Here is a 57,053-nt window from a genome sequence, read left to right on the forward strand (position 1 = left end):
AAGCGTTGTAGACAATCCACCATTTTTGCTATTTTCTGTGATTATCTGTTGTACGGATCTTTTCTTGAATTTCTTCCGCCGTCAGATGCGGTAACACTCGACTGACTCTGGACATTTCTTCTTGATCTTCCTTTTCTTCTTTCTATTTAATTTTACGCTACAATTCGCAACTTAGTATGAGTACGGAAAGCAGGCGTACTACCTTCTTTAGCATTTTCCACATCATCGGCTAAACTGTCGATCGTCTGAGCTACGTTAAGAAGTGACTGTTGAATGTTCAAAGCATTTTTTTGAAACTGGGGATCGGAAGATAATGATTTCTTATTGTAACTCTGCAATTTTTCGGCTAAGTCATCAACAGAATCAGCAAGATTTTCTAGTGAATCCTGTCTATTTTCTAAATCGTCTTCAATTTGTTTGCGAACTGCAATTTGTGGCTCACTGGTGACACGTTCTAATTGTTGTGGCAAATCACTAATGACTTGATTTGTATCTTGCAGAGCTTTTTCAAAAGAAGACTGAGCTTGATTGACAATATTTTGTGCGACTTGAGCAGAAGCATTATCTACAAAAAGCAGTCCCACAAAAAATAGAAGTGATGTCAAAAATATTGTTATCGATTGAATTTTGTTTTTTTTTATCCAATTATTTGTACTTTTCATCACAATTTTTTCTCCTATTTTAAAGCTAGAATTTTACATTAAATTTTAAAAAACTTGCTGTATACAATTCTAGTGTTCAACTTAAATTCTAGCCTAAAATAACATTTAGTTAATTGTCTAAAGTTAATTTAATTGTTATTAACTCTTGTGACATCTACATTTTAGGCTCTCTCATCATTTTTTTTTATCGTCTTAACAACTAAGACTATTTGGTTTTATTAGTGATTTGGTTTTAGAATAAAAATCTATAACCAACAAAACTTTTATGTTTAATTAAAATAGATTGATTTATTGTAATTTAGTGTGACTACACATTAATAATCTCAAAAAGATAATTTTAGACAAATTATATATCAGTTGATTTTGAATAAAAGCAATTGAGAATGTTAATTCATCCCTACATTAATCTTACGACTGGGAATAAGTAAAAAACTTACCAAATGCGCCAACTGTTTTCATTTGTCCCACTCCAGGGACTTCTGTTGTATAGAGACTAACTACACCTAAATTTTGTCTTTCGGTGGCTGTGGTAATCGCTGGTTTAATAAAATTATTTTTGACGGTATTTTTGATCATAACTGGCATACCATCTTTATCACAGTATCCTGTCTTCTCACAAACAAATTGTCCAGATTGATTCATAAATCGCTCGGTAGCGTATTCGGTGTAAGCTTCTTGTTTGGGGTTAGTCGCTGTCATGATCACCCCTAATGTCACTACTGCAATACTACCTTTAACTAAATTGCCTGTCATATTGAGTCATTTTTTGATGATGGCTTTCGTTTTCTATTCTGGCAGACTGATCCAGTTTATGAGAAGAGTGTTAATCGATACTAATTGGATCAACATCGATCGCCATACTAACCGATGCGGGACAACTTTTCTTTAAGTCTTGCAAAGAACCTAATAAACTCTCACTTAAAGCATCAAATTTTAAAAGAATATGCCAACGATAACGACGAGCTACCCTCATAATACTAGCAGGAGCAGGGCCTAAGACTTCTCCCAATGAGCCTAGCCTTTCGATACATTCATCGGCTAATTTTTCAGCAGTTTGTTGTACTTCTACCCCATCCATACCACTAAGACGAATTAAGATTAACTTTCCATAAGGGGGATAGTTTAAGCTTTCTCGTTGCGGTAATTCTATATCTAAAAAACCCTGATAATTATGATGACGGACTGCTTGAATAACGGGATGTTCTGGGGAATAGGTTTGTATAATTACTTTACCTGGGTTTTCTCCTCTTCCCGCACGTCCCGCGACTTGGGCTAAGGTTTGAAAAGCGCGTTCGGCTGCCCGATAATCAGAATGATACAATAACCCATCAGCCGCCACCACTCCCACTAAGGTGATATTAGCAATGTCTAAGCCTTTGGTTAACATTTGTGTGCCGACTAACACATCAGCTTCACCTTTTACGAATTGATTCAAGAGGTTACGGTGTGCGTCTTTCGTTCGTGTTGTATCACTATCAAAGCGTATCCATCGAATATTTGGAAATGATTCGGTTAATTCTTGAGTAACTCGTTGGGTGCCACTGCCAAAAAACTTAAAATAAGGTGAACCACATTCGGGACAATTGCGCGGGTGTAATTGGCTATAGTTGCAATAGTGACATCGTAGTAATTCTGTCGCTCCCTCATGAGTGTAATGATAGGAAAGGGAAACATCACAATCAGGACATTCTACGACATAGCCACAATTTCGACATGATACAAAAGTACTATAGCCACGACGGTTAATAAATAGAATGCCCTGTTTTTGTTGTTCGACTAGCTGATGTAAAGCTATTGATAGAGAACGACTAAATATTGAACGGTTGCCCTGTTGTAGTTCCCGTCTCATATCGACAATTTCGACTGGAGGTAAGGGACGTGCTTGGATACGTTCGGGTAAAGAAAGATAGTAAGTGTGCTTAGTATTTTCTTGAATATTAACCCAACTTTCAAGTGAAGGTGTCGCAGAACCCAAGACAAGAGGACACTGTTCTAATTCGGCTCGCCATTGGGCAACTTGTCGAGCGTGATAGGTTGGAATCAGCTGAGTTTGTTTAAAACTAGAATCATGTTCTTCATCAAGAATAATAATTCCCAGTTTTGGTAAAGGAGCAAAAATCGCCGAACGAGTCCCAATAACGATTTGTGGTTCACCTGTCAGCATTTGTCGCCATGTGTCATAGCGTTCACCGACCGATAAAGCACTATGATAAACACAGACTCGTGAGCCAAATCTAGCACGAAAGCGATCGGTTAGTTGAGGCGTTAAACCAATTTCAGGAACTAATACCAGTGCTGATAATCCTTTTTCGAGTAGAGGTGCGATCGCTTGGATATAGACTTCAGTTTTACCAGATCCTGTGACACCATGCAATAAAATTTGACGATAATTCGTGGTTGCTTGAATTTGATTTAAAGCATCATTTTGAGTCGGTGTTAGTTGTTTCGCGCTATCTTTAAGGGTTTCAGGATGAGAGAGTAGGCGGAGTTTTTCCCGTAATTCAATCACCAAATAACCTTTTTTGGCTAAGGTTTCAATGACTGAAAGACTAATTTTAGAAAGTTGTAGTAACTCATTTTGCCATAATTCCCCCCCACGATGACGCAAAACCTCAATGACTTCGCGCTGTCTGTTGGTTAAATCAGCAGGAAAATTATTAATCACTAGAATAACAGCTTTTTGAAGTTTAGGGCGGGTTGTTCTCGGCGGTTCTAAATAACTTTCCACCCAACCGCGTTTAATTAATTCCTTAATTCCTTTTTGTGCATTTCTAACCTTACTGTAAATATGTTGTGCGCTGTAGTCGCCTTCTTTTTGAGATTTCAGTAAACGTATAATTTCTTGTGCTGCTAAACTACAAAAAATCTCTGCACCTTCTGGAAGAGCAACATACTTAAGACGGATGCGACGTTGTGACTTTCCGAGTAGCTTTGGTGGTAAAGCCATCCGAATTACCGTCATCAAATCTGTATAGTAGTATTTGGCTACACGATTAAGTAAATCCCAGTAAGTTCGGGGAAAAAGACCCGATGTAATAACATCTTCTACCTCTCGAATTCGTGCTTCTGTTAAGTTTTCTGGCAAACTCTTGACAAAACGAATCGCAATGCCACCAACAACTTGTGAGCCGAAAGGAACGCTAACAATGTCTCCTGGTTGAATTGATAAATCTGAGGGGACAGCATAGGTAAAGAGTTTTTCTTCGCCATTTTCTGTATTTGTTGTTCCAGGGCAATCTACTAAAACTTCTAACCAGCGAGTTTGATGAGTTTCGGTCAAATAAGAAACTTTTAATTCTGAGGCGATTAACGTCGAATCGTAAGCGCACATAAAATTCATTAGCAGGTGATTCTCAGTTACTTAATTATAAGGCAATTTGACGATAGTTCCGCTTCACAAATAGTTAACATCAAGAAAAATAATCTACCCATTTTTTAAAACATCGGATACAGTATTAAAAAAACTGCTTTTTGACTTTCATTCATTGTAGTTAAACATACAAAAAATCTGATCAAATTGGTGACATATTAACTTAAGTCATTAAATTTTCATCAAAACACGACTCAAAGTTAAGTCAATTAATTAAGAAAACGTTTAAAAAACTCAAAATAACAAAAATCAATGTGAAAATTTGGCCATCGGGAAAACAGATGAATTTATAGATCCAGTCTCATCAACATAGCTTATGAATAACTTTAAAATACCGCCAACTCAAACCGCCGAACTCCTCATCAACAGCGATGAAAAAATCTCACCCATTGACGAAGAAATTGAACGGCATTTTTTAGAATGGACAGATGAACGAGTTCCCACTGGCTATACAAAAACCACCTCAGACGACACAGTAGGAGCCTTCTTCAAAGAAATGGCACGTTATCCCCTACTCCAACCCTCTGAAGAAGTCGAACTCGCCTACGCCGTCAAATACCTTGCCGATGCCGAATCAAAACGTCTCGAACTAAGCGAACTCTTACAGCGTCAACCGACAAAACTAGAATGGGCTCTCTTCTTAGGTTTAGAAAATGAACGAGTCTTAGAGAACCGTCTGTACAAAGGACGTACCGCCAAACGCAAAATGATTCGTTCTAATCTAAGATTAGTCGTCTCGATCGCCAAACGTTATCTCAATCGTGGCGTACCTTTTTTAGACCTGATCCAAGAAGGAGCGATCGGCTTAAACCGCGCCGCCGAAAAATTCGACCCCAACAAAGGCTATAAATTCTCCACCTATGCCTATTGGTGGATACGTCAAGCGATTACTCGTACCATCGCTAATGACTCGAGAACCATCCGTTTACCGATTCATATCGTCGAAAAACTCAATAAACTCAAAAAAGCCCAACGAGTCCTCAAACAAAAACTCCAACGTAACCCCAACGAACTTGAACTCGCTATTGAACTCGAAGTCACACCCGAACAACTTAGACAACTCTTACAATTACGTCGTCAATCTCTTTCACTCAACCATCGAGTCGGCAAAGGAGAAGACACCGAATTAGTCGATTTACTCGAAGACGAAGAACTGCAACTACCAGAAGAGCAAATGAATGAAGCAATGATGCGCTCTGAAATTGCCGCCGTCTTGAGTGATGTTCTAACTCAACGAGAAAAAGATGTCATTTCATTGCGTTATGGCTTAGTCACTGCTCAACCCTATACCCTCGAAGAAGTTGGCGCGATGTTTAACCTTTCACGAGAAAGAGTCAGACAAATTCAAAGTAAAGCGATGAGAAAACTACGCCGTCCACAGGTAGCACGCCGTCTTAAAGGATGGTTAAGTTAATCAATTGATGGGGGCAGTGGGACTTGAACCCACACGACCTGATAAGGGTCAACGGATTTTAAGTCCGTAGCGTCTACCATTCCGCCACGCCCCCAAGTTTTTTTGAGCCGACGATCTTCTATTGTATCACAAGTCTTTTTTCTAGGCAATAGGCTTGAACTAAAAAATCTTACTATAAAGCCTGCGCCCGCAACCAAGCTACAGGTAGATAGATCATTTTCTTGGGAGTTGGTACATAAGCTCGTGTTGTAAACACATCATAATTGTTGGCTTCAATGACATCTAGAATACCTTGATAAAGCATTAAAGCCGCCCAAACAGGCCAACGCGAATCAGGGCATAAAGATTGTATGCCTTTTTCTGCTGAAATAAAATACTTTCTCGCTCGTTGAATTTGAAACTGCATCAAAGACTGCCAACGCTCATCAATGACCCCTTTGAATAAATCTTCTTCGGTATAGTTAAACAATTCTAAATCCTCTAGAGGTAGATAGATTCGACCCCGTTGGGCATCTTCTCCTACATCTCTTAGGATATTTGTCAATTGATTAGCAATCCCAAGGGCGATCGCTTCTTCTTGCGGAACATAGTACCCTTGTTCCCAAGGTGCTGTTCCCACACGCTGCTCGACACCCAGAACAGGACTCGTCATTAGTCCAACTGTACCAGCCACTCGATAACAGTAGAGATTCAGTTCCTCAAACGTTTCATAGCGACTGCGATAGAGATCCATTCGTTGGCCTGCGATCATATCGCGGAACGGTTGAATATCCATCGGATACCGCTGTAGGGCATCGACTAGGGCAACATCAACATCTTCAATGGGTTCACCCGCAAAAATTGAATCGAGGTGCTGTTCCCACAGATCGAGGGTTTCAGGCGTTGTTAGTCCAGCTTGTGGCCCGTCTACGAGTTCATCTGTACGACGACACCAGACATAGATCGCCCAAATCGCTTGGCGTTTTTCTTTGGGCATCAGGAGTGTACCGAGATAAAAGGTTTTAGAAAACTTCTCGGTAATCTGGCGACAGAGTTCATAGGACTCTTCGAGAGAGGCCAGAGGGGTTGTTGATAGGGGGGGTCTAGGCAATTGCAGCATTCACCACAGGCAGATCACTTGTCTGTATACTTTGCTTAATCGTCATTTAGCATTGTCTCATTCAAGAGGCCAGTAGAGAACTGACCAAAGGTAAGACGATTAGACCATCTGAACGAGAGCAGTTGAGTCAGAATCGCTATTTAAGGGATTCATGGCATCAAGAAGGGAATCTTGAGCAATTACACTCGCCGTTAGTTTACCAGATAAGACGGCCCCTTCCATACTCCCTAAATACTGTTGCATGGTGTAATCCCCTGCAAGATAGAAATTTTTAATTGGAGTTTTTTGATCAGGGCGGCAAGCTTGACGACCGGGAGTCGCTTTGTAAACTGAGCGCGGCGTTTTTACGACATGAGATTTGAGCAATTTAGTCGGGTTATCTCCTGTAAAGTGTTGCGGAAAAAGTTTTTCTAATTCTGCCATAGTGGCTCTTATAATTTCTTCATCCGATTTGCTGATCCAATTCATAGCGGGTGCTAAAACAAGTTCTAGCATCGAGCGATCGGGATTTGCATATTCCTTACAGGTATTACTCATATCAGCATATACGCTGAGGAGTGGAGAACGCGAAAAAAGAAGATGATCAATATCGGTTAATTTGCGATCAAACCATAGATGCAAGTTAATGACTGGAACTCCCTCTAGACCATCCAATTTTTTGAAAAAGTCCATTTCTTTCCAAGGTTGAGGTAATATCACCTTTAACGGATCGACTGGCATCGCAGACACATACAGATCACAGGTAAATACTTCATCGGGTGCGCCATCTAACCCTCTGAGGAGATATCCTCGCACGCTACCGTCATCGTTTAACAAAATTTCTTTTAAAGGGGCATTTAAGCGAACCTCACCCCCACGAGAGGTAATATACTCGACAAGAGGCTCACAAAGTCTTTCGGTCGGAGAACCGTCTAGAAATGCCATTTTAGAGCCGTTTTTTTCTTGGAGGAAACGGTTTAAGGCGGTTAAAAGGATGGTTGAAGAGATTTCGTTGGGATCGATGAAGTTTAATGCTTTAGACATAGCAATAAAAACTTCTTTTTCTACTCTGGGGGGGATGTTTTGTTTCTGCATCCATTCTGACCAAGAGTATTGATCCATTGATTCGACATACTTTTGACCCTTAATCATTGCTGGAATCAGTCCGATACCAAACCTGATTTTTTCTTCCCAAGTCAACATATCATTATTGCCAAGGATCGCAATTACTCCATTAAGCGGAGCAGGAAGATCAGGAAAATCAAAGCGGGAATAGGTTCCAGGCTGATTAGGTTGATTAAAAATCATCGTGTGTTCTTTCCACTGCAAGCGATCTTCAATCTCTAATTCTTTGAATAGCTGTAACATATTGGGATAAGCACCGAAGAAGATGTGCAATCCAGTTTCGTACCAGTCTCCATCTTCATCTTTCCACGCGGCAATCTTACCCCCTAAAACGTCTCGACGCTCTAGGACAATCGGAGTATGTCCCGCATCGACAAGGTATTTTGCACAAGATAAGCCAGCTAAACCAGCACCAGCGATCGCAACTCGCATTTAGATTCTACTCAATAAATGTTTATGTCTAACTTTTAAAATATTATACTTTGCATTTCGTTACATTTTTTAAATCAATGAGGAAATTTGGCTAAAACTTTTAATATTTTCTTTAGATTTTTGCTTTAGACAGCCGATCAGCGATGCGTGTTGTTTCAGGTAAGCGGTACTTGGTGGTACTTTGAACAACATACTGAATCGCAGTTGGTAAACTAATTCGATGCCCTGGTGAAATGTATAGAGGTTTAACTTTATACTTGGTTCTAAGTACGACTCCAATAGTTTCTCCTTGGTCGATTAAAGGTTGTTGTGAGCCTTTTTCTAAGGATACTTCTTCATGAGAACCGACTAAACGAGATTTGGCGACCCCAATCGTCGGACAATCAATTAAGACACCTAAATGACTGGCAATTCCTAAACGTCGCGGATGGGCGATCCCCTGTCCATCACAGAAGATTAAATCTGGAATAATCGTTAATTTTTTTAAAGATTCTAAAATCGCTGGTATTTCCCGAAACGAGAGAAAACCAGGTATATAAGGAAAACAAGTGGGTAAAGTGGCGATCGCTGTTTCTTGTAATTCGAGATCGGGAAACTGAAACACAGCAACCGCCGCCCTTGTCAATGAGTAATTATCCTCAAAAGCAACATCAACCCCCGCCACCCATTGCACCGTTTCAAGTTGATCTCTAACAATAACTTGCGATCGTAACTTTTCTTGAATGGCTTTTGCTTCTTCTAGTGTTTTCGGAAATTGATAATGATTGGGAATTTCCATAAAAAACTGTCCATTTAATAATTTTATTCTCCTTCCGTCATCACTCGTAAACGCACTAACCGTTTACCCCCTTCATCTAATTCAACCTCGATCACTTCACTGGTGAGCGTTTCCAAACACGTTAACATTGAGCGTAAATGAGGATTACTCGCCCCAGTATCAACATATAATCGATCTGAAAGGCTACCCAATCGTTTCCAAGTCGTATAAAGTTTAGCAACCGTTTGTTCTAGTTGAGTCGCTTGTTTAACTAAATCGGCTGCTGTATTTAAACACTCTAATCGTAACGCTTCATCTAAAGCCATTTCAATATCCAGAGTTGCCCGTCTGAGGGTTTGAACTTGAGAAGCTGCATCAAGATATTTAGAAAGACTTTTCGCTTCTGATGTCATCGCTTTAATCGTATCAACATCAGGATTGTTAGAAACTTCTTTTTGAATCGTTTCGATGTGACTATCGGGGAGTTTTTCTAATTCTTTCACCAATGGGGCTAAATGACGAGCGCTTAAAGTTCCCTCTGTCGCTTTTTCCTTGAGGATCTCAGGTAGTAAATCTGAACTCATCGCTGTCCATTCATCAGAAAGTTGTTTCACTTCGCGTCGAGTAATACGATCGCCATTTTGGGCGGCTTCACTTACCAAGCGTTGTACATCAGGAGACGCTTTAGCCGTTTCGACAAAAGCACGTTTACTAAAATTATTGATCGTCGTTGGATCAAGTTGACCTTCTTCTAAAAGAGTATCCGCACTATTGGCTAATTGAATCAAAGCATAGGCTTGACTTTTAGTAATTTCTCGATTTTTGAGCCAATTTAGAAAACCTGTTCCTCTACCATCTCCTCCTTTTTTCTCTCTGTCACGTATTGCCCGCAGAATACGCCCCCGCCAAATATCAGTCTGGAGATCAAAGCGATCGCACACTTTCCAGATCGCGTCTAACTGTTCTTGAAAGTCTATCTCTTCTATCCCTTCATCTTCGGGATCGGGTAAATCAAAACTTATATCGACGGGCGTTTCTAAAGCAGAGATAATATCTTGAGTGGAAGGAGTAACCATAAACAATCATTCATCAACATTATAGGACTACTATTGTACGACTCCTTTGTCTAATTAAATTCTCTAATCTTCCTAAGTATCCTATCATTCAGTATTCCATTGAAATTTGCTCAAATATGCTATACTTTCGGCAAATCATTTAAAGATGATTCTGTTATTTAATTTAACGCTCCCTATATAAATACATTCTAGCTTCTTATGGTTAAACCGATTTTATCTATTGTTACGCCAACACGAGAAGGCTTTTCAGAGCATTGGTTAAAGAAATTATTAGAAGTTAAAGGAGATATTGAATTTATCCTAGTTCATCCACCTAGCATGACTAAATCGATCATTGATGATGCTAGAGTTCAACAGATTAATAGCCCTTTAAGAGGAGAAGTTATTCAACGTATTACTGGACTGATAAATGCTTCGGGGACTTATACATTAAGCTTAAATTGTGATGAATATTTAACACCCGATATTTTAGAAATCGTATTGCAATATTTTAAGCGATTTCCTGATAGCTGGGTGATGAGACTGAGTAGAAAAGAATTTGATTATGGGCGAAAAGCTGAATTAGAAGCTCCTTGGTCAAAAATTAACCCAATTGATGAACTAAAAATCTGTGGTAAGTCTTTAGGGAATCACAAAAGTTATGATCAAAATAAAGATTTATTTGAAATTCCGATCGCACCATTAGAAAATCAATTTGATTGGCGTTGTTTAATTAGAGAAAGAACTGACCATCATGGGCCGCATCTGGAAAATTTTGATAAAAAAGTTTGGCAAACCTCAATGGTACAAGAAAGCTTAAAAGATTTAATGCCAATGTTAAATTTAGGTGGGCCTTTCAAATATGTACCGTTTTGGACATTAGATAGATTACTGGGTTTATATGTCCAAGCAAAATTTTATGAAAAAGACAAAGTAATTGGTTATTTACTCCCACTTCCCGAACAAATTAGACTAGAAGATAATCCACCCGAATATAGAAGAAGTCCCCTTAGATTATATATTTTAGCTGAACTTCTGCTGCTGAAAAAATTTCCTCAGTACGGTTATTTTTGGAATTTAATCATCAATCATATTCGAGACTTTCCTCTCATTGCGGCTAAAGTCATTAAAGAACAAATACCCACCAAACAGCCTCAAATTGAAAAACTCAGTTAATGATCTAAATTGACTACTGAGCAATTTTTCAGTTTTTTAAATTTAGCGTCATCAAAATGGGAAAGATAAAGGTAAAGACCCGTCATCATCTTTACCTTTTTTTCATGACAACTACTCAACCTCAAGCTAAGTCTTGGTTTAGCCAACTTCAACAGCAAATTAAAAACCAGCCTCATCCTCAAACTGAAGAGTCTTTACTATTGCGAATTTTAGTACAAGCGTTGGTCATCGTCGGTATCATTGCCACAGATGTAGCCGCAGACACTCAAATGAGTTTATGGGCAATTCCTTTAAGTATCATCGGGGCCGCTTGGAGTTGGTATCGTAGACGACATCGCAATATTACTGCTAAATTCCTGATTGCTATAGGTATGTTAGCCGTTTTGGGAATGTTTTTAGTCAACTTACTAACCCTTTTTCCAGATACTCGAATTGCTTTAGCCCAACTCCTTACCCAACTCCAAGTTTTACATAGTTTTGACCTACCACGACGCAAAGACTTAGGCTATTCGATGGTCATTGGTTTAATCTTACTCGGTGTTGCTGGAACTGTCTCTCAAACCGTTGCTTTTGCCCCTTGGTTGCTATTATTTTTGTTACTCGCTTTACCTACTTTAGTTTTAGATTATCATTCACGTTTAGGACTCAATACCTTTAAAAAAACCATTCCTTTAACATCAACTCTAAAATACTCTCCTCTTTCACCCTATCGTCTAGGAATTGTTTTCTTATTAATTATGGGTATTGGTTTGGCGATATTTGCAATTATGCCTCGTTTTTCGGGATATCAAATTCAAAGTTTTCCTGTCAGTAGCCCATCAGAATTAAGCCAAAAAAGTTTTGATGAACAAAATCGAACAATTATTAATCCAGGTTATGTTAAAGAAGGTAAAGAAACCAACCCCAATGGGTCTGGTGTAGCAACTAATCAAGCCGTTGGGCTTGGACAAATTGATGAGACTTTCTATTATGGCTTTAATAGTCAAATGAATCAAAATCTTAGGGGTACTATGAAGCCTAAAATCGTGATGCGTGTTCGTTCTCAAGCCCCTGGTTTCTGGAAAGTTTTATCTTTTGATCATTATACGGGTCAAGGTTGGAAAGTTTCACGAGATGAACAATTAATTAATCTCACTCGTTCGGCTTGGTCATATCGCTTTTTTATCGGTTTACCAATGACCAAGGCTAAGACTAAAGAAGTGATTCAAAGTTATACATTAACTTCTACTTTACCTAATTTAATTCCAGCCCTTGCCTCGCCACAATATCTATTTTTTCCAACTAAAGAAATTGCTGTAGATCCAGAAGGAAGTTTAAGATCACCAGGTGCATTAATAGAAGGATTAACATATACTGTTATCTCTCAAGTTCCCTATCGAAATCAAACCCTTTTAAATACTGCACCTCAAAATTATTCGCCATTAATTAAACAATATTACTTACAAATTCCTGCTGAAATTAGCGAGGAAGTAAAACAAAAAGCTGAAGAATTATTAGCAAAATCGCCAAAACCTCTAACGACGAACTACGAAAAATCCTTATATCTCGCTCAAGCTTTAAAACAAAACTATGAAATTATTTCAGATTTACCTTTTTTTGAAAAACAAAATGATTTAGTTAAAGAATTTCTGTTTAAATATCAAGGAGGTTATCCCGATCATTTTTCGACTGTTTTAACCATGATGTTACGTTCTCTGGGTATTCCCTCCCGTCTAACGGTTGGTTTTTCACAGGGTCAATTTAATCCTTTTACGGGGTTTTATGAAGTTAAAAATACGGATGCTTATGCTTTAACTGAAGTTTATTTCCCTAACTATGATTGGTATGCTTTTGATCCGATTCCAGGGCATGATTTAATCCCTCCCTCTTTTGAAGAAGTCGTTCAATTTAGTGTATTAAAACAATTATGGAACTGGGTGGCTAGTTGGCTTCCTTCTCCTATTGTTAGCTTTTTCAATATTTTGTTTAATGAAGTATTAGAAAAAATATTTCAGTTTATTGGCTGGTTATGGAAATTTATTTCTAGCAGTCTGTTAGGTGGAATTATTGGCTTTATTTTAGCGACTTTTTGCGGTTTAATGGGTTGGTTAAGCTGGCTACAACTCAAAAAATTGAGGTTTCAACGTCGGTTAGCCAAATTACCGCCAGTCGAACAACTCTATCAAAAGATGTTAGGATTACTCCAAGAAAAAGGTTACACTAAACATCCCGCACAAACGCCACTCGAATATGTAAAAATCTCTCGTGAATATCATCCAGATATAGTTACGAATATTATTCAAGATATCTCTCAAGCTTATGTCAGTTGGCGATATGGCGAAATCTATCCAAATTTAGATGATTTACGAAAACAGTTTAAAATATTGGTAAAGCTACTAAATCCTTTAAAGGTTAAATGACTGAAAATATTCTAGTTTTAGAACAGGCTGCCAACGCTTTTTTATATCAATCTACTGATCAACCGACTCCCAACACAATTGTAGACGCTTTATTAGATGAAGAAAAAACCGCTAAAAAAAATAAAAATTCAGTTACTCTAAAACAGTTAGAGGGTTCTTGGCGATTGTTTTTTGTTACAGGTACGAAAAAAACACGCGATCGTGCTGGAATTATCTTAGGCTCAGGAAAGTATATACCAAAATGGGTCAAAATTTATCTTTTATATTCTCAAAATCATAATAATGAAATAGGAACAATTGGTAATTCAGTTTCTTTAGGTACTTTAAAGTTATTATTAAATGGCCCGATGAAAATTTTACCGAATAAAAATATCGTTGTTTTTGATTTTACTCGTTTAACGATACAAGTTTTGGGACAAAAAATCTTTTCAGGTTATGTACGCGGTGATCAAAAAAATGAAGATAATTTTACTCAAGCTTCGATTCAAAAACAAGCTTTTTTCTCATACTTCGCCATTTCTGATAAAATAATAGCAGCTAGAGGTAAAGGCGGCGGTTTAGCAATTTGGGCAAAAGAGGAACAATAATGGGATATTCAATTGATATTAACACCGAAAATTTTACAACAGAAGTTATTGAGAAATCATATAAAAAACTCGTTATTGCTGATTTTTATGCAACTTGGTGCGGCCCCTGTCAATTACTAAAACCGACGCTAGAAAAATTAGTCAAAGAGTATGATTTTATTTTAGCTAAAATTGATATCGATCAAAATCCTGATTTAGCAAATCAATTTGGTGTAGAAGGTGTACCAGATGTTAAAATTTTTAATCAAGGAGCAATTTCAGACGGTTTTGTTGGTGCTTTATCTGAAACACAATTAAGAGCGTTTTTTGAGCAATTAAACTTAAAATCGGAGTTAGATTTAGAGTTAGCAAAAGTTCAAGAATTAATGGCACAGCAAAACTATCAGCAAGTAAAACTGATCTTTGATCAACTTTTTAAACAGTATCCAAATGAGCTTAAATTAGTCATTGAAGCAGCAGATTTTTTGATAAAAGTCAAGCAAATAGAAGCTGCTAAAGGAATGTTAAAAACCATTCGAGAAGATCATAAAAAATATTATGCGAAAGCACAAGCCCTTCAAACACTCATTGGTTTTAATAATCCTTCTGAATCGACTGAAAATCCACTAGATGAAGTTTTTGCTCAAGCGTCTGAATTCTTTTTATCAAATCAACCAGAACAAGCGTTACAATTATTTTTAAGTATCGTTCAACAAAATCGTAAATATCGCAATGATGCCGCTCGAAAAGCGATGATTGCTGTTTTTAACTTACTTGGTATGGAACATCCTTTAACCAAAAAATATCAGCGCGAATTAATGATGACTTTGTATTAACTTTAATACTAATGAGCAAACATCTTTTTAGAAGTTTACTAACCTTAATTTTTTGTGCGAGTACGATTAGCCTAACACTAATAACTCAACCGAGTCAGGCGCAAAATCAAACAGAAGAACTTGGAAAACTCGTAGATTTAGCGAATCAACAGTCACAGCAAGGAAACTCATCACAAGCTCTTGAAACTTGGCAAAAAGTTTCAAAAATGGCACAAGAACAAGGAAATAAACAAAACTTAGCTTTAGCCTTGTTTTCGCTTGGTAAAATTTACGATGATGTCAGTCAGCCGAAACAAGCGATACAATACTATGAAAAAGCTTTACCTGTTTTTGCAGAAATTAATGATCCTCTAGGACAAGCTAAAACCTTTAACAATCTTGGATTAGCACATACCAAAATCGGACAATCTAAAAAAGCTCTCGATTATTATAAACAAGCTTTGCTCACCTATAGAAGAGTCGGTGAACGCATCGGAGAAGCTGGAGTTTTACTCAATACTGGGTTAGCTTATAATAATTTAGGACAATTACAGCAAGCTTTAGACAATTATAATCAGGCTTTAGCAATCGTTAAAGAACTTGGCGATCGCCCAAAAGAAGCCATCACGCTCTATAATCTTGGAGGGATCTACGCTAACTTAAAACAATCACAACAAGCTATAGAAACCTACAATCAAGCTTTAGCGATTTTTAAAGAAACTGGAGATCAAACCACTGAAGCAATGACGCTGAACAATATCGGATTCGTCTACTATACTCTAGAAAAATCGAAACAAGCTTTAGACTACTACAATCAAGCCTTATTAATTGCCAAAAAAATCCGTAATGGACTCATCGAAAGACGAATTCAGGATAATATCGAGCAAGCACAAAAAACACCTAACCATTGATTCACAACACAGAATTTGCTCATGATTAGACCTGCCACCCCCGATGACAAGAAAGCTCTCATGGCGATCGCATCAGTGATCGGTTTGTTTAGTCAACAAGAGCTTGAGGAACTCGGCGCAATGTTGGCCGAATACTTTGATGACCACCTCGGCAGTGATCATTTCTGGATCACCTATGAGGATAGTCAGCCAGTGGGGGTCGCCTATTACGCGCCAGAGCCTTTTACCTATGGGACATGGAATTTATACTTTATTGCCGTTCATCCCGACCGTCAGGGAGAAGGACTCGGTGGGAAACTGCTACACTATGTCGAACAAATGTTAACGGCACGGGGCGAACGCATATTATTAGTAGAAACGTCTGGACGGCCAAGCTTTGAGCGAACGCGAGCTTTCTACCGTAAGAACGGATACGACGAGGAAGCCCGAATCCGCGAATTTTACAAAGCAGGCGATGATAAAATTATCTTTCGCAAGGCACTGGTTGCTGTAGCGCAACAAGCCGAATTGGAGAAAAGCTAGAATACTTACGAACTAGTGAAAGATAGTTAATGTAATCTGAGGTCGAGATAAGCTCAAACCCTAATTCTTTAGTCTTTCGCCATGAAAAAATTATCTTAACCCGAACTGACGTTTACTACAACTCTCGATCTAAACGATTAACCTGTTGTACTCCTTCGCTATTGTGATAATCTAAATACAGTTGACGTGCTGTATTTAAAGCTAATTTTGCTTCTTTTTTTAGTCCTCTTCTTTGATAAGATAAAGCTAAACCATAGTAAGCATCTGGATTATTGGGAATCGTTTTTAATAACTCTTGATAAATAACAGTCGCGCCTAAATAATCTTTTTTAATTAATAAGATTCGTCCGATTCCTGCTTGAGCTTCAATTGATTTTGGATTCAAATAAATCGCTCTACGGTATGCAGTTAAAGCATCTTCATATAAATTCTGTTTTTCTAAAATAATTCCAGTTTTGACAAAAATTTTATAATGATTAGGGGCGATTCTTTCAGCTTGTTTTAATAAATCTAAGGCTTGAGTGACTTCACCTTGATAGAATTTAGTACTCGCTAACTGTAATCTTAATTCAGTGCTATCAGGAAAACTATTAATCACCTTTTCTAAAAAAACGATCGCATCATTAAATCGTTGTTGTTCAATCAAAGCTTTTCCCATGATTTCATAGGCTTCTTGATTATTTGGATCTAATGCAATCATCGAGTAATAAACTTCCTCAGCTTTAGCATAATTTTGTTGACGCAGTAAAATTACACCTAACCCGATATAGTGTTGTATATTCTCCGGTTCAAGATCAATTGCATAATAATAAGCAGTAGCAGCATCATTATATTTACCTGCATTAGCGAAACTATAACCCAACGCATAGTAAAAGTCTGGATTTTCTGGATCAATCGATAAAGCCTTTTGATAAGCTTGAGAAGCGGCAAGAAAATTACCTTGTAAAGTGTATAAATAACCAATTCCAGAGTAAATTTTGGCGTTTTCGTCATCCAGTGTCGCTGTTTGCTCATAAAGTGCGATCGCATTTTGATAATCTCCCGCTTCAATATAACCTTGTGCCAATTCCAACAAATCATTAATCTGTTGGTGTAGGTCTTGAGGAATTGATAAAGGAGGATCATCAGGAAAATTTTCAAGCGACTGAGCAAAAGCAAAGGGAACTTTAGCCATGCTTAAATCAGTCATGATGAAAAATAGTATGAGGAAAAAGCGTCCCATGAGTGGATAGTATGACGGTTTTTTCCTCCATCTTAGCTTTATTTACTAAGATTATTTTGTGCTTCTGATGCCACTTGTTCCATCTGATCTTGGGCTAACTGATTTAAAGTAGCGATCGCTTGTTCACCCCCTAAATGTCCTAGTGCTTGGGCTAAACGATAGCGAATTTGCCAATCTTCATCATCAACTAAAGGAATTAAAAGCGCGACCGCATTTTGATCGCCTAACTCACCAAATGCACTGACAGCAGCCGTTTTAACTAAACTATTATCTGAACCTAAAGCCTTTTGTAATAGCCCAAATGCTCTAGGCTCCCCCATTTCACCGAGAGCCGAAATTATACTTAACTGAATCAGCCAATCAGATGTACTATCATACACCTGTTCTAAATCATCAAAAGCACTAACGAGCTTTAACCCACCAATCGCATCAGCAGCAGCAGCCCTAACATCAGATTCAGAGTCATTAAAAAGGCGATCGCGTAACAGGTTTAAAGCCGTATCTAAATCTACATTTCCCAACGGATCTAACTGACTGACAGCCGCATAACGTATCCTGGCATTTTCATCCGTCACAAGGGGTTGAATCATGGGAAAAGCTATCTGGGGATCGATGTTACGCAGTTGATTAATTCCCGTAATACGTTCGCCATAGTTTTCGGAATTGATTAACTGCTGAATGGACTCTGGTGAATAACTCATTGTGTTCTGTCTGATGCTTAAAAAATGTCTATTTTCCTACCGTCAAAAAAACCCTAGCTGTTGAACTAGGGTTTAAGTAGTACCTACATTTTACCTTTGCGGTAGACTCCAATCAAATCTTTAAATGACCTGTTGATTAATGCGATCGCTATTTCTGTATTGATGAGGGACTTCTACATCTTGCTGGCTATTTTTTTTTACCATTAAACAGCGTCCAAAAGTTTTTCCCATCTTTAGCATTGTCTTTTTTACCCTGACCCCCTTGCATGGCAATATTGGGATTAAGTGTTTGCTCAAGTTCTTTTTTACTTTCAATGACGATGGGATCTTTGGGGTTTGCTTTCACTGCTTGATTGATGTGTACTCGTGCCATTGAGGTTTGATTTTGTCTTAAATAAGCCAGTCCTAGTAAAGCATGACAGGTACTATCATTGGGTTCTAACTTGAGAGCATCACGAATTTCTAAAATCACTTGTCCATAATTTTCGGCTTTTAGACAGTCTTGAGCGCGACGGATATAAGAAGTAATCCCCGATTCAAAATTAGGCACTTGATCAGAACTAACCGTAGCCGTTTGCTCGGTGGTAGCCATTGCTTTTTCACCGATATAAGTTTGTGTCTTCCGAGTAGTTTGCCCTTCAGCGATCATCAAATAGACCATATTAAGCTCGCTAATCTGAGCAATTTTAGCATAAACTCCATCGAGGTTTAAATATTGATCAATAGCTAAGGATTGCAGGAGTTTTCGATAAGCAGCTTCAACATTACTGTTAGTTTGTAAGAGTTTTTGTGCAGGTTCACTTGTTAAGGTTGTATTAGAAATGTTTTGAGCAACACCTTTACCAATTTGAGCAAGGACTAAGCTAAATTCGGTGCGTGATTGTTCACGAGATAAATGTTCATAAGCAGGATTGACTAATTTTGAAAATAATTGCCCTGCTTGCTCTTTTTCGGCATGACTTTTAGCCCGACACGTATCAGGATGAAGACGGTAGGCAATTTTTAGATAGCGTTGACGAATTTCCTTAAAATCTGTCTTAAGGGGAACGCCTAAAATTGCATAATGGTCGATTAAATCAAATTGAAATAGTCCCTGTTGAATCGGAAAAGCCATAGGATATTGCCCTGATTGCGATAAACCCTCTGCCACTCAATAAATTTGCTGATTTTCTAATATTTTAGTATTAATTACTGATTATTCAAACTTAATCGGCCATTTTGAGACTTCTTGCAAAGCTTGACTCAAACTCGAATGAAGATAACCGTTAGTGGCTAAAATACGTCCAGATCTTAAATCAATTGGACTGCCATCATAAGCTGTAACTTTTCCTCCTGCTTCTTGAACAATGACAATACCCGCAACAACATCCCAAGGGCGTATTCCCCTTTCCCAGTAGCCATCTAAACGCCCACAGGCAACATCTACAAGATCTAAAGATGCCGAACCACTGCGACGAACTCCTTGAGTTAGATGAGTCAGATAGCAAAATTCAGCATAGTTATTGTCGGGAGTTTCTCGACGATCGTATGCAAATCCGCTAACTAATAGACTTTGACTGAGTTGTTGAGTTTGGGAGACTCGAATCGGACGACGGTTTAAGGTAGCTCTTGATCCTGAAACTGCCCGAAATAATTCGTTTCTAAAGGGATTATAGATGACTCCGACTTGGGGAATATTATCAATCAGTAATCCGATGGAAACGGCAGCAACAGGATAAGCATGAGCATAGTTAGTCGTTCCGTCTAAAGGATCGATCGCCCACAGATAATGTTGATCGGTTGTTACTATTGTTCCCGATTCTTCGGCCAAAATTGCATGATTGGGTACATGACGACGTAAAATTTTAAGAATTTCTTGTTCGGCTAGATAATCAACTTCTGTTACTAAGTCTCCAGAACGACCTTTTTCTGTAATTTTGTTTACCTGTCCCCAATTGCTCAAGATAATTGCTCCTGCTGCGGTTGCGGCTTCTGTGGCAATATCTAAGTAGCGTTCTAATTCGTCTGATGTTTTGAGCATTTAATCTTCATCCAAAGGTAAACCAAAACGAACTTTTCCACGAGCAAAAAAGCGACCAAATTGAAGTTCATATACTTCATCTTCGTCTTGAGTTTCTACCTCTAAGTCGGAACAAGCATAACTAACACACAATAGCGCGTAGCCCTTGTCTTGTAACTCTGGTGAGAGTCCTAGTGCTTCGGGTTGATTAATTTCCCCATTTAAGACTCTGACAGCACAGGTTGTACAGGCTCCATTACGGCAGGAAAAAGGCAGATCATATCCCAGATTTTCAATACTGTGTAGGATATATTTGTCGTCAGGCACAGGAATCGTGTATTCTTCATTAGTGCGACGGTTATGGATCTTGATTTGATAAAACTGGCTCATGAGAAAAAAAGAAAGATTATTTTCAATTATCGCAAGTTTATTGTATAATGAATGATCGTGACCCTACCAGGAGAGATGGCCGAGCGGTTGAAGGCGCAGCACTGGAAATGCTGTTTAGGGGTAACTTTAACGAGGGTTCGAATCCCTCTCTCTCCGTACTCTAGAATAATACGGTTAACCGCAAAATAGTTACTTTGATGTTATTCTTTGTCGCTACTATTTTGACGATTGGGATAGGCTTGAGGACGCACGGAAATTAATTTTTTTTCCCCTTTGCGTTTAACTTCCATCTCTAAAGTTTTTCCGATTTCACTTTTTTCGACTTGTTCTTGAACATCATTAGCGGTTTTTACAGCTGCTCCACCAACGGTTATAATTAGATCACCTGCTTGTAAACCTGCTTGTTTAGCTGGAGAATTGGGAACGACTCGAATAATAATAACGCCTTCGGAGTCATCAATTTTGAAGCCAAAATCTTTGTTCTCATTAATCTGTTTTTGTAATTCTTCAGATAAAGTGACCATGTGTATTCCTAGATAAGGATGCTCAACTTTTCCTTTAGCAAATAGTTGTTCTGCGACTCTTTGAGCGGTTTCTATGGGAATAGCAAACCCTAAACCTTGTGCATCGGCACGAATGGCGGTATTAACACCAATGACTTCACCTTTAGCATTTAACAACGGCCCACCAGAATTACCAGGGTTAATTGCTGCATCGGTTTGGATAAATTTAACACGCTTTTCGGGGACACCCACTTCACTACTACTGCGACCTAATGCACTGATAATCCCCACTGTTACGGTATTATCTAATCCTAATGGGTTTCCAATTGCGATCGCCCATTCCCCTGGATTTAAAGTTTCAGCCCGTCCTAATGCAACAATGGGTAATTGTTCAGCTTGAATTTTTACTACAGCAACATCGGTCATGCGATCAATTCCGACGACTTTTCCTGTATAAATTCGCCCATTTTTTAGAGTGACTTTAACTTGATTTGCACCATCAACAACATGAGCATTGGTTAAGAGTCTTCCGTCAGAAGATAGAATAAAACCCGAACCCGTTCCCCGTTCTAAATGTTCTTTAGGGATGGGAAGTTCTTCACCAAAAAAACGACGGAAAAAGGGTTGTTCTAGTGCGTCTGGTAAATTATCTGACACTTCACGGTCAGCATCAATTCTAACCACTGCGGGGCCAACTTTCTGTACCGCTTTGGCAATAAAATTAAGATCATCTTGAGACGAATATGAGGGTAAAGCAAAGGGTTTGATCGTTGCTGGAACAATTAGAGGGTTTTCATCGGTCTGTGTAGCAGTTGGTTCTTCATTAAGATATCGATTTGAGAGCAGTCCTGCACTGGCACCAATGGCTAGTAACCCAGAGTAAATGACTAATTGTTTTAATGATAACCCCATAAGTTTCTAGCCCTAATATTGAGATGATGGTTGCTTGTTAGTCATAAAAGATCTAGAAAAGCTTTATGACAAGCTCTATGAAGGTAGCGTCTTTTCTCTACATTCTATTCTCTCACAGTTTTTTTGAACAGACAGCGATGAAACCTTATCAGAAAATACCGATTCAAGATTGTGGAGAACCACTTATTGCTATTCCTGAGAATTATTTTTTGGTTTGCTCTCCCCATGTTTATCAATCATTAGGTGCTTCTTACAAAGAAAAGTCCCCTTATTATCTTCGTCAGGGCGTTCTTAAAGCGTTATTAAAAGCACAAACCGAGCTAGAAAAACAGTATCCAAGATGGCGTATTCTGATTTTTGATGCTTATCGTCCCGTTGCTGTGCAACAGTTTATGGTTGATTACACGTTTAAAAGTGTTCTAAAACAGCAGGGATTAACGGTAGAACAGCTTACAAGCGAACAAGAAACAGCCATTTGGTCTGAGGTGTATAAAATTTGGGCAATACCAAGCTATGATTTAGCGACTCCTCCTCCCCATAGTACTGGTGCGGCTATTGATTTGACATTAGTCGATGCTGAAGGAAATATAGTCGATATGGGTGGGGAAATCGATGAATTGTCAGAACGTTCTCATCCTAATTATTATCAACAAGCAACTTCAAAACAAGAACAAAAGTACCAACAAAATCGAGAGTTATTGTACGATGTGATGAGAAAAGCAGGTTTTCACCGACATCAGGGGGAATGGTGGCATTTTTCTCTAGGTGATCAAATGTGGGTATGGTTAGAAATGTTAGAACATCCCGAAAAGTCTTTAGTTGCTCGTTATGGTCGAGTTATTAAATAGTTTTGAACGTTTTTCTTTTAGATGATTGATATTGATTCAATTACGTGAAATGAATTGACTTCAACTGAATAACACAATAGAGAATCATCAATTGAAATACCAGCCATCTCATAATTAATTGGTTGAATTTTGTCTTGACTTTGCGGTAATACTGGGGCTAATAATAAATCACCGTCAATTTTTTCATCAAAATCATCAGCTAACGCTTGATAGGTTTGTAAACGAGCGACCCAATTAGCAAAATTTTGAAATAAAATCGGTGTATCTACTTTTAAAACACTTTCTTTAATCGTCTGAGCAAGTAGGGAAACATCATCCATTAATGAAGAGAAAGAATGAGGCTCAACAGCAAGTTTGCTCAATGGGTTTAAACCCTGTTCGACTACAGCAGAAAAAGCCGTTAAAAGTATATGATTTTCTAGAATTGGATTTAGGGTTGCATCTAACATAATGTCTTCCCTCCTTTCTTGCTAATACTAAGCTTAGAAAAGAATCGAGAAGAACCAGAGAAGAACAATAGCCCTTAAAAGAAAATCAGGTGAGCATTGCAGCCCACCCAATTAAATATTTTATGATTCTTTACGCTTCTGACGCGACGAAGAAGTCCGAGAAGAAGTCCGAGTGGAATTCTGACGAAACTGACGAGCATACATTAAATTACGTTGCGCTTTTTCTTTTTTGGGGTTTCTACGTTTTGCCACAATTATTTCCTCAATAACAGCAATTAAAAAATTTCATCGGAGAGAGGCCTTTCAATAATCGACATAAGATTTCTACTGATACCGAAAACAAACGATTCTACCGATCTATATTCTCTGACGCTATGATAACACTTTTAGGTAATTGATTTTGGAGTCAGTCTTACCATCCTAACGCCTCTTTAATCTGTTCTGCCAGTTTTAGAGGGCGAAAAGGCTTAGAAATTATGGTTGCTACTTCTAAATTATTGATCGATTGTTGTTCTTTTGCTGTTACTAAAATGACTGGAATTGACTGGGTTTGAGCATTCAATTTAAGATGTTGCAAAGTTACCCGACCATCCATATCAGGCATCATCCAATCGAGTAAAATTACATCAGGTTGCTGTTCTATAGCGATTTTTAAGGCTTCTTGACCCGAACTGGCAGTTAAAACTGTCCAACCTACACTCATTTCTAACCCCATTTGAGTAATCGCCCTTACATCTTCCTCATCGTCTACGATTAAGATCGTTTTGTTATTCAAAGGGTCCTCATTTTTTAGTAAACACCTTTTGTTAGCAAACTATTTTAAGATAGAAGCTAGTCTAGTTGCTATCTGGGTGAACTTTTTTACGTCTTGACGAGGAATTATTGTGCTACTATCTAAAGGCTTTGAGGTGGAAATCTATACAAGTACGCCCGAAGGAGATATCGTTGGTTTATCTGATCGCATTGTTAGAGATCTCGATGGTTTTGTCAGAGAACCCGACAGCCGTAATGTAGAATATACCACCGCCCCATTCTGTAATTACGATCGTCTTTTGTGTGCGCTTCTTAAACCTCGACGACAACTCAGACAATATCTAAAACAGTTAGGAAACTATACCCTCATTCCTGGTAGTACCCTATCGACTGGAGGAAGTGATCGTTTTGAGCGTTCCGATCTCGATAATCCTTATCATACCTATATTGAGCAAACCTACGGAACAAAAGTTGTTACCGCTAGTATTCATATTAATGTGGGCATTAGTGATCACGAACAATTAATCCGCGCTTGTCGTCTAGTACGAGTAGAAGCCCCATTATATCTAGCTCTTAGTGCATCTTCTCCTTTTTTGGACGGAAAAGCAACAGGTTATCATTCAACCCGTTGGTCTGTTTTTCCGCAAACCCCTATTGATGTTCCTCTGTTTGAAAGTCATGCTCATTTTATCCGATGGACAGAACAACAAATTGCACTAGGAACGATGCAAAATGTTCGTCATCTGTGGTCATCAGTTCGACCCAATGGCAACAATCGGCCTTATAATCTAAATCGTCTGGAACTCAGAATCTGTGATCTGGTCACTAATCCCATTACTCTTTTAGCGATTTCAGCCCTTCTAGAAGCCCGTTTAACTCAACTTTTAGCCAATCAAAAGCTAGATCCATTAGTTTTAAGCGATTTATCTCCAAAAGAGATGATTACACTAACTCAAGAAAATGAACGCTCTGTGGCTAAAAATAGCTTAGATGCTGAGTTAAAACACTGGAAAGATGGTAGACCCATTTTAGCTAGAGATTGGATTACAGAACTTTATGAAGAAGTGTTTCAAACGGCGAAAGAAAAAGGATTTAGCTGTTTTCTGTCTCCAGTCAAAAAAATCCTTAGAGAAGGCAATTCAGCCCAACAATGGTTACAAGACTACGAACAAGGTTTAGATGTTCGTTCCATTATGCAGAAAGCTATTCAAACCATTGATCATGAAGAACTAGATCTAGAACATAAATTGTGTGAACCTTTATTAGTCGCTTAATATTGATTAGTGATTACTGCTTTACTGTTTACTGATGACTGATTACTGTAAATGCCTCGTGTTGTTTTAGTTCATCCCCAAATACCCCCAAATACAGGGAATATTGCCCGTACTTGTGCAGCTACAGGTACGGAGTTACATTTAGTTGGGCCGTTAGGCTTTGAAATTAGCGATCGTTATCTCAAACGCGCAGGTTTAGACTATTGGCCTTATGTTAACTTACACTTTCATCCGACTGTTAGCGATTATCAAAATCATCATCAAAAACATCAGGGACGTTTAATCGGTTTTAGTGTTCGGGGAACTGAATCTTATGTCAAATATCAGTTTCAAGAGGATGACTGGTTATTGTTTGGCAGTGAAACCGAGGGTTTACCCCCCGAAATGCTCGCCATGTGTGATAATTTGGTTTATATTCCGATGACTCAGCCTTCCGTCCGTAGTTTAAATCTATCGGTCAGTGTGGCTGTTGGTTTATTTGAAGTTCGTCGTCAATTGGGATATTTAAGTTAGCAAATAGTTTTGAATAAACTTCTGTACCGTATCTAAACCTTCTTTAGTCTTTAAATTAGTAAAAACAAAGGGTTTTTCCCCCCTCATTTTTTTGGCATCTCGATCCATCACCGATAAGTCTGCGCCGACCATCGGGGCTAAATCAATTTTATTAATCACCAATAAATCAGATTTCGTAATCCCTGGGCCACCCTTACGCGGAATTTTATCACCTGCTGCTACATCAATTACATAAATTGTTAAATCGACTAATTCAGGGCTAAAGGTCGCGGCTAAATTATCCCCACCACTTTCAAGGAATACTAAATCTAGATTATTAAATTTGTGTTCTAATTGGTCAATGGCAGCTAAATTAATCGACGCATCTTCACGAATAGCTGTATGAGGACATCCCCCCGTCTCAACTCCTAAAATTCGGTCTGCTGTTAATGCTTGAGAACGGACTAAAAATTGTGCGTCTTCTTGGGTATAAATATCATTGGTCACCACCGCAATTTGATAATGATCTCGCAAAGATTTACATAAAGAATCTAATAATGCTGTTTTTCCTGAACCAACGGGCCCCGCAATTCCAACTCGTAAAGTAGACATATATAAATACAATTAACGACTGATTTGATAGCGCATTCCAGGTAATTGAGTGACTAATCCTAGTAATTCTAGTTGTAGCAGAATTCCAGAAACATCCCCCGCACTTAATTGACTTTGCTGCACGATCATATCAAAAGATGTGGGATCTGATGCGATCGCCTGATACACTCTTGCTAATTCGGGTTCTAAGAAAGGAGGAGTAACGAGAACAGTTTCAGAGGCTAATTGAGGAATAGCCCCCAACATTTCTAATAATTCCTCTTCTGTAATAATAACCTCTGCGCCTTGATGAACCAACCTCAAACAGCCTCTAGCCGAAGCAACATCAGGAGAATTAGGAAGAGTATAAATATCACGTCCGAATTCATTTGCATAACGCGCTGTAATGAGTGACCCCGACTGTTCTGGGGCTTCTAAAACTAAGATCGCTCGGCTTAAACCTGCAATAATACGATTACGGGCAGGAAAATTCTTTTTATCTGGGAAAGTCTGGGCTGGATATTCGCTTAAAACTAAGCCATTTTGTTGAATTTGCTCATACAATTGACGATGATGATGAGGATAAACGACATCGACACCTGTTCCTAACACCGCTATTGTCCGTCCACCCGCATTCATACAGCTTTGATGGGCTTCTCCGTCTATTCCTGCGGCCATTCCAGAAACAACGGTAAAACCATGATTCGCTAAAGCAATACTAATTCTTTTCGCCCATCTTTTGCCGTGTTCTGTTGGGTGTCTTGTCCCCACAATAGCGACCCTCGGGGTAAGTCCCTGATTTTCTTTTAAGTCTACTTTTCCTCGATAGTATAAAACAGGAGGAGGGCTAGGAATTTCGAGTAATAAACGCGGGTAGTCGGGGTCTGCGGGTGTCCAAAAAGTAGGGTTTTTTTGTAGATGTTCTTCGAGTAGTTCTTGTGGGTTGATTTTTTGGCGTGTTTCTAAGACTGTATTAATTAATTTTGTGCCAAAGCCCTCGATTTCTCCTAAAGTTGTCTTAGAAGTAGACCAAGCCTCGCTCAGAGTTCCGCAGTGTTGGTACACTCGTTTTAATAAGACTGGCCCAATACCAGCAATTTTCGACCAGGCTAACCAGTAAGCGCGTTCTTCTGTCAATTTTGCTCCAGTTTAAGAAATGTTGCGATTCTTGCTACGGCTTTTTCTAAGACATCGGGTTCATGAACTAGGGCAAATCTAACATATCCTTCGCCAGATTTTCCAAATCCTGCACCTGGCGAAAGCGCAACACCTGTTTCTTGGATGAGTCGTGTACAAAATTCTACAGAACGATTTTCCCAAGGATGAGGCAATTTAGCCCAAATATAAAGGGTTGCTGCTGGTGTCGGCACTTCCCAGCCAATACGACGCAAGGCATCGACAAAAACATCACGCCGTTTTTGATAGGTTTTGAGCGTTTCTTGTACGGATTCTTGTGGCCCTTGTAAGGCTGCGATCGCTCCTTGTAAAATGCCTCTATACTGATTAAAATCCACTGCGGCTTTAATTTGTCGTAGGGCTTTAATGAGTTCTGCATTGCCCACGGCAAAACCAATCCGAAAGCCACCCATGTTATAGGATTTAGAAAAAGTATAAAACTCAATTGATACGTCTTTATTCGGGTCAGCCTGTAAGATCGAAGGTGCAGGCGAATTAGAATCAAAAACAATATCAAAATAGGGGAAGTCGTGAACTAAAACTAACTGATGTTCTCGACAAAACTGCACTGCTTTTTCAAAAAAGGCTAATGGTGCGATCGCTGTTGTTGGATTATGAGGATAGCTCAACACCATCATCTTAGCTTGAGCAAGTACTGGGGTCGGAATGTCTTCAAAAATCGGTAAGAAGTCATTTTCTTCTTTGATGGGCATCGGATAAATTTGTCCACCTGCTAGTGCGACACCCCCCGCGTGGGACGGATAACCAGGATCGAGCAGTAAAGCAAAGTCACCCTCGTTTAAAATGGCTAAAGGTAGATGGGCAGTTCCTTCCTGAGAGCCAATCAAAGATAAAACTTCAGTTTCAGGGTTGACAAAAACACCAAAACGTGAGGTATACCATTGCGCGGCAGCCTTTCTAAAATCTTGGGTGCCTTGATGCAAGAGATAGCCGTGAGTCGTTGGATCATGTAAAGCGTCTTGAATCACTTCAATGACATGGGGTGAAGCCGCTAAATCCGATGATCCAAGAGAAAGATCAATCGTTTCTAAACCTGAAAGTTTAGCTAATGTTTTAGCGCGATCCATATCCGCAAAAACGTTACGACTCAGGGATTGAATGCGGTTAGCGAGTTGAAAGGTAGTCATTAGGTTAAAAAAGTTTCAACTAAACTTTGAAGTTGCTGTTTACCGATCGCACCTTCATAAGATTCTAGAATTGCTTTGTCTTTAATCAGTCTCAGTGCGGGAACACCTTCTACTTTACATTTAGCCACTGATTCAGGGTTGGGATCAACTTCGAGTTTAACCACTTTGAGGCGATCGCTATAAGTATCTGCTACCCAACTCACAGACGGCGAAACTAACTTACAAGGGCCACACCAAGAGGCCCAAAAATAGACTAAAACAGGCTGTTCTGTGCTGTATACTTCTTGTTCAAATTGTTGATCGGTAATTTCTAAGACTTTACTCATGCTATCTCTCCTCATCATTTGTAAGCACAAGAGGGACAAGAATATATTCTATCCTCTTGTCCCTCAATTCCTAATCATTTACAATCCATCAAGCTGTTTCCGCAAATCTTCTAATTCAGCATCGACTACTGAGTCAGAAGCTTGAGTTTTAGCTGGAGTTGTTGATGATGGCAAAGCGGCTGTCGGTTCAGGTGTACCACCTAATTGTGCTTTAAGCATTGCTAGTTCATCGTCAACATCGCTGCCTGATTCAAGTTGAGCAAATTGTTGCTCAATGCCAAAACCCGCTAATTCACCAATTGCTTGAGATTTAGCCTCTTGTTGTAAGACTTTTTCTTCCATGCGCTCAAAAGCAGACATGGCGTTCCCTGTATCGATGCCACTAATGGTTTTTTGGAGAGATTCATTAGCCTTAGCGGCCTTAGAACGAGCCACCAACATATTTTTCTTGGTTTTGGCTTCAGAAATTTTGCTTTCTAGAGCGATCAGGTTTTTTCTCAGGTTCTCAACGGTAACGCTTTGTCCATCAAGCTGTTGTTTGAGAATGGTTGCTGTCTCCCCATAAGATTTTTTGCGTTTAAGGGCTTCTCGGGCTAGACTTTCATCTCCTTTAGAAAGAGCTAATTTAGCGCGTTGCTCCCACTTAACAGACTCAGATTGTTCTTTAGTATATTTTTGTTCAGTTTGTCTTTGTTCGGCGATCGCTCTAGCGACAGCCTGACGTAACTGTACCAGATCTTCCTGCATATCTAGTACAGCTTGTTCGAGGATCTTTTCAGGATCTTCGGCTTTACTAACCATGTCATTAAGATTGGCTCGAACAACTCGATTTAGGCGATCAAATAATCCCATGACGCTTCTTATCCTTTTGTTTGAATCGACAAGATCATTTATGACTGTAGACTTAGGAGCATTAGCCTACTTAATAAAATTTTAATAGAGATGCCCCATAGCTCTATGTCTTCTAGTTTAATCTAAGCTGAGGTGTCCGTCTCTATTGTGATTGTTTGAGGGGAAAAAAGTGACCGACTGGCCCTGTTCCTTGGCCAATATCTAAACCATATTTTAGAGCCGTTGTCACGTAATCTTTAGCATCAATGACCGCCGTTTTCAGGTCTTTCCCAAGAGTAAGATTTGCTGTAATCGCCGCCGCGAGGGTACAACCTGTACCATGAGTGTTTTTAGTTTCGATCTTTTCGGTGGTGAGGGTTTCGTAATTTTTCCCATCAAACCAAACATCTACCCCTTTTAAGGTTCCCATCAGTCCACCACCTTTAACTAAAACGTTTTTTGCTCCCTTTTGCCAAATCTTTTGGGCCGCAAGCTTCATCTCTTCTAACGTTTTGATTTCTATGCCACTGAGTAGTTGCGCCTCAAAGCGGTTTGGCGTGACTAATAAAGCATGGGGAATTATGGAATTTTGTAAATAAGCGATCGCTTGATCATCAATCAATTGAACGCCAGTCCGAGACACCATCACGGGATCGACTACTAACTGAGTGATCCCCCATTTTTCGATTTGTGCGGCGACTGTTTTCATAATTCCCTGATTTAGAAGCATTCCAGTTTTGACCGCGTATACTGCTAAATCACTCATCACAGCTTCAATTTGGGCAGCAACGATGGCGGGGTCTAGGGCGAGGACTTGCGTCACTCCTACGGTATTTTGGGCGGTGATACAGGTAATCGCACTGGCACCGTGAACACAATAAAAAGCAAAGGTGCGTAAATCGGCTTGAATCCCCGCACCTCCTCCACTATCAGAACCTGCGATCGTCAAGGCACTCTTAAACATCTTTATCGATTACCTCGCGGAAACCGTCTTTGTTCGAGGAATGGGGGTAACTTTGTCGCTTTGCCTGGCTCGGGGTCACTCACAACACTAGGACTAGGACTAGGGCTTGATGTTTGAGTGATAGTTGGGGTAACAATGCGATTGCCTGACTCTGAGGAAAAGCCCGTCGCAATCACAGTGATTCTGACTTCCCCTTGCATTCGCTCATCAATAACGGCACCAAAAATGATGTTAGCGTTGGGGTCAACTACTTCGTAAATCGTTTCGGCGGCGGCGTTCACTTCGTGTAGAGTCAAATCATTACCCCCTGTGATGTTTAAGACGACACCTTTGGCACCAGTAATCGATGATTCTAATAAAGGTGAAGAAATAGCAGCCGTAGCCCCTTCTTTTGCTCTGGATTTTCCAGAACTAACGCCAATTCCCATCAATGCCGATCCCGCATCAGCCATTACCGCTCGTACATCAGCAAAGTCTACATTCACAAGTCCAGGAATCGTAATAATATCTGAGATCCCTTGTACCCCTTGTCTGAGTACATCATCGGCGATGCGGAATGCTTCTTGTAAAGGTGTATCTTGGGGGATGACGGTTAATAGCTGATTATTGGGAATGATAATTAGAGTATCGACCCGACTTTGTAAGCTGCCGACTCCCTCATCTGCTTGATTGGTGCGCCGACGACCTTCAAAGGTAAAGGGACGCGTTACGACTCCTACGGTTAAACAGCCTATTTCTTTGGCGACTTCGGCAACAATTGGGGCTGCACCCGTTCCCGTTCCGCCACCCATGCCCGCCGTAATAAACACTAAATCTGTACTTTCTAGCGCATGAGCAATTTCATCTCGTGATTCTTCTGCTGCTTTTTGTCCAATGGCAGGATTACCACCCGCGCCTAGACCTCTTGTCAGTTTTTGTCCGATTTGAAGACGTTGGGGGGCGGCTGAATTGGATAAAGCTTGAGCGTCGGTATTAATCGCCCAAAATTCAATTCCTGTTAATCCACTGTCAATCATTCGGTTGACGGCATTACATCCCCCACCGCCTACGCCAATGACTTTGATTTTGGCTACATTAGACGGCACGATTTTGTTACTCCTAGTTTCTTCTCTAGGTGATTTGACGGCTTCATTCATATTGGGTATCGATAACCCTACATTGTTTAAAGTGAGATAGTTATCCGCGTTTACTGAGGGATCAGCAGGCTCTGAGCTAGATCGCTTATGATTGATTTCATTATTTAGTGTCATTTTAACTGGAACAAGGTTCTCTGCAATTCTATTATTATTTGGTTATTGTGAGTTAATCTATATAGATTATCATTAACATTAATTTTTTTAAATTCTTTATGTTACTTTTTTAGGATTTAAAAGTCATTATTTTAAAACCAAAAACGGTTAGTCATTTTTTACTAGAGAGTTAAGCGGTTGTTTGGTGGGCTGTTGTTTGAGTTGAACGACTGGAGAATCTGGGTTACTGACATCAATATAGACAATTTGTTGAATAGGGATTTGCTTTGATAAGTCTCGCATTTTAGCTAAAATTGATAGCTTTTTCGCTAGTTGTGTTGTGTAGTCCCCAAGGTGAACATTTCCTAATTCTGTAATCAGTACAAGATTACTGTAGTCTTGCCAATCAATGGCAAAGATTTTAACTGGAAAATTTTGCAGGAGTGGATAAAGTTTGAGCCAGTAAGGGCGATAATTAGGGCTATAACCTAGAACTTTAAGACTAGGTGGTTTAAGTCCTTTTTGGGAAAGATTATAGAATTTCTGTGGAATAAAAATCCCTTGCTCATGAGAAATCCCCACTTTTGGTTAGATTGAGCAACTGCAATCGGTTGTCTTTCTTGAACCTCAATGACGATTTCAGGGGGAAAGAGATGGCGAGTAATAATCGCATTAGCGACAGGTGGACTTTTTTCAAGTTGTTGACTTAACTGATGCGTTTCTAGTCGCCAGAGAGATTGAGGATAAGAAAGTGATAGAAGTGAATAAATCATTTGGGGTGACATCAAATATAACCCTTTAACTTCAATTTGACTGTCTTTTTTAATCATCCAAGCTTTATTAGTCATCATCCACCCCAAACCAACGGCTAGACTAATAATTAGAAAAAAACGCCATAAGGCACTTAATGTTTTAAAACGGCGTTGACTTACTAGGGTAAGTCGTTGATCTTTAAGAGAATCAGAAGACACAGAAGCGATCGTCATGGAAATAAGTACTAACCAGCATCAAAAGGTTGATGCTATCTTTGTTATAGTTGTTCCATCTAGTTCAAGTCAATTGTCTGAAGTGATGCTCTCGACACAAGACGAATGTAACTTAGAATGATTTCGATGTTATAACTGTATTAGCCTATTTATTGATTTCTTTCTAACTGCTCAAATCAAACGCTCACGCTTCGTTAAAAGCTTAGTTCTTTCACGGAGTGGATTAACGATAAACCGTGAGGGCAGCGTTGAGTATAGCAGTATTCTACCAACATCCTCTAAGCTTATGGTCATGACAAAACGTGGTTTGGTTCTGGGTGCAACGGCAGTGGTATTAACGACTGTGGCAGTCACTGGGGCTGGAATGCGACTTTCTCAAAGTCAAGCTTTTTTTCAAGAAAGCCCAAAAGAGTTAATCGATGAAGTTTGGCAGATTATTGACCGAACTTATTTGGATGGCACCTATAATAAAAATGACTGGCGATCGGTTCGCAGCGAATATCTAGATCGCTCCTATGCTAACTCTGAGGAAGCTTATAAAGCGATTCGAGAAATGTTACAAAAACTCAATGATCCATATACTCGTTTTATGGAGCCTGATGAGTTTAAAAATATGCAAATAGATACCTCTGGCGAATTAACTGGGGTGGGGATTCAAATTACTAAAGATGAAAAAACCAAGCAATTGCTCGTAGTTTCTCCCATAGAAGATACACCTGCTTTTAAAGCTGGAATTTTAGCCCAAGATGTGATTGTCAAAATTGATGGCAAATCAACAGAAGGCATGGAGTTAGAAGACGCGGTTAATATGATTCGCGGTAAAGCTGGCACAAATGTGACGATTACGATTAAACGAAAAGAGCAAAACATTGACTACACTTTAACTCGTACTAAAATCGAAATTCATCCCGTTCGTTCTCACATTGAAACGTCTCCAGTTGGCAAGGTTGGTTATATTAGGTTGAATCAATTTAGCGCACAAGCTGGTGAAGAAATGCGCTCCGCAATTACTAAGCTAGAATCCCAAGGCGTTCAAGGTTATATTTTAGATCTCCGCTCTAATCCAGGTGGTTTACTCTACTCTAGTGTGGAAATCGCTCGGATGTGGCTCGATGAAGGCGTAATTGTTTCTACAGTTGATCGTAAAGGAGTTGTAGAACGTCAACGGGCTAATAATCGCGCTTTAACTGATAAACCTTTAGTGGTTTTAGTTGATGGAGGTTCAGCAAGTGCTAGCGAAATTCTTTCGGGGGCTTTGCAGGATCATCATCGGGCTGAATTGGTTGGAACAAAAACCTTTGGTAAGGGTCTAGTACAATCAGTTCGCAGTCTCGGCGATGGTTCGGGTTTAGCGGTGACGATCGCTAAATATCTTACCCCCAATGGTCGTGATATTAATAAAGAAGGGATTCCACCAGATGTCGAAGTGACTTTGACGGAAGATGATCGCAAAGCATTACAACAAGATCGTAATAAAATTGGAACTTTTGCTGATCCCCAATTCTCCAAAGCGTTTGAAGTTCTTAAACCAGAAATCGCCAAGTATAAACAAGGTTCAGGAAATCAAGCGACTAAAGAATCAAATTAAACGAGTTATTTTTTATTGGGGTTGGCATTTGCCAGCCCGAATCAATCCAACTCGTTTGGCGATCGCTTCTGAGTGGGAAGGAAAAGGGCCCCACCAAGTTTCCTCAGTTGGGGTCTCTAGGGGAGTTAATTCAACTATTTGACAAATCTCGTTTTCTTTCTTGACAATATACCAAGTTTGTGCATTATCTATCATGACTGACGATGTACCTAACTTTGAACAACAAGTCCAGCGTCTACATCAATTAACGGTTTGGAGTCGCTGGCTATTTGTTTTAGCGTGTTGGCTAATTTTGGTTCCTATGGGATTATGGAACCTTCGAGAAGAAATCGAACTGATTAGAGATCATTTTACTTGGACGGCTGTCCGTTTTGGATTAGCCTATCATCTATTTGCTACTCTATGTTTATCTTTTAGTCTGGCGATTACTGCTGCTGTTTTAGTCTGGCAAAGCCGTAATATCTTACAAGGTTTGCCGATGTCGGAAAAGCGACAACTCATCAAACGAGTTGAAAAAATTCAAGCCATTGGGCCAAAACATCCGCTTTGGCGTTGGCTGAATCAGTAAATAGTGAAAAGTTAATAGTTATTTAAAAGAACAGATGACAGAAATCATTTTTCAACTGTTCACTATCAACGATTCACTATTCACATTACAGATCGCCGCCGCGTAAAAAAAGCAAAAAGACGACGGCCGGCCCAGCTAACATAATAAGAGCAACAAAAGTTAATTGAAAAATCGGTTCTAGATTAAGGGCTGCGAGTAACTCCATGGGGTCTCCTGACGCTATCGTGATCAAGGGTTATATATTAAAAAACCAATGTCTATCATACCGAAGAAGTTTCCCTGCTTTTTCAGTAATGACACAAAAATCTATGAACTTTTATTACAAAGTTAATTTATGATGGAAACTTGGCAATGTGCGAAACAGTGTGGGGCTTGTTGTCATCTTGATCCACAAGAGCGACCCGACTTAGAAGATTATCTTTCACACGATGAATTGGAACAGTATTTAGGGATGGTAGGAAACGATGGCTGGTGTGTCAATTTCGATCAACTGACTCGTCAATGTCAGATTTATGACTCGCGCCCTCGTTTTTGCTGTGTTAAACCCGATACTTTTGAGCAGATGTATCAAATTTCCCCTAGTGAATTTAATGAGTTTGCGATCGACTGTTGTCGGCAGCAAATTACAGGGGTTTATGGAGAGAATAGCCCAGAAATGAAGCGTTACAACCAAGTGATCAAAACTACCCGTTAAAAAAATTGGTTTGAATCTTCATTTAATGCGTGCAGGCAAAAGACTGTATTGATATAGTTCTATGCCTTTTTTTTTATTCATTGAGTAAAATCTTTTAAATGCAATGAGAGAATGTTAAGGATGCAAACTCAACATTACTCTAGAAAAAGAGTATCTAAATATACAAAAAAAACGCTTAAAAACAGCGAACTTGAAGATATGCAAATGAAAAAGTTACCTACTTGCATAGATTTCTTTTTTACATTAAGCATCTCGATCAGTATAAAGAAGTTAATTTATATTATTTGTATAAAAAATGACTTTAAAACACTTAAACTCTGTGTAAAGATTACTCAAGAGTTGGTAAACAATAACTGATTAAGACAGTCAAGTCTTCGCTAGAAAGACATTACCGTACAAAGGGTGCAATAAAAATTAGCTAGAGCCATTTTCACCAAAGAACGCCAAACTACAAACGTTCATTCTAACTTAAAAGGATTGCCATCAATGTTAACCCAAATGTGGTCTTTGCGGGGTAGATTCAAAATTCTACACCTTACTTGGTTTGCTTTTTTCCTAACTTTTGTCTGTTGGTTTAATTTCGCACCCTTTGCGACAACCATCGGTAAAGAACTTCATCTCACATCCGAACAAATTAAAACATTAGGCATTTGTAACCTAGCCCTAACGATCCCCGCACGGATTATCATTGGGATGATTTTGGATCGTTATGGCCCCAGAATTACCTACACTGCCCTTTTAATGTTTGCTGTGGTTCCCTGTTTAGCTACCGCTTTCGCCCAAGACTTTAATCAACTGGTTTTAAGCCGTCTGCTGATGGGGATCGTTGGTTCTGGCTTTGTTGTCGGAATTCGCATGGTTGCTGAATGGTTCCCCCCGAAAGATATTGGTATTGCCCAAGGGGTCTACGGCGGTTGGGGTAATTTTGGCGCGTTTGGTGCCGAATTTGTCTTACCCTTTCTCGCAGTAGGCACCGCATTTATGGCGGGTGGTACCTCGAACTGGCGTTTAGCGATCGCACTAACGGGGATCATTGCCGCGCTTTATAGCCTGATTTACTACAACAGTGTTAGCGATACACCTCCTGGGAAAGCCTACAAACGTCCCAAGAAAAATGGTGCAATGGAAGTCACCAGCCCGAAAAGCTTCTGGGCAATGCTGATCATGAACTTTGGCTTAATCTTTGCCCTCGGTTTACTCGCTTGGCGGTTAGCTCAACCTAAATTAAACTTCCTTAATCAGAGTCAAATGATTACGGCTTGGGTTTTATTAGGCTTGTTGTATGCTTTTCAAACCTATAAAGCTTGGCAAGTTAACAAAGATATGCTAAGGGGAACTAAAACATTTGCCCCCTCAGAACGCTTTCAGTTTCGTCAAGTTTCCCTACTCGAATATGCTTATGTCATTACCTTTGGTTCAGAGTTAGCCGCCGTTTCGATGTTACCTGCTTTCTTTGAATATACTTTTGCTCTCGATCATGTCACTGCATCAATGATCGCGGCTTCCTATCCCTTCTTAAATCTTGTTTCTCGTCCTAGTGGGGGTTTAATTTCTGATAAATTTGGTTCACGAAAATGGACATTAACCATTATTGCGGTGGGTGTTGGTATATCTTATCTCATTGCATCTGGAATTAATAAAGCATGGCCGATTCCTTTAGCGATCGCAGCAACTATGTTAGCGGCTTATTTTGCTCAAGCAGGTTGCGGCGCGACTTATGGTATTGTTCCTTTGATCAAAAAAGACATTACAGGACAAATATCGGGTAATGTGGGAGCCTATGGCAACTTTGGCGGAGTTGTTTTCTTGACGATCTATAGCCTAACGAATGCAGCAACACTATTTGTTGTCATGGGCATTGCGGGTTTAATTTGTGCTTCTCTGTGCGCCTTTTTCCTCAGAGAACCCAAAAACTCCTTTGCAGTTGATTATGCAACAGAACCCGAATACATCGAAAATCCTCCTGTTGCCGTTACCCAAGATTTTAGAAATTAAATTTTTCTAACGCATCAAATCCCTTGGGGTGTAAACAATACGCCCTTTTTTTTTGCTTAAATACCTTGCTAATGACTGCCAAAAAAAACCAAAACATATATAAATATGTAGTAAGAGTATTAAAAGGGGGCTTCGTTGCCTCCGTCATTCCTTAGCAATGGGTAGCTGAATGTCTACGATATCCCCAGAACAAGTTAATCAAATCGTTTATAACCTTCATAATGATCCATTTGAGATTTTGGGATCTCATCCTTTGAAAGATAATGGAAAAGTAGAAAAATGGGTCATTCGGGCTTATCTACCCAAAACAGAAGCGGCTTGGGTAATTGTTCCCTCTCAACGGAAGGAATACCCAATGCAATCGATCCATCATCCGCACTTTTTTGAATGTATAGTTAATACAAATGAACTAAATAATTATCAACTGAGAGTCAAAGAAGGAGATTCAGAAAAAGTTATTTATGATCCCTATGCTTTTAAATCCAAGAAAATAACAGATTTTGATTTACATTTATTTGGTGAAGGAAATCACCACCGCATTTATGAAAAACTAGGCGCACATCCGACAACGAGCGATGGAGTACAAGGGGTTAATTTTGCCGTATGGGCCCCTAATGCCCGAAACGTATCGGTACTCGCCGATTTTAATAATTGGGATGGTCGAAATCACCAAATGCGTAAACTTAATAACAGCGTTTGGGAATTATTTATACCAGAGGCATCTGTTGGCACGAGTTATAAATACGAAATCAAAAACTGGGAAGGTCATATTTATGAAAAATCCGATCCCTATGGTTTTCAACAAGAACCCCGCCCAAAAACCGCCTCAATTGTTGCGGATCTCAATCAATATCAATGGAACGATCATCAATGGTTAGACAAACGTCGCCATAGTGATCCCCTATTGCAACCTATTTCCGTGTATGAAGTTCATTTAGGATCATGGCTTCATGCTTCATCCCAAGAAAAAACAAAATTATTAAAAGGTGAAACCGATCCCATAACGGTTTCGGAAATGAATCCTAATGCTCGGTTCATGAGCTACTATGAGTTAGCCCATAAACTCATCCCCTACGTTAAAGACATGGGTTATACTCATATTGAACTCTTACCCATCAGTGAGCATCCTTTTGATGGATCATGGGGCTATCAAGTGACGGGATATTATGCGCCGACTTCTCGCTTTGGCACTCCCGAAGATTTTATGTATTTTGTTGATCAATGTCATCAACAGGGTATCGGTGTCATTATTGATTGGGTTCCAGGGCATTTCCCCAAAGATGGACACGGTTTAGCCTTTTTTGATGGAACACATTTATATGAATACGGAGATCCCCGTAAAGGTGAACATAAAGAATGGGGAACTCTGGTTTTTGATTACGGACGCAATGAAGTTCGTAACTTTTTAGTCGCTAATGTTTTGTTTTGGCTAGATAAATATCATATTGATGGGATTCGAGTTGATGCGGTTGCTTCAATGTTATACCTTGATTATTGCCGTGAAGAGGGCGAATGGGTTGCTAATCAATATGGCGGGCGAGAAAATTTAGAAGCGGCTGATTTCTTACGACAAGTCAATAGTGTCGCTTTTAGTTATTTTCCTGGTATTCTGTCAATTGCCGAAGAATCAACCTCTTGGCCAATGGTATCATGGCCGACCTATGTAGGTGGCTTAGGGTTTAACCTTAAGTGGAACATGGGCTGGATGCACGATATGTTAGATTATTTCGGTATGGACCCCTGGTTCCGTCAGTTCCATCAAAATAACGTCACTTTTAGTATGTGGTATAACCACAGCGAAAACTATATGTTAGCTCTGTCCCATGATGAGGTGGTTCATGGCAAGAGTAATATGATCGGGAAAATGCCTGGAGACGAGTGGCAAAAATTTGCTAATGTTCGGTGTTTGTTTACCTATATGTTTACTCATCCAGGCAAAAAAACCATGTTTATGAGTATGGAGTTTGGTCAGTGGAGTGAGTGGAATGTCTGGGCGGATCTAGAATGGCATTTATTAGAATATGCTTCCCATCAAAAATTAAAAGAATTTTTCAAAGATCTAAATACTATTTACAAGAGTCAGCCTGCTTTATACACTCAAGACTTTGAACGTACGGGCTTTGAATGGATTGATTGTAGCGATAATCGTCATAGTGTGGTTGCTTTTATTCGCTGGAGTAAAGAATGGGGAGAATTTGTAATCGTGGTTTGTAATTTTACACCACAGCCCCATAGTCACTATCGCGTGGGTGTACCTCAAGCGGGTTTCTATACCGAACTCTTTAACAGTGATGCCCGCAAATATGGAGGTAGTAATATGGGGAATTTGGGCGGTAAATGGACTGAGGAATGGTCTTATCAAGGTCGTCTTTATTCCATTGATTTGTGTCTTCCCCCTCTGTCTGTTTTAATCCTTAAACTCCATTCTGAAAAAACAGCCGCCGTGATGGGGCAGCAACTTATATCAGAATAATCCTTAAAAAGGGCTTGTTTTCCAAGCCCTTAGTTTTATATTGCTTTTTCAATCACTCGTCTGTTTGCTGATCGAGTAAGTTCCAGTTCTTGCTCTCCTCTAGGGTTAGTTCGCGCATAGGCTATAATGTTACCCCGATGAACATAACTTGTCCAATTATCATTAGAATTACGGCGAGGAGCAACTGTAGCAGGTGCATTATTGATAAATGGTCGATTGGTTTTTTTTTCTATAACAGTCATCAGAAAATTGTTATTTTTTTGATCAACTTTCACTAAGTAGCTTTTTGTTTGGAAAGCCAGAACATTTGTAAGTGATGTACTAGAAGATGAAGTCCCGCAATTAGCCTGTGAACGTCCCCAGTCATCAACCGTGACGGTTATTTTTGAACCTGGCTGTACATCACCCCCCGATAAATCAATTAAGGTGACACCCAAGGCACCCATTAGACCCCCTGTATAAACAGGTTGATCTTTATTATTGATGCTGTCATAGGTTAAATTAGTTGTTTGAGGTGGTTTTCCTTGACGTGTCCAACGAATGCGCGTAAACTGACCATCAATATATTCAGCAGAATATGACCATCCGTTATTCATTCGACCATTACAGGAAAGCTGTTGAACCGCATCAGCAGAAGGCATTGCAAATAATTCTGCACAGAGTAGACTTAATGTAGCGACCGCCCCCAACAGTTTAAGTTTTTTCATTATTCGTATCTAATCAATCATGATAATTTCCATCTGAGTTTATCATGAGAGATATTACAATTAGACGTAATTACTTGTTAAAAAATAATTACAAACATTTCTTACCTCAAATCTTCAGAAATTCTCAAATGATTATTATTTCTTAATTAATTAAACTCATTTCTAAGCTATTAATTATAGAACTGTTATCAGGCATGATGTCCGTTTTCACTGGGATCTGATGAATTATTAGAAGTTTGATTAGAAGATTCTGGAGAAGGGTTAGACTCCGTAGGTTGTTCTAAAGTTGATGTTTTTTGGACAGAATTAAATGGCCACTGTAACATCGACATCCGACTCGGAATCGGTGTTCTAGGGACTGCTTGTAAATTCTGAAGCACTTCTGTAAATTGCAGTTTTTCGAGTTTGGTTTCTCTGATTTTGTGCCAAACCGAACGCGACATCAATAAAGTATGTTCAACTCGTTCTGCTTTGAGTTGTTCTAAAAATTCTTGTCGTTCGTGCTGATAATCGGCTGAGGTTAATTCTAAGGCTTGTGGCGGGTATTTTTGAGTAATTTGCGCCATCTTACTTAATAGCTTAGGATAAAGCCAAGTATAAGCGGGATGAACGGTTAAACGCGCCTGATGCGGACGAGAACCATCTTTACACAAGGTTAATTCAAAATGTCCGATCGCTGCTTTGCGTTGCGGTTCAAAGACATAACCCCGCGTCATCTCTGCGTGTCCGTACCAGTTTTGTACTTTTCGCCCAAAGGAATTCAATAAACCGACTTTAAAATCTTGAATATGTCGATCGTAAACTTGTCGTAATAAAGGCGGCATTGATACGCAATCGAGTTGATACAGTAGATGAGCATCTGCATTACTCATCGGCAGTAAGTTCGGTAAATCGGGGATATCCTCGGCTAATTCTTGCAATAATTCTGGGGATAATGACCAATACGTCATTTCAGCAAGGGGTTGGAAACCATGCTGACGATACAAAGCTAAAGTCGCTTTTTGATGAATATTAACTTCAATCATCCAGGTTCTCGCTTCCCAGATGCTTTCAAAGCAATGACGTAACAGTTGTGATCCAACACCTTGAGGATCGCCTAAAGACTGTTGAGGATGAACTAAAACTTGTTCAACCCGCCAAGTTGTACGACTGCTGTTAAAAGGTGCGACTTGAATAAGACCTTGAACGGATAATTCGTTTGTATCACTATCAATTTGTTCAGCGACATAGGCCCAAAATTGATGGCGTAAAGGATTGGGAAAAAGACTTAAAACTTTCAGTACGCCAAACCAGCGACGCACGTACTGCAACTGATTTTTAAAAAGGACTGATAAATAATTAGGTTTTTCTTCTGCATTTTCGATGATTAGAGATTCGATAGCCTCTAAGTCCCGATGCTGAATCGGACGAATCGAAAGTTTAGTAGTTGGCGAAGAATTTGCACTCATAAGTTGCAGTTAAATTTCCTAACGCCACCTTTAAAAAGTGGCATTGATAAAACTCTAGTTAATTTTAGAGTTCTTGTCTTATATTGTAGATCTTTGATCAGCACCTATCAATTTTTTAAGGAACATCTTCATTAATTCTAAAGATCGATCAATAGAGTGTTCAGTATTTCGCTTATTTTTGACAATTGACAATCTACCGATAGAGCCTATGTGTTTTGATTTTTATCAATCCTGTTGATTAGAAAATTGCTTTGCTCCCATGAACGCGAGTACGATCGCAGTAACCAATAAAATAGGAATCACATACCAGGGAAACTCAGACCAAGGGGAATACGCCGCCGCCCGTAAACCTAAGCTAGTATAGGTTAGTGGTAGAAGATAAACAATCACTTTGAGATAAATCGGTAGCGTTTTCGCATCAAAAAACGTTCCACCCAAAAAAGACATCGGTACAATCAAAAAATTATTATAAAGTCCGACACTTTCTAAGGATTTGACCCGTAGCCCTACTAAAACTCCAATTCCCGCAAAAACAGCACAATTTAAGACTAAAATCAATAAAAAAAGCGGATTTAAAAAACTGGCAAATTTTCCAGTAAAAAGAACAGCGACTAAAATAACTGATCCTGCGGTCATTACACCCCGAAGAATCCCTGCAAACATTTTACCCAAATACAAAGCCAAGGGATGAATGGGAAGTAAAAGTAATTCTTCAAAGGTTTTGCTAAATAAGCGATCGCCACAAATTGAAAAAGTTGTCCCCCCAAAACTAATCGCCATCGAAGATAAAGCCACCATTCCAGGTAAGATAAACTCTAAATAGTTATTTCCCTGAGTCGGTTTCATCGCCTGATCAACGGCACTACCTAAACCCAGTCCGAAAGCAATAATATAAATAAGAGGCGAAACCAGTCCAGTTGCAGCAATTTGTACGACTCTTGCACGTAGATCGAGCCACTCACCCCAAAAAACAGTTAGAGTATCATCAAAAATTGTTTGCAGTTCAGAAGGTTTCACAGGCGTAGGGGATTTACAATTCTAAATATTTCCAATCTTTATTATAGAATTGAAGTCCTAGATAGTCTTTACTGAAAAAGGAGTAATCTTTAAATTAGTTTTCCTTCCAACTGCGTAACTGCCAATACACCAACAAGAAAGCTACACCTAATAAAACCGTTGCTGAGGAAGCAGCATAACCAAACTCAAAATCAGCAAATGCTTTTTCATAGATAAAATATACCAGTAAATTCGTCGAATTCAGTGGCCCGCCACCCGTGATAACATAAACTTGCTCAAAGCTTCTGAGTGTAAAAATAGCTGTTGTAATGGCAGCAAAAATCATCGTTGGTTGTAACCCTGGTAAGGTAATATGCCAGAATTTAGCCCATTCATTAGCCCCATCTAATTCTGCTGCTTCATAGCGAGAAATGGGAATTGCTTGTAAACCCGCTAGAAATACAATTAGATTGATTCCTAATTGTTTCCAAATACTCAGTAAAATTAGAACAGGCATTGCCCAAATGGTACTACTCAACCAAGGGATCGGATCAATTCCCAATAAAGATAATAAATTATTAACAGGGCCATCCGTTTGAAAAAGCCAGCGAAATCCTAAGCCAACAGCAACAATAGAAGTAATAGAAGGCAAGAAAAAAGCAGTCCGAAATAACCCCCGTAACGGAATCGATTGATTTAACAGAACCGCTAATCCTAAAGGAATGAAAATACTCGGAATGACGGTAGCAACGGTAAAATAAATCGTATTCCCAACGACTTGCCAAAAGTCTGGATCACTAAACAGTCTAATATAGTTGCGAAGTCCTACCCAATGAATACCCCTAACTGTAAAGCTACCACGAGTGAAACTTAGATAAATTAGATAGATAATTGGATAAAAAACGAAAATACTTAATAAGATTAAAGCGGGGGCTAGGAAAATCCAAGCGACAATGATATCCTGATCAAGCCAGTTGTGTTGTTTTTTCATCATCAATGATTTATGACTGCTGTTCCCGATTTTACCCCTAGTTTGATTTCTCCTCAGTTAAGTGAAGCAGAATTATTTTTAGAACAACCCCTCAAGTTAGGTGTTTTAGCATCAGGAAGTGGTAGTAATTTTGAAGCGATCGCACAAGCCATTGCAAATAAAGAGCTTAATGCAGTGATTCAAGTCCTCATTTACAATATACCTGATGCCAAAGTTAAAGAACGGGCGGATCGTTGGAATATTCCTACTGTATTTCTAAATCACCGAGACTATAAAAAACGAGAAGATTTAGACCAGGCGATCGTTAATACTCTAAAAGATTATCAGGTTGAATGGGTAATTATGGCGGGATGGATGCGAATTGTTACAGAGGTGTTAGTCAATGCGTTTCCCAATCATGTCATTAATATTCACCCCAGTATTTTACCGAGTTTTAAAGGGATTCATGCGATTGAACAAGCATTACAAGCAAAAGTCAAGGTTACTGGATGTACAGTACATTTAGTCAGTGTTGAAGTCGATAGCGGCCCGATTTTGATGCAAGCAGTTGTCCCCATCTTAAACGATGATACCCCCGAAACCCTACACGCTAGAATACAAGTACAAGAACATCGCATCTTCCCACAAGCGATCGTATTAGCGGCTAAACTATTTGAATAAAGCCTTTGCATGATGGATAAAATGATCTTCGATAAAAGTCGCAATCATAAAATAACTATGATCATAACCCTCATGCAATCTCAGATTTATAGATTGTCCTACCGACTGACACGCTTCGGCAAATATTTCGGGTAATAGTTGTTTTTGAATGTAATAGGTATCATCCAAGCCCTGATCAATTAAAATCGGATAGGATAACTGATTTTTTTTGACTAATTCCGTTGCGTCGTATTCTTGCCACAAGGCGAAATTCGTTCCTAAATAAGCAGAAAACGCATTTTGTCCCCAAGAATCCTGTATCGGGGCGCAAATCGGCGCAAAAGCAGATACAGAGAGATATTTATCAGGATTTTTCAAGGCACAAATTAACGCCCCATGTCCTCCCATCGAATGACCAAAAATACTTTGTTTTCCTGCATCAACTGAAAAATTAGCTTGAATCACTTGAGGTAATTCTTGAGTCACATAACTATACATTTGATAGTATTTTGACCAAGGTTCCACGATCGCATTTAGATAAAAACCAGCCCCACTTCCTAAATTATAAACATCATCCTCACCTGGTATTCCCGTATTGCGAGGGCTAGTATCAGGTATCACTAATAAAATACCGTATTGAGCCGCGTAACGTTGCGCCCCTGCTTTGATCGTAAAATTTTCATCAGTACAAGTTAAACCCGATAGATAATACAAAATAGGGACTTTCTCGGTTGTCGCTTGCGGAGGCACATACACCGCAAAATTCATTTCTATATTACAAGATTGAGAGAAATGACTACAATACATCACCATTCCATCAAAACACCGTGACTGAGAGCGAATTGTTAACTCATTCATCTTTAAAACGTTACCACACTACGAATAGATTTACCTTGGTGCATTAAATCAAACGCATCATTAATTTTATCCAAGGGCATCACATGAGTAATTAAATCATCAATATTAATTTTGCCATCCATATACCAATCGACAATTTTTGGTACATCTGTTCGTCCTCTTGCCCCGCCAAACGCCGTACCTTTCCAGACTCTACCCGTAACTAACTGAAAGGGACGTGTTTTAATTTCTTGTCCTGCACCAGCAACCCCGATAATGGTACTAACACCCCATCCTTTGTGACAACATTCCAACGCTTGACGCATCAAGTCTACATTACCGACACACTCAAAACTATAATCCGCGCCACCTTTGGTTAACTCTACTAGATATTTAACCAAATCTCCCTCAACTTCCTTGGGGTTTACAAAATGCGTCATACCAAATTTTTCGGCTAATTCTTTTCGATTTGGGTTAATATCGACTCCAACAATCATATCAGCCCCAACAATTCGCGCCCCTTGCAGTACATTTAAACCAATTCCACCCAGTCCAAAAACCACCACTTTAGAACCTGCTTCGACTTTTGCTGTATTAATGACCGCACCTATTCCCGTCGTCACCCCACATCCGATATAACAAACCTTATCAAAGGGCGCATCTTCTCTGATTTTCGCCACCGCAATTTCTGGTAAAACCGTATAGTTAGCAAAGGTAGACGTTCCCATATAATGATGTAACATTTGCCCATCAAGTGAAAAACGACTCGTTCCATCGGGCATAACTCCCCTACCTTGGGTGGCTCGAATTGCTTGACAAAGATTCGTTTTCATGCTGGTACAATATTCACACTGACGACATTCGGGAGTATAAAGAGGAATAACATGATCTCCTTCTTTGAGACTTGTTACACCTGCCCCTACTTCGACCACTACCCCTGCCCCTTCATGTCCTAGTATTACAGGGAATAGCCCTTCTGGATCAGCCCCAGATAGAGTGTACGCATCGGTGTGACAAATACCAGTTGCTTTAATTTCGATTAAGACTTCGCCAGCTTTTGGGTTTTCGAGTTGTACTGTTTCGATACTCAGAGGTTTACCCGCTTCTAAAGCCACAGCCGCTTTAACATCCATAGATTTTGTTTAATGTGAAGTGAGACAGAAACGCTTGCCATTACCCATCTTACCTTTAAAATGAAGATTATCGATTTGGAATGAGAGCTTAACGATACCTAGGGTTATCTGGTCAGATTATTTTAGGTATCGAGCAAAACTAAGACATTTCGATCTTGGTAAAATCGAAGAGATCCTGAGATATTCAGGAGAAAGATACTATGACACTGTTACAGATCGCATGATTGCAGTAGGAAAACACAACAATAGTTTAGTTATAATTCCCTATGAATATACTGAAGAATTTATTACGCCTGTAACCGTTCATGCTACCACACGACAACAAATTCAATTTCGTTTACAAACGGGAAGATTTATTAATGAATAAGACTAAAATGGTTTATTTTGAAAAAGAAGATGTTCTTCATCTTGCAATGACTGATGAGCATGAAACAGAAAGCCTAGAGATTAGTCCAAATATTACGGCTGAACTGAATGAATCTGGGGAATTAATTGGAATAGAAATCCTTCAAGCGAGTTCTTTTATCCGAGATACTATCTTAGAATCAGTCCAAATCAAACTCCTTAAACAAGGATAGGGTAGGCATGACCCACCCTAAACAAATTTTAAAAGAAATTAGGTCGATGATGAATCAGATTCAAAAATTCTTCACGGGTTTTTTGTTCGTCTTGGAATACTCCTAACATCGCACTCGTAACCGTCCAAGACCCTGGTTTTTGTACTCCCCGCATCACCATACACATATGAGTAGCTTCCATGACAACCGCTACACCCTGAGGATCTAAAATATCTTGAACTGCTTCTGCTATTTGACGGGTAAGGCGTTCTTGTACTTGTAACCGTCTAGAAAACATTTCAACAATACGCGCTAGTTTACTTAAACCGACAACCTTTTGATTAGGAATATAGGCAACGTGCGCCCGTCCCATAAAAGGTAGCATATGATGTTCACACAGACTGAAAAAATCAATATCTCGGATTAAAACCATTTCATTATGACCTTCATCAAATATCGCACCATTGACGAGGGTTTCTAGAGATTGATGGTAACCTTGAGTTAAAAATTGCATGGCTTCAGCAACCCGTTTTGGAGTTTTCAGAAGTCCTTCGCGTTCGGGATCTTCACCAACTGCTTTTAACATGGTGTGTACAGCATCCATCAGGTGTTCTTTACTGACTTCGGGGTTTTCCTGAATTTGCGGTACTTGGCCATTATGAGTGTTACGATCAGGGCGTGTCGTTACACGTTCGCTTATTTTACTCCCAGAATCACTATTAGTGCCATCAGGGGAAGAACTTGGGCGATTTAAACCGTTAGAAGCTATGGTCATAGTAAGAAAAATAAATTAAGGTGAATAAATTAAAATCGGTTTTACAAGGTTCCCGCACTAGATGTTAGGGTTATTGTTTCAATAACGGCTTCTTCTGGTAAAAGAACTGCTTGTAAAATAACTTGGGCAACTGTTTCAGGGGCTAACATCATTGAGCGATCAAAATCAGCCTGTACGGTGTTAGTATCCCAAATGGGTGTATTTACTGAACCGGGGCAAACACTGATCACACGGATCTGATTCACTCTTTCTTCTTGAGCTAAAACTTCTGAAAAAGAGACTAAACCCGCTTTACTGACACAATAAGCCCCCCATCCAGCAAAGGCATTTTGCGCCGCGATCGAGGCTATATTAACAATAGTTCCTCTTTTTCGTTGACGCATTTTGGGTAAAACACCCATCACACACTGAAAGATACTGCTTAAATTAAGGTTTAGTACCGCTTGCCAATCTGAAAGAGATGTGTCACTTAGCAAGTTGGTATAACCCATTCCAGCATTATTGACTAAAATATTTATGGGGCCAAAGTCATCATCTATTTGAGCGATGCGTTCTTTAACTGTTGTCAGATCAGCTAAATCTAACGCATACACCTTCGCTTCGACACCTAAATCTCTAGTTGTTTCGGCGATTGCTTCGAGTTTGTCCACAGAACGACTCACTAAAGCGATCGAGATTCCCGCTTTAGCAAAAGCTAGAGCAGTGGCTTTGCCAATTCCACTACTTGCGCCAGTAATAATTGCTCGCTGTTGATTCACGTTAAGATCCATAATAAGCTAAAAGCCTTTTAAATCATCCAACGAAATAGAAGAGGGGTTAATAAAACGATTAACCCAAAATAAACATTTTTTCAGCAAGTCTAATAAAGCTGCCAATATTTACAAAAAATAAGACCCTTTGGTTTTTTAACAAGTGGAGTCAGATTAAAAATTTGTTACAAAAGTTTACATAGCTTATTATAGCATGACAGGTTATGAGATTAAAAAATCAACGATTGAATGAATTGATGAATCATCATCAAGCTATTTAATATTCGTCATATGTAGATTTTGATAAAAAATTTTGTAGAATCGAGCATCGAGAACAGATCAAAGCCGAATAAATGGGAGAAGATAGATAAACAAGAGCGAGTTGGAAGGGATAAAAAGCTTATGCGTGCAGTTTTAATGGCTGGGGGTTCAGGGACAAGATTACGTCCTCTAACCTGTGAACTGCCAAAACCGATGGTTCCTATTTTAAATCGTCCGATCGCAGAACATATTATTAATCTCCTCAAGCGCAACAATATCACGGAAATCATCGCAACGCTACACTATTTACCCGATGCGATCCAAGATTATTTTCAAGATGGTAATGATTTTGGGGTCAAGATTAAATACTCTGTCGAAGAAGATCAACCGCTAGGAACCGCAGGCAGTATCAAAAATGTAGAAAGATTACTAGATGAGCCTTTTTTGGTGATCAGTGGCGATAGTATTACTGATTTTGATCTAACTGCTGCGATCGCATTTCACCAGAGCAAACAATCGAAAGCCACAATTATTCTAACTCGTGTACCTAACCCGATTGATTTTGGTGTAGTGATTACGGATAAAGAACAACGGATACAGCGATTTTTAGAAAAACCATCCACGAGTGAAGTTTTTTCCGATACAGTCAATACGGGAACCTATATTTTAAACCCCGAAGTCCTAGAATACATTCCCGAAAATGAAGAATTTGATTTTTCTCAAGATCTTTTTCCCCTACTTCTTGCTGAAGATGAACCGATGTATGGTTATATCGCCGAGGGCTATTGGTGTGATGTCGGACATTTAGAAGTGTATCGAGAAGCGCAATATGATGCCTTATACGGAAAAGTTAAGCTAGATTTTGCCTACGAAGAAAAAAAACGCGGCGTTTGGATGGGTGGCAATACTTATATTGATGCAACGGCTAAAATTCAAGCACCAGCGATGATCGGGCATAATTGCCGTATTGGCCCTAATGTAATTATTGAGGGAGGAACGGTCATCGGTGATAATGTTACCATTGGCGCAGGTGCCGAACTCAAACGACCGATTATCTGGAATGGCGTGATGATCGGTGAAGAGGCTCAACTAACCGCCTGTACGATCGCTCGTGGTACCCGCATCGAACGACGGGCTCAAATTTCGGAAGGTTCCGTTATTGGGCAACTGTCTACGGTTGGTGAAGAATCCCAAATTAACAACGGGGTCAGAGTTTGGCCCAGTAAACGGATTGAGTCTGGCGCAATTTTAAATATGAACCTGATTTGGGGGAGTACAGCCCAGCGTAATCTATTTGGACAACGTGGGGTATCAGGTCTCGCTAATATTGATATTACACCAGAATTTGCGGTTAAACTTGGTGCGGCTTATGGTTCTACCCTTAAACCTGGTTCGGTTGTTATGGTTTCACGAGATCAGCGTAGTGTATCGCGGATGGTGAGTCGTTCGATTATTGGGGGATTGATGTCGGTGGGGGTTCATGTCCAAAACCTTCAAGCAACGGCGATTCCCATTGCTCGTACAATGACTTCACGGCTAGGAGTCGTCGGAGGTATCCACGTCCGAATTCATCCAGATCGACCTGATTCATTATTAATCGAGTTTTTTAACGATCAAGGCATTAATATTTCTAAAGCGAAAGAAAAGAAAATAGAAGGGGCTTATTTTAAAGAGGATTTGCGACGGGTTGGAATTCAAGATATTGGCAATATGGCTTATCCTGCAAATATACTAGATGCCTATCGCAATGTTTTTGAAGCTAAGTTAAATGTCGAAGCGGTTCGTAATAGTAATTCTAAAATCGTCATTGATTATGTATATGGGGTATCGGGTGCAATTTTACCAGACCTCTTGACAAAATACGGCTGTGATGCTGTGGTGTTAAATGCTAGTTTACGTCAAACCGCCCTATCTTCCCACGAACGGGAAACTCTGCTGTATCAACTAGGGCAGGTGGTAGAAGCCCTTAAAGGCAATTTTGGGGTACAGGTTTCAGCCAATGGTGAACAGTTTATTTTAGTCGATGAGGGGGGCATTCCCATTCGAGGCGAACAGTTAACCGCGTTGATGGTGAATACGATTTTAACCGCTAACCCCAGAGGTACGATCGTTGTTCCAGTCCATGCGTCTAGTGCTGTTGAACAGATTGCGCGTCGTCATGATGGTAAGATTAAACGGACAAAAGCGAATCCAACGGCTTTGATGGAAGCTTCCCAATCAATTCCTAGTGTTGTATTGGGGGGTAGTGGGGATATGGGGTTTATTTTCCCACAATTACATTCGGGTTTTGATGCCATGTTTAGTATTGCGAAACTGTTAGAAATGCTGACGATTCAAGAGCGATCGCTGGCTCAAATTCGCGCTGTTTTACCCAAAATTTGTCATAAATCCCTGACCGTTCGCTGTCCTTGGAAAACCAAAGGGGCGTTAATGCGTCATTTTATCGAATCTCATTCGGTGGAAAATCTAGAATTAATTGATGGGGTGAAAATTATTAGCCATCATAATGATAATTGGGTGTTAATTTTACCCGATGCTGGGGAACCCTTAGTACATCTCTATGCGAACAGTGAAGATCGTGAATGGGTTGAACAATCACTTAAAATATATCGTCAACAGGTTCAGCAATTTATTGATCAAGAACAAGGAATGATTATTAGTGTTTAGTTGCCCCAGTTCACGTACACTTGTTCTATTATGGAAAGAGTAGGTTTTTCATACCGTATTGGATTAGGAGACGGGTCGCAATGAATAGTTGTGTGTTAATGGCAAAGATTATTCGTAGTCCAGAATTGCGTTACACTCAAGATAATCAAAAGGCAGTAGCACAAATGCTCGTCGAGTTTGAGGGACAAAAACCAGAAGATCCACCATCGACTCTCAAAGTTGTGGGATGGGGTGGTTTAGCGACCGAAATCTCAGAAAAGTTTCAAGAGGGCGATCGTGTTATTATTGAAGGCCGTCTTTCAATGACTGTTTTTGACCGACCCGAAGGCTATAAAGAAAAACGTGCTGAGTTAGTCATCTCTCATATTTATCATTTAGACAGTTTGGGAACCACTACGAATACTTCTTCATCTACTGAAACCTTTTCCAAACCAGAGAAAGAAAAAGTAGCTGCGATGAATAATTATAAAAACAAAAACACTGCACCCGTTAAAGAAGATGTTTTTGATGAACCAAGCTACGAAAGCTTTTCATCTCCACAACCCGTAGCAGCAGGGGTTGAACAAGATTTAGATGATATTCCGTTTTAATATCGCCAGTTTTAGTACCGTTAGAGAATAAATTCTCAGTCTCAAAGCTTAAGTCGAGGGGCTGTGCGCGGAAGAAAGCGTCCGTACCTTGTAAGCCGCGTAGGACTTGCGCTAAAAGCCCGTAAAATTGATTTCACGGTAGATTATAGAACTAACCTTATAATTAAATTAATTATTTAACTTACATCATTTGATAGTGGTATTTCAATTAATAAGCCCCTTTGCCAAATAAAACAATTCTAACGGTTTCGACCAAAATATCTAGATCTAAATTGAGCGACCAATTATCGATATAGAATAAATCTAACCGCGCTGCATCGTTAAAGTCTTGAAGATCAGAACGTCCCGAAATTTGCCAGAGTCCCGTAATTCCAGGTACGACTTGATGGCGAATATGATGCCAAGCTTGAAATTTTTCGACATCACGTAGGGGGAGAGGACGCGGCCCGACTAAACTCATGTGACCCATCAGAACATTAAACAATTGGGGTAGTTCATCGATACTGGTGCGACGCATGAAATGACCAAAGGGGATAATACGCGGATCATTTTTCATCTTAAACATAATCCCATCTTGGCTTTCATTATGAGCTTCTAATTGACTTTGCAGTTGAGAAGCATTATTAACCATTGTCCGAAACTTCCACATATAAAAGGTCTTTCCCTGTAACCCTGTGCGTTCTTGTCGGAAAAAGATCGGCCCTTTAGACGAGAGTTTAATGATTAAGGCAATCATGATAAACAAAGGAGAGAGTAAAGTAATACCGATAAAAGAGCCAATAAAATCAACAAGGCGTTTTAATCGATAGTCCCAACCGACTAATAACGGTGTTTCTACCCTCAGTGTGGGAAGACCTGCCATAATTTCAGAAACTCCCCGACGATACAGAATTTCTCGACTAGAGGGAAGTAAGCGTAATGTAATCCCAGTGCGGCGTAGATTCCAATATAAAGCCGATGCTAAGTTAGTATGGGGGAGGTCTTCGGCTAAAACTTCTACTGCTTTTGAGTCTAAAATACTGTTTAATGTCGTTGTCGAATTCGCGGTAGTTGCCAAAGCTGCACCGACTACCTGATATTGAGAACGTCGTTGTAAAATTTGGAGTAGTTTGGGAAGTTGGGCCGCAGAAGCAATGATAAAAACTGTTTTTTTGGGTTGTCGGGCTTGCATTTGTCCTAAAATCAGTGTAGTAAGCAGACGACCAACTAAAACAAAAACGACACTGCTAACCCAAGCGGTGAAAAACAGAGAACGCGGTGGATCGACTTTAGGATCGTAGAAATAGCTGATCACTAAAGAGAATAGATATATAAAGCTGACTAATTTAACGGTTTTAAGATAATTTTGACTATTTTTAGCACTTCCATACAAATTTTCACAGGCAAATAAAAGCAACGTACCCGCAACAAATACCCAGAATAAACTCGGTATACCAAACCATTTCCACCAAACGAGTTGAGGGGGTAATGGTGAATAAAACTGATTTAAGTAACGGGCGATCTTCCACGCTCCAGCTAAGGCTAAAATATCACTGAGTAATAAGATAGCAACTCGATATCCTTGTTCAAAGGGATGATGTACCCAAGGCAAGGGGCCAGATGCACGAATATCATCTGAAAAAGAATAAGATTGAGTTTGCTGGAGTTTCATCATTGCTCAAAGAAAGAACTAAATTGCTTTAGTGGTTCTCTCCTTAGCATTCCCCATCTGAGTTTAATAATTAAATCAGTATAAGAATTTTAACCGTAAAATACTTACAATTGATCAGATACTTGACTTAACGAAACAGGTATCATTTTTTGATGTAGTATTTGTAATCCGAATAATACTAAAAAACTTGGATTATTAATTAAATAACGTCGCCATAGTCTTTTCGGTTCAGTTATCAGACGGTATAACCACTCTAAACCCAAAGTCATCAACCATCGTGGGGACTGGGAAATCTCGCCACTATGAAAACTAAAAGCAGCACCAACACCGATCATAACCGCTTGTAGATCTCCTTGTTGACGCGACATCCATTCTTCTTGTTTGGGACAGCCTAGACCCACTAATACTACTTTAGCCCCAGAAGATTCGATTAAATTACGATCGCGTGCTTCTTCTTCTAGCGTTAGAGGACGAAAGGGAGGGGAATAAGTTCCCACAATAGATAACCCTGGGAACTGTTTAATTAGATTAATTTTTAGTTGTTGTAGCGTGTTTTCAGTACCACCGTATAAAAACAGAGGAATCTTTAATTTTGCTGCACGATCACACCACGCTAACATAAGATCAGGCCCATACACACGGTGTTGTCGTTTTATACCTAGTAGTCGCATTCCCCAAACTAAGGGCATTCCATCTGGTGTAATCAGTTTAGCTTGATTAATGAGCCGTTGATAGCGTTTACGCCAATATCCCGTCATGACTACATGAACATTAGCCGCTACGATATAACAGGATAGATTTTGTTCGAGCCATGTTTGAATGCGATCACAAGCATCTTCATAACTCGTTGCATCAATGCGAGTCCCTAGAATAGTTCGGTGAGAAATAAGAGTTTTTAACATCGAGTCAACACCTTCCGAAACTGGATTAAGATAGAAACTAGACTGTATCTGTAGCTAGAATACCCATTTAGCTATAAAATCACTCACCACAATTAAGTTAATGCAACCCTCTAGATATCGTATTTTGGGTCAAATTGGACAGGGACAATTTGGTAAAGTCTTTTGTGCAGTTGATCTAGAAAGTGGAGAAGTTTTTGCACTTAAAGATTTGGAGATGAAACACTTTTCCACTCACAAATTTTTAAGAGAACTATCCTATTTAGTGAGTCTAAAACATCTGAATATTGTTAGTTTTTATGGCTTAGAACATCATCAAAGTGGACGCTATTTAGTCATGGACTATTGTGAGGGTGGCACCTTACGCGAGTTAATGGAATCTGGACAACAGTTAACGCTTCAATTAATCTTAAAACTGATTCAAGATATTTTATCGGCTCTCGTTCATGCTCATCGTAATAAAATTATTCATTGTGATATTAAACCCGAAAATATTTTACTGAAAATTACTCCGACTGGATATTTGGCTAAACTATCAGATTTTGGGATTGCAAAATGGACAGAAGAATTATTACAACCGTCTCAGACTGGAGGATATACGGGTTCACCTGCTTATATGGCACCAGAACGATTTTATGGTAAATATTCGGCGGCTTCTGATCTTTATGCTGTTGGAATTTTATTATATGAATTATTAGTTGGTTCTCGTCCTTTTTCGGGCTTTCCTAAAGATTTAATGATCGCCCATTTGAGTAAGACTTTTGATTTATCAGACTCCATTCCACCCGTTTTACAAAGTATTATTGAAAAAGCTTTACGCAAACTTCCTCAAAGACGTTTTAAGAATAGTCAAGAAATGTTAGATGCTGTTCAGTCGGCAGAGCAGGAGTTATTTAATTATTCATTGAGTGAGCAAATTTTTCGCTCTGCAGTTATTTCTAGTTTAAATAAGACTTTGTCTATTATTGAGCAAGTTTATTTATCTAGTAAAATTCAAAATTTAGCTGTCTTAGAAGAGGGAATTTATTGGGTAGAAAAAAATCAGCTTAAAGTTCAAAATTATGATGATAAATTATTTTTTTTGGATGATTATAAAATTTCTTTTGACGATAAAATTATTAAATTAGAAGTAGTTGATAATTCAGTTTATATTTATACTTTTTCTGAAAAGCTTAAATTATATACACTTTATTATTTTTGTGTGAAGAAAGACCAATTAAATAAATTATTAACGTGGTCAGCAAATCAATTAATTAGTTGTATTGAGCCGATGGAAAAATGGATAGCGATCGCAGTTACATCTAACCAAATTGTCATCTATTCATTACCTAATTTTGAGTTTATTAAATATTTAACAATTCAAGGTGAAATAAAAGAAATAATATATTTTGAAGATATTGATAGTTTATTGATTAATAAAATTGAAAATGAGTCAACTGTATTAGAAATTTTTAATTTTCTAGGAGGAAGCTATAATGTTTATTCAATTCCACTAAATCTGGAATTAGTGACCTTAAGCAAAAGTACACTGTATGAAATCTTCGCTATCGAGGAAAACTCTTGTTATTTAGGTCTTTTGATTCACTTAAAACCCTTAAAAATTAGTCGTATTGTTTTACCATTTAAACCCAATTTTGTTTTCGCTCAAGATTGGGGTTATATCTTAGCAAGTACATTAGGTAAGGTGGTTTTGCTAGATGCTAAAGGACAAATTACAGGACAAATTAATTTATCAGCTAAAATTACAGCAATGACCGTT

General features: G+C 39.2%; 58 protein-coding genes and 2 tRNA genes (1 of these 60 running past the window's edge). 22 read left to right on the plus strand and 38 right to left on the minus strand.

From position 1 onward, the window contains the following. Positions 1 to 152: 152 nt before the first annotated feature. The 3 genes from CFPU101_RS18830 to priA all read right to left on the minus strand — a co-directional run bounded on the left by CFPU101_RS18830 (position 153) and on the right by priA (position 3,993). Complete coding sequence (locus CFPU101_RS18830; RefSeq protein WP_206816874.1) at positions 153 to 605, minus strand: hypothetical protein; 453 nt, start codon at positions 603 to 605, stop codon at positions 153 to 155. Between the two features lie 465 nt (positions 606 to 1,070). Continuing rightward, entirely contained in the window at positions 1,071 to 1,415 is a 345-nt protein-coding gene (locus tag CFPU101_RS18835; protein ID WP_206816875.1) for a DUF4359 domain-containing protein, read from the minus strand. Between the two features lie 70 nt (positions 1,416 to 1,485). Further along, positions 1,486 to 3,993, minus strand: a complete 2,508-nt coding sequence (gene priA / locus CFPU101_RS18840) for a primosomal protein N' (protein WP_206816876.1) — start codon at positions 3,991 to 3,993, stop codon at positions 1,486 to 1,488. Positions 3,994 to 4,348: 355 nt separating this feature from the next. On the opposite strand from priA, the gene CFPU101_RS18845 reads away from it, so the two are divergent. Further along, positions 4,349 to 5,446 carry an RNA polymerase sigma factor, RpoD/SigA family gene (locus CFPU101_RS18845; RefSeq protein WP_206816877.1) on the plus strand — a complete coding sequence of 366 codons (1,098 nt, stop codon included), beginning with the start codon at positions 4,349 to 4,351 and terminating at the stop codon, positions 5,444 to 5,446. An 8-nt stretch (positions 5,447 to 5,454) separates the two neighbouring features. Here the strand turns inward: CFPU101_RS18845 and CFPU101_RS18850 are convergent. The 5 genes from CFPU101_RS18850 to CFPU101_RS18870 form a co-directional block, all read right to left on the minus strand. After that, positions 5,455 to 5,540, minus strand: a tRNA-Leu gene (locus CFPU101_RS18850). Between the two features lie 78 nt (positions 5,541 to 5,618). Beyond that, entirely contained in the window at positions 5,619 to 6,545 is a 927-nt protein-coding gene (crtB, locus tag CFPU101_RS18855; protein ID WP_206816878.1) for a 15-cis-phytoene synthase CrtB, read from the minus strand. Between the two features lie 99 nt (positions 6,546 to 6,644). Next, positions 6,645 to 8,081 carry a 15-cis-phytoene desaturase gene (gene pds, locus CFPU101_RS18860; RefSeq protein WP_206816879.1) on the minus strand — a complete coding sequence of 479 codons (1,437 nt, stop codon included), beginning with the start codon at positions 8,079 to 8,081 and terminating at the stop codon, positions 6,645 to 6,647. Positions 8,082 to 8,193: 112 nt separating this feature from the next. After that, positions 8,194 to 8,859: a deoxyribonuclease V gene (gene nfi, locus CFPU101_RS18865; protein ID WP_206816880.1), complete on the minus strand. Its 666-nt coding sequence runs from the start codon at positions 8,857 to 8,859 to the stop codon at positions 8,194 to 8,196. A gap of 23 nt (positions 8,860 to 8,882) precedes the next feature. Further along, positions 8,883 to 9,914, minus strand: a complete 1,032-nt coding sequence (locus tag CFPU101_RS18870; protein WP_206816881.1) for a hypothetical protein — start codon at positions 9,912 to 9,914, stop codon at positions 8,883 to 8,885. A 198-nt stretch (positions 9,915 to 10,112) separates the two neighbouring features. On the opposite strand from CFPU101_RS18870, the gene CFPU101_RS18875 reads away from it, so the two are divergent. From CFPU101_RS18875 to CFPU101_RS18900, 6 genes are all read left to right on the plus strand, one after another. Then, positions 10,113 to 11,069, plus strand: coding sequence for a transposase (locus tag CFPU101_RS18875; RefSeq protein WP_206816882.1), 957 nt, complete (start codon positions 10,113 to 10,115; stop codon positions 11,067 to 11,069). Positions 11,070 to 11,173: 104 nt separating this feature from the next. Next, entirely contained in the window at positions 11,174 to 13,468 is a 2,295-nt protein-coding gene (locus CFPU101_RS18880) for a DUF3488 and DUF4129 domain-containing transglutaminase family protein (protein WP_206816883.1), read from the plus strand. After that, a complete protein-coding gene (locus CFPU101_RS18885; RefSeq protein WP_206816884.1) occupies positions 13,465 to 14,055 on the plus strand; it encodes a hypothetical protein in 591 nt (196 codons plus the stop codon). Before CFPU101_RS18880 ends, CFPU101_RS18885 begins: the two co-directional genes overlap by 4 nt. Continuing rightward, entirely contained in the window at positions 14,055 to 14,870 is an 816-nt protein-coding gene (locus CFPU101_RS18890) for a tetratricopeptide repeat protein (protein WP_206816885.1), read from the plus strand. The genes CFPU101_RS18885 and CFPU101_RS18890 overlap by 1 nt, the downstream gene beginning before the upstream one ends. Positions 14,871 to 14,881: 11 nt before the next feature. Beyond that, the gene (locus CFPU101_RS18895) at positions 14,882 to 15,760 is read left to right on the plus strand and encodes a tetratricopeptide repeat protein (protein WP_206816886.1); all 879 of its coding nucleotides are present in this window, start codon (positions 14,882 to 14,884) and stop codon (positions 15,758 to 15,760) included. Between the two features lie 21 nt (positions 15,761 to 15,781). Then, a complete protein-coding gene (locus CFPU101_RS18900) occupies positions 15,782 to 16,282 on the plus strand; it encodes a GNAT family N-acetyltransferase (RefSeq protein ID WP_206816887.1) in 501 nt (166 codons plus the stop codon). A gap of 115 nt (positions 16,283 to 16,397) precedes the next feature. Here the strand turns inward: CFPU101_RS18900 and CFPU101_RS18905 are convergent, their stop codons facing one another. The 5 genes from CFPU101_RS18905 to CFPU101_RS18925 all read right to left on the minus strand — a co-directional run bounded on the left by CFPU101_RS18905 (position 16,398) and on the right by CFPU101_RS18925 (position 20,594). After that, positions 16,398 to 17,471 (minus strand): lipopolysaccharide assembly protein LapB, encoded by a 1,074-nt coding sequence (locus tag CFPU101_RS18905; RefSeq protein ID WP_206816888.1) that lies wholly within the window; start codon positions 17,469 to 17,471, stop codon positions 16,398 to 16,400. A gap of 71 nt (positions 17,472 to 17,542) precedes the next feature. After that, positions 17,543 to 18,205: a phycobilisome degradation protein NblB gene (nblB, locus tag CFPU101_RS18910; protein ID WP_206816889.1), complete on the minus strand. Its 663-nt coding sequence runs from the start codon at positions 18,203 to 18,205 to the stop codon at positions 17,543 to 17,545. Positions 18,206 to 18,392: 187 nt separating this feature from the next. Further along, positions 18,393 to 19,319 carry a J domain-containing protein gene (locus tag CFPU101_RS18915; RefSeq protein ID WP_206816890.1) on the minus strand — a complete coding sequence of 309 codons (927 nt, stop codon included), beginning with the start codon at positions 19,317 to 19,319 and terminating at the stop codon, positions 18,393 to 18,395. 81 nt (positions 19,320 to 19,400) lie between these two features. Further along, positions 19,401 to 20,225 carry an inositol monophosphatase family protein gene (locus CFPU101_RS18920; RefSeq protein ID WP_206816891.1) on the minus strand — a complete coding sequence of 275 codons (825 nt, stop codon included), beginning with the start codon at positions 20,223 to 20,225 and terminating at the stop codon, positions 19,401 to 19,403. After that, positions 20,226 to 20,594 carry a 2Fe-2S iron-sulfur cluster-binding protein gene (locus CFPU101_RS18925; RefSeq protein WP_206816892.1) on the minus strand — a complete coding sequence of 123 codons (369 nt, stop codon included), beginning with the start codon at positions 20,592 to 20,594 and terminating at the stop codon, positions 20,226 to 20,228. It lies immediately after the preceding gene. A gap of 69 nt (positions 20,595 to 20,663) precedes the next feature. Here CFPU101_RS18925 and CFPU101_RS18930 point away from each other — a divergent pair. Beyond that, positions 20,664 to 20,750 (plus strand) — tRNA-Ser (locus CFPU101_RS18930). A 44-nt stretch (positions 20,751 to 20,794) separates the two neighbouring features. Here the strand turns inward: CFPU101_RS18930 and CFPU101_RS18935 are convergent. Next, positions 20,795 to 22,009, minus strand: coding sequence for an HhoA/HhoB/HtrA family serine endopeptidase (locus CFPU101_RS18935; RefSeq protein WP_206816893.1), 1,215 nt, complete (start codon positions 22,007 to 22,009; stop codon positions 20,795 to 20,797). A 137-nt stretch (positions 22,010 to 22,146) separates the two neighbouring features. Between CFPU101_RS18935 and CFPU101_RS18940 the strand changes: the two genes are divergently transcribed. Continuing rightward, the gene (locus CFPU101_RS18940) at positions 22,147 to 22,857 is read left to right on the plus strand and encodes a M15 family metallopeptidase (protein WP_206816928.1); all 711 of its coding nucleotides are present in this window, start codon (positions 22,147 to 22,149) and stop codon (positions 22,855 to 22,857) included. 17 nt (positions 22,858 to 22,874) lie between these two features. Here CFPU101_RS18940 and CFPU101_RS18945 read toward each other — a convergent pair whose 3' ends face one another. From CFPU101_RS18945 to CFPU101_RS18950, 3 genes are all read right to left on the minus strand, one after another. Continuing rightward, a complete protein-coding gene (locus tag CFPU101_RS18945) occupies positions 22,875 to 23,306 on the minus strand; it encodes a hypothetical protein (RefSeq protein WP_206816894.1) in 432 nt (143 codons plus the stop codon). A gap of 120 nt (positions 23,307 to 23,426) precedes the next feature. Then, positions 23,427 to 23,558 (minus strand): hypothetical protein, encoded by a 132-nt coding sequence (locus CFPU101_RS26040; protein ID WP_277988777.1) that lies wholly within the window; start codon positions 23,556 to 23,558, stop codon positions 23,427 to 23,429. A gap of 160 nt (positions 23,559 to 23,718) precedes the next feature. Further along, a complete protein-coding gene (locus tag CFPU101_RS18950) occupies positions 23,719 to 24,081 on the minus strand; it encodes a response regulator (protein WP_206816895.1) in 363 nt (120 codons plus the stop codon). 109 nt (positions 24,082 to 24,190) lie between these two features. Between CFPU101_RS18950 and gshA the strand changes: the two genes are divergently transcribed. Both gshA and CFPU101_RS18960 read left to right on the plus strand, forming a co-directional pair. After that, the gene (gene gshA / locus CFPU101_RS18955) at positions 24,191 to 25,333 is read left to right on the plus strand and encodes a glutamate--cysteine ligase (protein ID WP_206816896.1); all 1,143 of its coding nucleotides are present in this window, start codon (positions 24,191 to 24,193) and stop codon (positions 25,331 to 25,333) included. 51 nt (positions 25,334 to 25,384) lie between these two features. Then, complete coding sequence (locus CFPU101_RS18960; protein ID WP_206816897.1) at positions 25,385 to 25,846, plus strand: tRNA (cytidine(34)-2'-O)-methyltransferase; 462 nt, start codon at positions 25,385 to 25,387, stop codon at positions 25,844 to 25,846. Here the strand turns inward: CFPU101_RS18960 and ureG are convergent. The 9 genes from ureG to CFPU101_RS19005 all read right to left on the minus strand — a co-directional run bounded on the left by ureG (position 25,838) and on the right by CFPU101_RS19005 (position 33,076). After that, on the minus strand, positions 25,838 to 26,437 hold the full coding sequence (gene ureG / locus CFPU101_RS18965) for an urease accessory protein UreG (protein ID WP_206816898.1): 600 nt from the start codon (positions 26,435 to 26,437) through the stop codon (positions 25,838 to 25,840). The two genes, CFPU101_RS18960 and ureG, sit on opposite strands and share 9 nt — an antisense overlap. 12 nt (positions 26,438 to 26,449) lie before the next feature. Continuing rightward, positions 26,450 to 27,553 (minus strand): DNA-processing protein DprA, encoded by a 1,104-nt coding sequence (gene dprA / locus CFPU101_RS18970; RefSeq protein WP_206816899.1) that lies wholly within the window; start codon positions 27,551 to 27,553, stop codon positions 26,450 to 26,452. Then, positions 27,550 to 28,740: an LL-diaminopimelate aminotransferase gene (locus CFPU101_RS18975; RefSeq protein WP_206816900.1), complete on the minus strand. Its 1,191-nt coding sequence runs from the start codon at positions 28,738 to 28,740 to the stop codon at positions 27,550 to 27,552. Before CFPU101_RS18975 ends, dprA begins: the two co-directional genes overlap by 4 nt. After that, complete coding sequence (locus tag CFPU101_RS18980) at positions 28,740 to 29,066, minus strand: co-chaperone YbbN (protein WP_206816901.1); 327 nt, start codon at positions 29,064 to 29,066, stop codon at positions 28,740 to 28,742. The genes CFPU101_RS18975 and CFPU101_RS18980 overlap by 1 nt, the downstream gene beginning before the upstream one ends. Before the next feature lie 78 nt (positions 29,067 to 29,144). Continuing rightward, positions 29,145 to 29,918, minus strand: coding sequence for a PspA/IM30 family protein (locus tag CFPU101_RS18985; protein ID WP_206816902.1), 774 nt, complete (start codon positions 29,916 to 29,918; stop codon positions 29,145 to 29,147). 142 nt (positions 29,919 to 30,060) lie between these two features. Further along, positions 30,061 to 30,861, minus strand: a complete 801-nt coding sequence (gene thiD / locus CFPU101_RS18990; protein ID WP_206816903.1) for a bifunctional hydroxymethylpyrimidine kinase/phosphomethylpyrimidine kinase — start codon at positions 30,859 to 30,861, stop codon at positions 30,061 to 30,063. 2 nt (positions 30,862 to 30,863) lie between these two features. Beyond that, positions 30,864 to 32,111, minus strand: a complete 1,248-nt coding sequence (ftsZ, locus tag CFPU101_RS18995; RefSeq protein ID WP_206816904.1) for a cell division protein FtsZ — start codon at positions 32,109 to 32,111, stop codon at positions 30,864 to 30,866. A gap of 147 nt (positions 32,112 to 32,258) precedes the next feature. Next, on the minus strand, positions 32,259 to 32,672 hold the full coding sequence (locus CFPU101_RS19000; protein ID WP_206816905.1) for a cell division protein FtsQ/DivIB: 414 nt from the start codon (positions 32,670 to 32,672) through the stop codon (positions 32,259 to 32,261). Then, positions 32,579 to 33,076 (minus strand): cell division protein FtsQ/DivIB, encoded by a 498-nt coding sequence (locus tag CFPU101_RS19005; RefSeq protein ID WP_206816906.1) that lies wholly within the window; start codon positions 33,074 to 33,076, stop codon positions 32,579 to 32,581. Before CFPU101_RS19005 ends, CFPU101_RS19000 begins: the two co-directional genes overlap by 94 nt. Before the next feature lie 286 nt (positions 33,077 to 33,362). On the opposite strand from CFPU101_RS19005, the gene ctpC reads away from it, so the two are divergent. Then, complete coding sequence (gene ctpC, locus CFPU101_RS19010) at positions 33,363 to 34,664, plus strand: carboxyl-terminal processing protease CtpC (protein ID WP_206816907.1); 1,302 nt, start codon at positions 33,363 to 33,365, stop codon at positions 34,662 to 34,664. Positions 34,665 to 34,676: 12 nt separating this feature from the next. Here the strand turns inward: ctpC and CFPU101_RS19015 are convergent, their stop codons facing one another. Further along, positions 34,677 to 34,859, minus strand: coding sequence for a hypothetical protein (locus CFPU101_RS19015; RefSeq protein WP_206816908.1), 183 nt, complete (start codon positions 34,857 to 34,859; stop codon positions 34,677 to 34,679). On the opposite strand from CFPU101_RS19015, the gene CFPU101_RS19020 reads away from it, so the two are divergent. Next, entirely contained in the window at positions 34,858 to 35,232 is a 375-nt protein-coding gene (locus CFPU101_RS19020; RefSeq protein ID WP_206816909.1) for a hypothetical protein, read from the plus strand. The two genes, CFPU101_RS19015 and CFPU101_RS19020, sit on opposite strands and share 2 nt — an antisense overlap. A gap of 85 nt (positions 35,233 to 35,317) precedes the next feature. Here the strand turns inward: CFPU101_RS19020 and psb30 are convergent, their stop codons facing one another. Beyond that, positions 35,318 to 35,437, minus strand: a complete 120-nt coding sequence (psb30, locus tag CFPU101_RS19025; RefSeq protein ID WP_106459014.1) for a photosystem II reaction center protein Ycf12/Psb30 — start codon at positions 35,435 to 35,437, stop codon at positions 35,318 to 35,320. A gap of 132 nt (positions 35,438 to 35,569) precedes the next feature. Between psb30 and CFPU101_RS19030 the strand changes: the two genes are divergently transcribed. From CFPU101_RS19030 to glgB, 3 genes are all read left to right on the plus strand, one after another. After that, on the plus strand, positions 35,570 to 35,926 hold the full coding sequence (locus tag CFPU101_RS19030; RefSeq protein WP_206816929.1) for a YkgJ family cysteine cluster protein: 357 nt from the start codon (positions 35,570 to 35,572) through the stop codon (positions 35,924 to 35,926). 486 nt (positions 35,927 to 36,412) lie between these two features. After that, on the plus strand, positions 36,413 to 37,921 hold the full coding sequence (locus CFPU101_RS19035) for a NarK family nitrate/nitrite MFS transporter (RefSeq protein WP_206816910.1): 1,509 nt from the start codon (positions 36,413 to 36,415) through the stop codon (positions 37,919 to 37,921). A gap of 169 nt (positions 37,922 to 38,090) precedes the next feature. Beyond that, positions 38,091 to 40,394, plus strand: coding sequence for a 1,4-alpha-glucan branching enzyme (gene glgB, locus CFPU101_RS19040; RefSeq protein WP_206816911.1), 2,304 nt, complete (start codon positions 38,091 to 38,093; stop codon positions 40,392 to 40,394). A 35-nt stretch (positions 40,395 to 40,429) separates the two neighbouring features. Here the strand turns inward: glgB and CFPU101_RS25680 are convergent, their stop codons facing one another. From CFPU101_RS25680 to CFPU101_RS19060, 4 genes are all read right to left on the minus strand, one after another. Further along, positions 40,430 to 41,101 (minus strand): hypothetical protein, encoded by a 672-nt coding sequence (locus tag CFPU101_RS25680; protein WP_242578093.1) that lies wholly within the window; start codon positions 41,099 to 41,101, stop codon positions 40,430 to 40,432. Positions 41,102 to 41,289: 188 nt separating this feature from the next. Beyond that, on the minus strand, positions 41,290 to 42,549 hold the full coding sequence (locus CFPU101_RS19050; RefSeq protein WP_206816912.1) for a GNAT family N-acetyltransferase: 1,260 nt from the start codon (positions 42,547 to 42,549) through the stop codon (positions 41,290 to 41,292). Between the two features lie 225 nt (positions 42,550 to 42,774). Continuing rightward, positions 42,775 to 43,566: an ABC transporter permease gene (locus tag CFPU101_RS19055; RefSeq protein ID WP_206816913.1), complete on the minus strand. Its 792-nt coding sequence runs from the start codon at positions 43,564 to 43,566 to the stop codon at positions 42,775 to 42,777. 94 nt (positions 43,567 to 43,660) lie between these two features. After that, on the minus strand, positions 43,661 to 44,539 hold the full coding sequence (locus CFPU101_RS19060) for a carbohydrate ABC transporter permease (RefSeq protein ID WP_307730460.1): 879 nt from the start codon (positions 44,537 to 44,539) through the stop codon (positions 43,661 to 43,663). A 9-nt stretch (positions 44,540 to 44,548) separates the two neighbouring features. Between CFPU101_RS19060 and purN the strand changes: the two genes are divergently transcribed. Next, on the plus strand, positions 44,549 to 45,196 hold the full coding sequence (purN, locus tag CFPU101_RS19065; protein WP_206816914.1) for a phosphoribosylglycinamide formyltransferase: 648 nt from the start codon (positions 44,549 to 44,551) through the stop codon (positions 45,194 to 45,196). On the opposite strand, the gene fghA is transcribed toward purN, so the two are convergent. Together fghA and CFPU101_RS19075 are read right to left on the minus strand one after the other, a co-directional pair. Beyond that, positions 45,185 to 46,033: an S-formylglutathione hydrolase gene (gene fghA / locus CFPU101_RS19070; protein WP_206816915.1), complete on the minus strand. Its 849-nt coding sequence runs from the start codon at positions 46,031 to 46,033 to the stop codon at positions 45,185 to 45,187. The two genes, purN and fghA, sit on opposite strands and share 12 nt — an antisense overlap. A 2-nt stretch (positions 46,034 to 46,035) precedes the next feature. After that, positions 46,036 to 47,145, minus strand: a complete 1,110-nt coding sequence (locus CFPU101_RS19075) for an S-(hydroxymethyl)glutathione dehydrogenase/class III alcohol dehydrogenase (protein WP_206816916.1) — start codon at positions 47,143 to 47,145, stop codon at positions 46,036 to 46,038. A 220-nt stretch (positions 47,146 to 47,365) separates the two neighbouring features. On the opposite strand from CFPU101_RS19075, the gene CFPU101_RS25685 reads away from it, so the two are divergent. Together CFPU101_RS25685 and CFPU101_RS19085 are read left to right on the plus strand one after the other, a co-directional pair. Continuing rightward, positions 47,366 to 47,512 (plus strand): hypothetical protein, encoded by a 147-nt coding sequence (locus tag CFPU101_RS25685; RefSeq protein WP_242578096.1) that lies wholly within the window; start codon positions 47,366 to 47,368, stop codon positions 47,510 to 47,512. Next, positions 47,505 to 47,723: a DUF2283 domain-containing protein gene (locus CFPU101_RS19085; RefSeq protein ID WP_206816917.1), complete on the plus strand. Its 219-nt coding sequence runs from the start codon at positions 47,505 to 47,507 to the stop codon at positions 47,721 to 47,723. The genes CFPU101_RS25685 and CFPU101_RS19085 overlap by 8 nt, the downstream gene beginning before the upstream one ends. A 28-nt stretch (positions 47,724 to 47,751) precedes the next feature. Here the strand turns inward: CFPU101_RS19085 and folE are convergent, their stop codons facing one another. Then, positions 47,752 to 48,477: a GTP cyclohydrolase I FolE gene (gene folE, locus CFPU101_RS19090; RefSeq protein WP_206816918.1), complete on the minus strand. Its 726-nt coding sequence runs from the start codon at positions 48,475 to 48,477 to the stop codon at positions 47,752 to 47,754. A gap of 41 nt (positions 48,478 to 48,518) precedes the next feature. Further along, the gene (locus CFPU101_RS19095; protein ID WP_206816919.1) at positions 48,519 to 49,247 is read right to left on the minus strand and encodes an SDR family oxidoreductase; all 729 of its coding nucleotides are present in this window, start codon (positions 49,245 to 49,247) and stop codon (positions 48,519 to 48,521) included. A gap of 381 nt (positions 49,248 to 49,628) precedes the next feature. On the opposite strand from CFPU101_RS19095, the gene CFPU101_RS19100 reads away from it, so the two are divergent. Continuing rightward, positions 49,629 to 52,154, plus strand: a complete 2,526-nt coding sequence (locus CFPU101_RS19100) for a mannose-1-phosphate guanyltransferase (RefSeq protein ID WP_206816920.1) — start codon at positions 49,629 to 49,631, stop codon at positions 52,152 to 52,154. 80 nt (positions 52,155 to 52,234) lie between these two features. Then, complete coding sequence (locus tag CFPU101_RS19105) at positions 52,235 to 52,744, plus strand: single-stranded DNA-binding protein (protein ID WP_206816921.1); 510 nt, start codon at positions 52,235 to 52,237, stop codon at positions 52,742 to 52,744. 208 nt (positions 52,745 to 52,952) lie between these two features. Here CFPU101_RS19105 and CFPU101_RS19110 read toward each other — a convergent pair whose 3' ends face one another. Continuing rightward, positions 52,953 to 54,398, minus strand: a complete 1,446-nt coding sequence (locus CFPU101_RS19110) for a sugar transferase (protein WP_242578098.1) — start codon at positions 54,396 to 54,398, stop codon at positions 52,953 to 52,955. A 101-nt stretch (positions 54,399 to 54,499) separates the two neighbouring features. Further along, the gene (locus CFPU101_RS19115) at positions 54,500 to 55,297 is read right to left on the minus strand and encodes a WecB/TagA/CpsF family glycosyltransferase (protein ID WP_206816922.1); all 798 of its coding nucleotides are present in this window, start codon (positions 55,295 to 55,297) and stop codon (positions 54,500 to 54,502) included. Positions 55,298 to 55,397: 100 nt separating this feature from the next. Between CFPU101_RS19115 and CFPU101_RS19120 the strand changes: the two genes are divergently transcribed. Beyond that, positions 55,398 to 57,053 carry the 5' portion of a serine/threonine-protein kinase gene (locus tag CFPU101_RS19120; RefSeq protein WP_206816923.1) on the plus strand. The gene runs 123 nt beyond the window's last position, so only the first 1,656 of its 1,779 coding nucleotides appear in the window; it begins with the start codon at positions 55,398 to 55,400; its stop codon lies off the right edge, out of view.

Source organism: Chroococcus sp. FPU101 (assembly GCF_017312365.1).
In the GTDB taxonomy this organism is placed as follows: Bacteria; Cyanobacteriota; Cyanobacteriia; order Cyanobacteriales; family Microcystaceae; genus Chroococcus.

Excerpts from the sequence above, each read along its gene's own strand:
- CFPU101_RS19035 (WP_206816910.1), top strand. The coding sequence starts at position 36,413 with ATGTTAACCCAAATGTGGTCTTTGCGGGGTAGATTCAAAATTCTACAC.
- CFPU101_RS19005 (WP_206816906.1), bottom strand. The coding sequence starts at position 33,076 with ATGACGATCGCTTCTGTGTCTTCTGATTCTCTTAAAGATCAACGACTT.
- ureG (WP_206816898.1), bottom strand. The coding sequence starts at position 26,437 with ATGTCTACTTTACGAGTTGGAATTGCGGGGCCCGTTGGTTCAGGAAAA.
- CFPU101_RS19100 (WP_206816920.1), top strand. The coding sequence starts at position 49,629 with ATGCGTGCAGTTTTAATGGCTGGGGGTTCAGGGACAAGATTACGTCCT.
- psb30 (WP_106459014.1), bottom strand. The coding sequence starts at position 35,437 with ATGGAGTTACTCGCAGCCCTTAATCTAGAACCGATTTTTCAATTAACT.
- fghA (WP_206816915.1), bottom strand. The coding sequence starts at position 46,033 with ATGAATGAGTTAACAATTCGCTCTCAGTCACGGTGTTTTGATGGAATG.
- CFPU101_RS19105 (WP_206816921.1), top strand. The coding sequence starts at position 52,235 with ATGAATAGTTGTGTGTTAATGGCAAAGATTATTCGTAGTCCAGAATTG.
- CFPU101_RS19050 (WP_206816912.1), bottom strand. The coding sequence starts at position 42,549 with ATGAGTGCAAATTCTTCGCCAACTACTAAACTTTCGATTCGTCCGATT.
- glgB (WP_206816911.1), top strand. The coding sequence starts at position 38,091 with ATGTCTACGATATCCCCAGAACAAGTTAATCAAATCGTTTATAACCTT.
- CFPU101_RS18905 (WP_206816888.1), bottom strand. The coding sequence starts at position 17,471 with ATGACTGATTTAAGCATGGCTAAAGTTCCCTTTGCTTTTGCTCAGTCG.
- CFPU101_RS19020 (WP_206816909.1), top strand. The coding sequence starts at position 34,858 with ATGACTGACGATGTACCTAACTTTGAACAACAAGTCCAGCGTCTACAT.
- CFPU101_RS25685 (WP_242578096.1), top strand. The coding sequence starts at position 47,366 with ATGATTGCAGTAGGAAAACACAACAATAGTTTAGTTATAATTCCCTAT.
- priA (WP_206816876.1), bottom strand. The coding sequence starts at position 3,993 with ATGTGCGCTTACGATTCGACGTTAATCGCCTCAGAATTAAAAGTTTCT.
- pds (WP_206816879.1), bottom strand. The coding sequence starts at position 8,081 with ATGCGAGTTGCGATCGCTGGTGCTGGTTTAGCTGGCTTATCTTGTGCA.
- ctpC (WP_206816907.1), top strand. The coding sequence starts at position 33,363 with ATGGTCATGACAAAACGTGGTTTGGTTCTGGGTGCAACGGCAGTGGTA.
- CFPU101_RS18845 (WP_206816877.1), top strand. The coding sequence starts at position 4,349 with ATGAATAACTTTAAAATACCGCCAACTCAAACCGCCGAACTCCTCATC.
- CFPU101_RS18945 (WP_206816894.1), bottom strand. The coding sequence starts at position 23,306 with ATGTTAGATGCAACCCTAAATCCAATTCTAGAAAATCATATACTTTTA.
- nfi (WP_206816880.1), bottom strand. The coding sequence starts at position 8,859 with ATGGAAATTCCCAATCATTATCAATTTCCGAAAACACTAGAAGAAGCA.
- CFPU101_RS18985 (WP_206816902.1), bottom strand. The coding sequence starts at position 29,918 with ATGGGATTATTTGATCGCCTAAATCGAGTTGTTCGAGCCAATCTTAAT.
- CFPU101_RS18835 (WP_206816875.1), bottom strand. The coding sequence starts at position 1,415 with ATGACAGGCAATTTAGTTAAAGGTAGTATTGCAGTAGTGACATTAGGG.
- CFPU101_RS18890 (WP_206816885.1), top strand. The coding sequence starts at position 14,055 with ATGGGATATTCAATTGATATTAACACCGAAAATTTTACAACAGAAGTT.
- CFPU101_RS18960 (WP_206816897.1), top strand. The coding sequence starts at position 25,385 with ATGCCTCGTGTTGTTTTAGTTCATCCCCAAATACCCCCAAATACAGGG.
- CFPU101_RS19095 (WP_206816919.1), bottom strand. The coding sequence starts at position 49,247 with ATGGATCTTAACGTGAATCAACAGCGAGCAATTATTACTGGCGCAAGT.
- CFPU101_RS18980 (WP_206816901.1), bottom strand. The coding sequence starts at position 29,066 with ATGAGTAAAGTCTTAGAAATTACCGATCAACAATTTGAACAAGAAGTA.
- folE (WP_206816918.1), bottom strand. The coding sequence starts at position 48,477 with ATGACCATAGCTTCTAACGGTTTAAATCGCCCAAGTTCTTCCCCTGAT.
- nblB (WP_206816889.1), bottom strand. The coding sequence starts at position 18,205 with ATGAGTTATTCACCAGAGTCCATTCAGCAGTTAATCAATTCCGAAAAC.
- CFPU101_RS18925 (WP_206816892.1), bottom strand. The coding sequence starts at position 20,594 with ATGAGCCAGTTTTATCAAATCAAGATCCATAACCGTCGCACTAATGAA.
- CFPU101_RS19110 (WP_242578098.1), bottom strand. The coding sequence starts at position 54,398 with ATGATGAAACTCCAGCAAACTCAATCTTATTCTTTTTCAGATGATATT.
- thiD (WP_206816903.1), bottom strand. The coding sequence starts at position 30,861 with ATGTTTAAGAGTGCCTTGACGATCGCAGGTTCTGATAGTGGAGGAGGT.
- CFPU101_RS19015 (WP_206816908.1), bottom strand. The coding sequence starts at position 34,859 with ATGATAGATAATGCACAAACTTGGTATATTGTCAAGAAAGAAAACGAG.
- CFPU101_RS18875 (WP_206816882.1), top strand. The coding sequence starts at position 10,113 with ATGGTTAAACCGATTTTATCTATTGTTACGCCAACACGAGAAGGCTTT.
- CFPU101_RS19030 (WP_206816929.1), top strand. The coding sequence starts at position 35,570 with ATGGAAACTTGGCAATGTGCGAAACAGTGTGGGGCTTGTTGTCATCTT.
- CFPU101_RS18920 (WP_206816891.1), bottom strand. The coding sequence starts at position 20,225 with ATGCTCAAAACATCAGACGAATTAGAACGCTACTTAGATATTGCCACA.
- CFPU101_RS25680 (WP_242578093.1), bottom strand. The coding sequence starts at position 41,101 with ATGAAAAAACTTAAACTGTTGGGGGCGGTCGCTACATTAAGTCTACTC.
- CFPU101_RS18975 (WP_206816900.1), bottom strand. The coding sequence starts at position 28,740 with ATGACTACCTTTCAACTCGCTAACCGCATTCAATCCCTGAGTCGTAAC.
- CFPU101_RS19060 (WP_307730460.1), bottom strand. The coding sequence starts at position 44,539 with ATGATGAAAAAACAACACAACTGGCTTGATCAGGATATCATTGTCGCT.
- purN (WP_206816914.1), top strand. The coding sequence starts at position 44,549 with ATGACTGCTGTTCCCGATTTTACCCCTAGTTTGATTTCTCCTCAGTTA.
- CFPU101_RS18900 (WP_206816887.1), top strand. The coding sequence starts at position 15,782 with ATGATTAGACCTGCCACCCCCGATGACAAGAAAGCTCTCATGGCGATC.
- CFPU101_RS18940 (WP_206816928.1), top strand. The coding sequence starts at position 22,147 with ATGAAACCTTATCAGAAAATACCGATTCAAGATTGTGGAGAACCACTT.
- crtB (WP_206816878.1), bottom strand. The coding sequence starts at position 6,545 with ATGCTGCAATTGCCTAGACCCCCCCTATCAACAACCCCTCTGGCCTCT.
- CFPU101_RS18935 (WP_206816893.1), bottom strand. The coding sequence starts at position 22,009 with ATGGGGTTATCATTAAAACAATTAGTCATTTACTCTGGGTTACTAGCC.
- CFPU101_RS19075 (WP_206816916.1), bottom strand. The coding sequence starts at position 47,145 with ATGGATGTTAAAGCGGCTGTGGCTTTAGAAGCGGGTAAACCTCTGAGT.
- CFPU101_RS19115 (WP_206816922.1), bottom strand. The coding sequence starts at position 55,297 with ATGTTAAAAACTCTTATTTCTCACCGAACTATTCTAGGGACTCGCATT.
- CFPU101_RS18885 (WP_206816884.1), top strand. The coding sequence starts at position 13,465 with ATGACTGAAAATATTCTAGTTTTAGAACAGGCTGCCAACGCTTTTTTA.
- CFPU101_RS18895 (WP_206816886.1), top strand. The coding sequence starts at position 14,882 with ATGAGCAAACATCTTTTTAGAAGTTTACTAACCTTAATTTTTTGTGCG.
- CFPU101_RS18870 (WP_206816881.1), bottom strand. The coding sequence starts at position 9,914 with ATGGTTACTCCTTCCACTCAAGATATTATCTCTGCTTTAGAAACGCCC.
- CFPU101_RS19085 (WP_206816917.1), top strand. The coding sequence starts at position 47,505 with ATGAATAAGACTAAAATGGTTTATTTTGAAAAAGAAGATGTTCTTCAT.
- CFPU101_RS18915 (WP_206816890.1), bottom strand. The coding sequence starts at position 19,319 with ATGGCTTTTCCGATTCAACAGGGACTATTTCAATTTGATTTAATCGAC.
- ftsZ (WP_206816904.1), bottom strand. The coding sequence starts at position 32,111 with ATGACACTAAATAATGAAATCAATCATAAGCGATCTAGCTCAGAGCCT.
- CFPU101_RS18880 (WP_206816883.1), top strand. The coding sequence starts at position 11,174 with ATGACAACTACTCAACCTCAAGCTAAGTCTTGGTTTAGCCAACTTCAA.